The sequence below is a fragment of the Bacillus sp. RE35 genome, assembly GCF_052146655.1.
Classification (GTDB): Bacteria; Bacillota; Bacilli; order Bacillales; family Bacillaceae_G; genus Bacillus_A; species Bacillus_A cereus.
In genome coordinates this window covers 417,843-475,513 of the sequence record NZ_CP197377.1, presented here as the reverse complement: position 1 = coordinate 475,513, position 57,671 = coordinate 417,843, and the positions used below count along the sequence as shown (strand labels likewise).

Sequence of the window (57,671 nt, the reverse complement as noted above, 5' to 3'; positions counted from 1 at the left end):
TTATTAATACAGAGTGGTCTATACAATCTGAACACTGTATATTTTTACAAATTTTTTTTGAGTGCAGCAAATAATTTCATATAATCCATACAGAAAGTATGGATATTGATTACGTAACGTGATTTATCTACTAACATAACAAAAAATGTTGATGTAGTTAACCACATCAACATTTTTAATCCTTCTTATTTCAAATTTAATCTAACTACATTCTCAACATGCGCAGTATGCGGGAACATATCAACTGGTTGCACATACTCCACTTCATAGCTCTTCATTAATGCTTGTACATCACGTGCTAATGAAGAAGGATTACAAGACACGTACACAACTTGTTTCGGCTTCACTTTTAAAATTGTTTCCAGTAATTTATCATCGCAACCTGTACGTGGTGGGTCGACAACAATTACATCTGGACGCCATCCTTCTTTTACCCATTTCGGTAACCATTGTTCAGCTTTACCTGCTTCATATTTCGTATTTGTAAATCCGTGACGCTTTGCATTTTTTCTTGCATCTGCAATTGCTTCTGGAATTACATCCATACCACGTACTTCCGCTGCATCATTTGCAAGCCAAAGACCGATTGTACCAACACCACAGTACGCATCCACAATCTTCTCGTTTCCTGTTAACGCAGCTGCTTTTTTCGCTTCATTATACAAAACAACTGTTTGCTCTGGATTCAACTGGAAGAATGCACGTGCTGATAATTCAAATGATAAATCGCCAAGTGTTTCTTGAATGACTTCTTTTCCAGCTAATTTAAATGTTTTGTCGCCAAAAATAACAGATGTTTTACGCCAGTTTACATTTTGCATAATTGATTTAACCGCTGGCATCTGTTTTTGTACTTCTGCAATAAATTGTTCTTTATTTGGTAATTCTTCTTTTGTTGTAATAAGTGTAACTTGTACTTCCCCTGTTTGAACTGCAGTACGTGTTACAATTGTGCGTACTAAACCTTTTTGTTTTTTCTCATTGTAAATAGAAACATTTAATTTTTCTAAAATACGTCTTACAACTTTTGTCGCTTCATTCGTTGCTTTATGTTGAATCATACAGTGAGCGATATCAATTAACTGATGTGAGTTTTGTTTATACAGCCCTGTAATAACCTTTTCGTCTTTACGCCCCACTTGTAATTGACTCTTATTACGATAATGCCATGGATTTTCCATGCCAAGCGTTGGGCGAATTTTCTCTTCCATACTATTTTTCATGTACTTCTCAAATGCTTGTACAACGATATCACGCTTTTGATTCAATTGTTCTTTATAATCTAAATGTTGCAGCTGACAACCGCCACACTCCTCATATACTGGACACGGTGCTTTCACACGATGCGGTGAAGCTTTACGAACTTTTTTCACTTTCGCTTCAGCGAAGCCACGCTGAATTTTCGTTGTTTCTGCAACAACTTCTTCTCCTGGTAATGCCCCTGGAATAAAAACAACTTGTCTCTTAAAATAACCAACGCCTTCTCCGTTAATCCCAAGACGTTTAATTGTCACAGGAAACGTTTGACCAACTTCCAACTTACTCTCATGTTGCTTTTGTATCATTATTACACCTCTACTCTATACTTTTCCATAAATATAACGCTGCATAACTGCAGTATGGTTCACACTCTTGTTTCACTTTTTCTAAAAATGCATCATCAGGTTTATCATCTAATTGAAATATACCTTGCACTGCACGCTGAATCCCAATGTCCGCTTTCGGGAACATATTTTTCCGTCCAAGCCCAAACATTAAAAAGTTTTGCACTGTCCATGCACCAATTCCCCTAATTGGCAACAATTGTGCTGAAATGTCTTCTTCCGTCCCATTTTCTATACTCGCTAAATTTAATGTACCACTGACAATACTTCGACCTAATCCTACTATATATTCAGCCTTTCGCTGACTAAACTTCTGCTCTCTCAATTCTTCTATTGAAATATTTGCTACTATTTCCGGAGTGGGGAAAAAGAATACACCGTTCTTCTCTGTTCCATACCGTTTCACAAATTGTTCTGTTAACACAGTAGCAAATTTCAAATTTATTTGTTGGTGAATGATACAGCGAAGCAGACAAGCAAAATAATCAAATTCTAAAATAATTGGAGTATAAGCATATGTTTCAAATAGTGGACGTAATGATGTGTTTAAAAAATGATTTTGTATATCTTGAAACGGTTCATTCCAATGAAAAATGGCCCTCATTCGTTTCATGACTTTCTCTGGATCTCCTGTCTGACTAGAAATCCAAAACTGTGGATTTTGAACAGTACCAATCCCTTGTAAGCGAACAACAACCTGTTCCTCGTCTATACAAAGCGGGATATAAATAACTTTATCATCTAATTGAATGACGTTAAGAGGATCAAAAGATAAACGTTTTAATACTTCTTCAAAATGATACGGATACTCTAACGTAACATGTTCGCTCCACATACGTTTCCCCATCCTTTTTACACATCATTATAGCATGAGAAAACCGTAAGCATACATGCTTACGGTTGATTGCCTTTTACTAAGTCATCTAGACTTTTAAAATGATACCCTTTCTCGCGCAAATCATCAATGATTTTCGCAAGTGCTTCTGCATTATCTTTTGATATTGCATGAAGTAATAAAATAGATCCTGGATGAATCATCGTCATAACATTATTATGCGCATATTGCCATCCTCTTTGCTGATCCACTTTCCAATCCAAAAATGCAAGTGACCAAAATACATTATAATAGCCCATTTCTTTCGTAAGAGCTAACGTTCTTTCACTAAATACACCGCGCGGAGGACGTACATATTTCACTTCTTTTTGCCCAGTTACTTTTTTAATTTCTTCCGTTACACTTGTTAATTCTTCACGAAGTTTCTCATCATTTACCGCTGTAAAATCAGGATGACTCCAAGAATGGTTTCCAATAATATGTCCTTCATCCTTCATTCTTAACAATAAATCTTTTTGTGTTTTAATGTAATGCCCCGTTACAAAGAAAGTTGCTGGTACTTTTTTCTCTTTTAATACATCTAATATTTTCCCTGTGTATCCATTCTCATATCCATTATCAAATGTTAAATAAATATCTTTTTTCTTCGTATCTCCTAAATAAAACCCGCCATTTTTTTGTAGTAAATCTGTATATAACTTTCCTGCATCTGGTACTGTTTCATTTTTAGGACGCGGAATTCCCCAGTTATGTGGAGTATTTGTATAAGCCAGTGCTGAAACTGGAACAAGTGCCATCATAATTGAAAAAATGAGACCGATATATAACCATTTATATTTCATAAATAGTCTCCTTTCCATATATAATCGTACTTGTAGTTTCTGTTGCTACACATTCTTTCATGCTGAACATGTTTTTCTATATATACCAAAAAAATGCATCTCGAATCATTCGAGATGCATTTTTTATTTACTTAAATACTGGCTCTTTAAAGCTAGCTAATTTTTCAAGTGATGTTTTATCAACATCTGCATGTAAGCTATTACCATGAGAGTCCATCGTTACAACTGCTTTAAACCCGTCGATACGTAAATGCCACATTGCTTCTGGAATACCAAATTGTAAGAAATCAACATCTTTCACTTCTTTAATACATTCAGCATAATATTGCGCTGCACCACCGATTGCGTTTAAATATACACCGCCGTGTTCTTCTAAAGCCGCTAATGTTTTCGCACCCATACCGCCTTTTCCAATGACAGCGCGAATACCGAATTTCTTCATAATATCGCCTTGGTACGGTTCTTCACGAATACTTGTCGTTGGACCTGCCGCTTTAATTTGCCAATTGTCATTTTCATCTTTCACAACAACTGGACCACAGTGGTAAATAATTTGTCCATTTAAATCTACTGGACAATCATTATCCATTAAATGCTTATGGATTGCGTCACGACCTGTATACATCATGCCATTAATTGTTACAACATCACCAACGCGAAGTTCACGAATTTGCTCTTCTGTAATTGGTGCTTGTAATACAATCTCACGTTGCTCTGTTTTTTCTTGTACTTCATACTGAAGTGTATCTTCACCTTCTTGATATAGCCAATCCATAATGCCTCCTGTTTCAGGATGGATTTTCACACCAAGGCGACGATATGCCCAGCAATTATACGCAACAGATACATAGAAACTAGCTGGCAAACGATTATAGACGCCAATTTTACAACCAAGTAAAGTTGTTTCTCCGCCAAATCCCATCGTACCAATGCCAAGCTTATTCGCATTTTCTAATACGTACTCTTCAAGATGTTGTAACTCTGGTACTGGATTGACATCATCTAATGTACGGAATAATTGATTTTTTGCCAATTCATAACCTGATGTGCGGTCTCCCCCGATACCAACACCAATTACACCAGCGCTACATCCTTGCCCTTGTGCTTGATATACTGCATGAAGAAGGCATTTACGAATCCCTTCTAAATCACGGCCAGCTCGTCCAAGTCCTTCTAGTTCACACGGTAAGCTATATTGAATATTTTTATTCTCACAGCCACCACCTTTTAGGATTAAACGTGCATCAATATAATCTTTTTCCCATTGTTCAAACTTAATCACCGGTGTACCTGGTCCTAAATTATTTCCACTATTATCTCCAAAAAGAGAATCAACAGAATTGGGACGAAGTTTACCATCTTTTGTCGCCCGCTCAAGCGCATTATAGATAGCTTCCTTCAACTTTAATTGATTCACACCAACTGGTGTATAAATTTTAAACGTTGGCATCCCTGTATCTTGGCAAATCGGCGAGATGTTATCATCAGCCATTTTAATATTATTTGTAATTGTGCCAAGTGCCATCGCAGAACGAGTCCCTGCATTTTCTCGCTCTTTCGCTTGTTGAATCGCACGACGAACATCTTTCGGTAAGTTCGTTGACGTTTCAACAATTAGTTGATACATGCTTTCTTGAAGCTTTTCCATTGTTACTTCCCCCTCAATTGTGAACGCTACCAAAACGTTATGAGCTGAAAATTCAATTGTTATGCTCTTTAGCTATTTATTTGTTTCACGCTATTAGAGCATAAATGAAATTTTTCACAACTTGATTATACCTCTTTTTCTATCGTCCTTCTATTACCCGAACAGAAAAAGGCTACCAAATTGGAATTGGTAGCCTTTTTAATATATTATTCGTCTTTTTTAAATTGCTCACATTTTAATTCTAATTCATCTAACATTGCAAGAAGACGATCTACATCTTCTAATTCTACTTCTTCAGGTTCAATTGTATCAATTACTTCAATGAACATATTTAAACGTTCTTTTAAATATACTAATTGTGTATCTTTATCTTGAATTGCTTTTCCCATGAAGGCACTCTCCTTTTAATTCGAGTTGCTTTTATTATACCGCAAAAACGATTGCTATGGGCATGAAATTTCATCAATTTTGTCACAGTCATCCACTATAATGTAAGCCCTCTCTCTTTCCATGCTAAAAAGTTTCACTTTATAAAAAGCACATATTCTTCTATTATAGAGAATGGACAAATTGTTATTTCAATAGTCAAAGGAGTATTTCATATGACGATATCACAAAAAATGAAGCCGATTACTCCTTCTTACGATCCATGGGAAGCGTATATGGACCTTGAAGAGTACGGCAAACTACTATTAACAAATGTTGAATTTACAACGACGACGTTATGCAACATGCGCTGTGAGCATTGCGCTGTTGGTTACACGTTACAGCCGAAAGACCCAAATCCGCTTCCGATGGATCTTTTATTAAAACGATTAGATGAGATTCCTCATTTACGTTCTTTAAGTATTACTGGCGGCGAACCTATGCTTTCAAAAAAATCCGTCGACAACTATGTAACACCACTCTTAAAATATGCCCATGAACGAGGCGTTCGCACTCAAATCAACTCTAACTTAACTATAGATTTAGCACGTTACGAACAGATTATTCCTTATTTAGACGTATTGCATATATCTCATAACTGGGGAACAATTGATGACTTCGTTGAAGGCGGATTTGCAATGATGGAGCGTAAGCCTACTTACGAACAACGTGCAAAATTATTTGAAAGAATGATTACAAATAGTAAGGCTCTATCAGATGCAGGTGTACTTGTATCGGCCGAAACAATGCTAAACAAAAGAACTCTACCACATATTGAACATATTCACCGCCAAATCGTCGAAGAGATGGGCTGTAAACGTCATGAAGTTCATCCAATGTATCCAAGTGACTTCGCGAGTAATCTAGAGATTTTAACAAAAGCTGAAATTCGTGATGCGATTGAACATTTACTAGAAATTCGCGATGAAAATGTATGGATGCTATTTGGAACTTTACCTTTCTATGCTTGTAGCGATGACGAAAAAGACATAGCTACATTTAAAAAATTGCAAGAGAGCAAAAATGTAACTGTTCGTAATGATCCAGATGGCCGTTCTCGTTTAAATGTAAATATTTTCGATGGAAATATTATTGTGACGGACTTTGGTGATGTTCCACTTCTAGGAAACATACAAACAAACACATTACAAGAAGCGTATGAAAAATGGAGCACTTCAAAAACAGCAAAATCATTAAGCTGCCACTGTCCTGCAGTAAAATGTCTTGGACCAAATGTTCTTGTAAAAAACAGCTACTATCCGACAGAAGATTTCTTATCAAAAACAGCAAACATTACATTATAAAAAAAACGTCAGCTTATAAGCTGACGTTTTTTATGTTATTGCGAGTGAGAAGAAGAAATAAATTTAAAAAACAAATGATCATGAATTGGAATTGCCGCTCCAATTCCTTGAGAAGTAATATTTTTCACAACAAGTCTTTTTTGATTTCCCTTTAATACAAGATACACTTCTCCAAATGTTACTTTTCCCTTTTCATTTACTGCTGGTGTATAAGCGTATAAATATCCAAGTTGACTCGGACTAATATTATACACACGCTCATGTCCAGTACCATAACCAATAGTTGTCTTAAACGAAAGAGGTAATTGTACTTTTTCAAGTGCTTTGAGAAGCATCATTTTTTTCACATCTGCAGCATCTTTCATATCTGCTGTTAAATCGCCTTCAACCGTCTTTTGTGTTTCTTGCTTATAGCGAAGTGGATATAAACGGTCTCCTCCGCGATTATCATACACATTTCGATTCACTTGTTTATATTCCCAATTAATCGATGTGTCTACTGATTCATAATGTAAGGCCCATTGACCTAAATAAATTTTTGCCCGATACCCTACTGCAAGTGGCGCATTTGAAATTGTCGTTTCATTAAACATCCGAATTAAGTCTGGATTTTCAATTTTAATATTAGCCGTTTTCAATAGCTCTTGAGCAAATTTACTTGGTTGTAAACGTGGCAAATCTTGCGCATCATTTGGAAATGTATTGTCTTTTGAAATATTTAAAACAGATGAAGGCATTTTTGTTCCTACTGTTGTCTTTGCAAAACTCATGTTAGGAAATAATAAAATAAACGAGACCATAGTTGAAAGACATATGCTGTATACTCGTTTCACCTGTCTGGCTCCTTCCTATGTAGGTATATATACTACTTCGTTTATTGTTTTCTCTGAGCGCAATTGTTATGCCTATTTTTCATAATAAATAAAAACCAATTCCCATAATGACATACGCCGCTAGTAAAGTGCCTCCTTCAAACCAGTTTGTATCTCCATCATTGGAAATCGCAATCGTTAAGAAAACGGCTGTAATCATAGACACAAGTTCTGGTATGGTAAATACTAAAGGCATCCTTTGCGCGAAGAACATAGATAGTAATACTAATACAGGAGCAACAAACATGGCGATTTGTAATGTAGAGCCTATTGCAATTTCAACTGCAATATTTACTTTATTTTTATAAGCCATAATAATTGCAGACGCATGTTCCGCTGCATTCCCAACAATTGCAACGATAATAACCCCTATAAATAACTCTGACCAGCCAAATGACTTTGCAACAGTTTCAAAAGTATGCACGAGTGCCTCTGACACATAAGCTACCGCTAGTGTTGCTATCGCTAAAATAAGTAGCGCCTTCCCTTTCGACCACTCTGGCTCTTCTTCATGCGCTACTTCGTCACTTTTATGTTGATATACACCACGGTGCGTAACTAACTTAAATAGTAATGCAGCAAGGTACATGATAATCATAATAATAGAAACACCTATACTTAATTGATACGTCTTGCCAGCGTCCATCTTCATTGAAAAGATCTCTGGAATAACAAAGGCCACAACAACAGCAAATATTAATAAAGCTGAATTATGCCTTGCATCATATACATTAAAACTTTGTCTTTTGTATTTAAGACCTCCAACAAAGAAGGATAACCCTCCTACTAATAATAAATTTCCAAGTACAGATCCCGTTAAAGAAGCTAACACCACTTCAATTAACCCTGCTTGAAGTGCAAAAATTGAAATGATAAGTTCAACAGCATTACCGAAAGTAGCATTTAATAATCCGCCTATTCTAGGACCAGAAACAATTGCTAGACTCTCTGTTGCTCTACCCATAAAACCAGCTAATGCGATAATCGTAACACAATACACAGCGAACATAATTGTTTCTGGCCAATGAAGTGTTTTTCCAAGTACAGATAGTGGTACACCTATAAGCGCTACTATAAGAAATATTTTATTAAACATGTTTTTCATCCTTCCATCGTATGTATTTCTCCTCAATATTATTATTATTCTTCTCCTAACTTGTCCGATTTCATCACAATTACGTTTAAAAAATCGGATTGAAGAAAACAGTATGAAAGATATTTAAATTATCTTGTTTAAACAGACAGAATTATAAATTGTGAAAAGGGGTTAAAATTATGCACTTAAAAGAAAAAATCGCAACTATTATTCAAGGTCAACGTACTGGTGTATTATCTACAGTACGAAATGAGAAACCTCATAGCGCCTTTATGATGTTTTTCCATGAAGATTTTGTACTGTATGTTGCAACAGATCGACAATCAAAAAAGATAACAGATATTGAACAAAATCCTAATGTCCATGTACTACTCGGACGAGAAGGGAAAAAATTAGATGAAGATTATATTGAAGTTGAAGGATTGGCTTCAATTGAGGAAGACTCGACATTAAAAAACAAGTTTTGGAATAATAGCTTAAAACGTTGGTTACTCGGCCCTGAAGACCCTAATTACGTATTGATAAAAATCAACCCCGACACAATTTATTACATCGATGGTGCCGGTACGACGGAGCCTGAGTTTTTACGACTATAAAATAAAACAAGCCCCCCTTAGGTGGGCTTGTTTTGTCGAAAAGTTCTTTTGAAAAAAACAATAAAATAGGTGGAACTTTCTAAAGATTCTGTTATATAATAGCATTAACTTAAATAAACTGTATTAAAACAGATTGAGAGGAGAAATAAAATTGATGAAGAGAGAAGAACGCAAAAACATGATTGAGTTTATTGAAAAGAAAAAAGGGATTGAGCGTGACGAATTACTGTTTATGACAGACGATGAAGTAGAACATATTTATAATGTAACGTACTTTTTATATGAGGAAATTGCAGAGTAGTATAATAATCCCCACCTTATTAAAAATATAAGGTGGGGATTATTTCGCTATTTAGCCCACTATTTACAGGCAGTAAAACTCCCACCTTAAAATTCAGGTGGAGCAAGAAGTTAAGTTGAAGTCATGCTTCCTATAAGCTCAATTGCTTCAACTTTATACATGAGAATCATTTTCATGTATAATACTGTAAGATTGGAGGAATTTTACTATGAGTTCGTGGCTCTTATTTGCACTATTATCAGCAATTGCTGCTGCCCTTGTATCGATTTTTGGAAAGTTTGGTTTAGACGGCATCGATGCAAACGTTGCAACAACAATTCGATCTATTATTATGGCATTATTTATGATAGGCGTTATTATCATACAAGGTAAATTTCAAAATATCGGCGACGTACTGCTAAATAAAAAAGCACTGCTATTTATCACATTAAGTGGGATTGCAGGTGCTTCTTCATGGCTATTTTATTTTCTTGCCCTCAAAACAGGAAAGGTTTCACAAGTAGCTCCTGTCGATAAATTAAGCGTCGTATTTTCTATCATTCTCGCTATGATTATCCTCGGTGAAAAGTTAAACTTTATGACCGGCGTTGGTGTAGTCTTTATTACAGCTGGTGTATTATTTATTGCTTTCAGCTAAAAAAACCGCTATTAGCGGTTTTTCTTTTTCTTTATGTACAACCATACAACACATGTAACAACTGCTGAAATTAATAAAATCCATATTCCATAATGATGTAAACTATACTCAACGAAGCGCCACTTCTCGCCTAACTTCCAGCCAAGCCCAATAAAAACACTTATCCAAATGAGCGCACCACCGTAAGCGTACAAACAAAAACGCCAAAGTGTCAAATTTGATACCCCAGCAAAATATGCTGTTAAATGACGTACGCCCGGTATAAAATAACCAATCATTAAAAGAAATGGCCCATATTTTTCAAATAAAATATGTGTTTTTTCAATGTGATGTTCTTTAATTCTAATTTTCGGCCCATATTTCTTTAAAACAGGGAGCCCAAGTTTTAAACCTAATATGTAGCTTAACGTGATCCCTAACATCGCACCAGCCATCCCACTTAAAAAAGCAGCAGTTCCTGACATAACTCCTTTTGAAACATTATAACCAACAAAGGTCAATAAAAACTCGTCTGGTATCGGTAATCCGACAATCCCACCAGCCAAAGCTATAACAATTCCAAAATAGCCATAATGCGCGATTAACTCGCCAATATGTTGTTCCATTCGGAAGACACATCCTATGCACGGTCGTTATTCCACATTGTACCCTTTCTATCTTTAAGGCAAACATGGTATACATATTCACTATACATTGTTTTTATAATGAACTCTACTTCTATTCTTTCCTTTAACAGAGATAAAGAAAAACTTTACTCAGTGGGAGTTTTGTTCATCCTCTACTAATTATTAACCTATGCCAATCTTGCTTTTACAGACATCCCGACTCCACATAACCCACTTACATTCACCAATTTTGAGATTAGATTCTTATTGCCCGCAAATAACCCGATAAAAAATAAAAATTCATATGCGTGTTTTTTTGTTACAATAAAGGAAAGTTACTTTTCGCAACGGTTTAACTCTCAAGAAAAATGATATATCTAGCAAAAACATAGTTTGGTCTATATAATGCAACTTCTACCTATTAAAAGAACATACACCCTTTTACATACAACATCATTTTTCTAAATTATACAGGGGGGAACGAACATGACCATTGAAAATCAATTTATTCAAAAAGTTTACTATAAAACATTTTTAACAGAAGAAACTTCTACTCCTGCATCGGAAGTACTCGGTGAAGCATATATAAATGAATCTAAAAATGAATTCTCCAACATTTCTAATATTCGATTTGCTCAAGGTGAATTTTATTATCAAAATAAAGATTTTGAAGCAGCTATATTTAAATGGGAAAAAGTAAATAATGCTCTTGCACTTTGGGCGACAAAAAATATTGCAGATGCTTATTTTGAACTAGGATTCTTACCAAAGGCAGAAGAAATTTATCAATCTATTCAAACGGAAGATACGACTCTTACGATGGAGGTTTCCTTACAACTTCTTTCTCTTTATATCGAACAAGATCGTTTAGGACTCGCTTTTAAGACGATTAGTGAAGCTGTTGCATTCCAACCGGATTACCCAAATATTACTGCAATTGCACGTTCTTTCTATGAAAAACAAGAAGATTGGAACAACGCTATCGAACTAGCTGTTCAAGAAGGTATCCGAACACAATCTTTACACTGGTTTGATACGTTAATAACTTACATAAACAAAGGATTTACAAAAAATATTAAGCCTGAATATTTCTATGAGTCTTTAAAAGCTCTATATGCTGTTGATCAAGCTCAATTTAAAGAACTTGTTATTGCTCTTTGGAATAGCTATCAACATGAATCCTTATACCTTCCTTGGATTCAAAGTATTAATCATTTATTCTTGCATATTGAAACAGACAATAATGACGATTGGAATGAAATCTCTACTCGCTACCAAGAAACATACTTTGCATTAATTACCGGAAATCATTTTATGCATGAATTAAACGGACTTGTACCAAATTTATTAACAAATTGGTTCAGTTTAACGAAAGCAAAAGATTCTCTAGTTGTCTCTGCAGCAGTGTTAGCATGGAATGAAGTCTCACCTACAACTTTAGAATCATTACTCGTAAAAAGTGCTGGATCCTTACTTTCTAATACATCAGCTGAAGCAGATGTAAATATGGAAACAGTTTCTCATTTATTCGAAACAATCGCTGTATGGGCTGAGAAAAATGATGTAGATTTAAGTCATCAATTTACGCTACTCGTCCATGAACTATGTGATTTAAATGTCACACCAATACTAATAGCTGGAACTAGTGACCATGATAAAACATCATTTGTTAATTCAATATTGGGAGAGAACATCTTAACTGAAACTTTAACAACTCCTATTCTATTTAAAGACGCTAGTCAAACTGAAATAACAGAATTTACCGAGTTAGATATAAGAAATATCCCTAACCTTGATGAATTCCATCAAATAACGGCTACATCTGCTCAGTCAGAACTTGAGAAAAAATGTATAGAAATTAAGCTACCAAGTAGGTTTTTAAGAAAAAATAAGTTTACATTTCTTATTACACCATCTATTCAAGGACAATTGGATAAAAACAATGCATACTTTGAATACTTACAAGCAGCAGATAGCCTTGTATACGTATTAAATTCTTCTTCACCATTGCATAGTCAAGAAATTGATACGTTAATTTATTTACGTGAACAAGTACCAAACTTACAAATTCACTTCGTATCACACACAAATAATACGACTACTGATGAAAAACTAATTAGTAAACTTAAAGTACATTTTCCAGATGCACAATTCTTCCCATACTCTCCTTCGCAAGAGAGTAGCCAGCAACTTGGAGATGTAACAGAATCTATTCTTTCTAATCTTGCAAAACGCGATATAGAAAAAGAACGTATAGAAAAGCTAATATGGTTTACGCAAAAGACAATTGCTTATCTCATAAATGAACGTGTGGAATTAGAAAATACATTAGTAAAATCCGTACGCTGGAATAAACACATCTCAGTGAAACTTACTGGATTTATTAATAACCTTACTGCTCTTGAAAAAGATAAAATTCGTTCTATTACCGAATCCTATCTTTTAACGAAAGAAGAAATTACACGAGATATACATTCTCAAATTCCTGAATTATTACAGAGCTGCTCTGATCTTGTTCAAGAAGATAGTGATTTCAAATTAGTTCATGAAGAATTAAATGCTGCAATGAATGAACGAGTTCAAAAGCATGTACAACAGGTACTTCTTCCTAAATTTACTGGGTCTATTCAAGAATGGATTGAAACAGCACATAATGAATTTATTCAAGCTCAAGCTTATTTAGATGAAATGAGTGAAACGTTTAATAAATTATATAAAGAAGAACGTATGAAACTTCCTTGCGATTTCAAATTATTAGATGATTGGAATCGAGATGTTGTACGAATGACAAATCGAATTACAGTAACGAACATCAATATTTTATTACGCTTTACACCGACACAGTTTTTCTTAAAAAGTGCCGGAAAATTATTTGGTAATATGCAAAAAAACCAATCTATGCTCGCCAACAAATATAAACAATATATTGAAACAGAAGACTATACAGAAATTGCTCACACAATTTCAAAACAATTCTTCCTTCAATTTGAAGTATTTGAAGGTGCATTAGAACGTGATATCATGATGTTCTTCAAAGATCCACTTAATATATTGAAACAAAATGTAGATGCAGCTCAACTTGAGATAAAGGAAGACGAGCAAACATTAGCAACGCTAAGAAGCAATCCAGAAACATATCATGATCCTTTGGCGTTATTTAAACTACAATTGCTACAACATAAATTCGTTTTAAGTACTACAAAGAAACATGAAGATATTTTTGTATCAAACGAATCTCCTACTGTTTAACAAAAAAAACCAAGCAAACTAAAATTTGCTTGGTTTTTTACTTTATTATTTTCATATGTTCAAACGGATAATAAATGCCTGCTAACTTTCCTAACACATCTTCTCTATCAATAAAACCTAAACCATTTCTACTATCTTTACTTATTAAGCGATTATCTCCCATAACAAAAATCTTATTTTCGGGAACTGTAATTGGTCCAAAGTCCTCTGTTAAATTCATAAGTTTTTTTTCTGCTTGTTTTTTATTACTATCCAAATACTCTTCATCTTTCACTTCAGAATTTACATATAATTGATCATTTCTCATCTCAATTATATCTCCAGGTAATCCAATCACTCTTTTGACATAAAAATTATCTGTTTTCATAACAATAATATCTTCTCTCCCATAGCTTTCAAATTGTTTTGCTAGCTTATTAACAATCACCTTATCTCCATCTTGCAACGTCGGCCTCATGGATGCTCCTTTTACATTCGTCGGAAAAAACACAAAAATTTTCGCCAAAAACACCAATAAACATGCAATTGCAATAGTTCCAAAGAATTCACGCCAACGTTTTTTCTTTTGCATCATTTCACCAACTCATCATCTTTTTACTTTCATTATAAATAATACGACTGATAATTTTCTACAAAATTCTGAATTATAAAATTATAATATTAGAAATTTCAAAATGGTAATACTGATCAAATTAAACAAGCAAAAAAGATACTCTCAAAATAGTCTATTCACTATTTTGAGAGTATCTTTTTATAATCCCACATATACAATACACATTTGAGCAGCTACATATGTAAACCAAATCCAAAGTGGCTCATACTTCAATTTACGTCCTCCGATATCTGTCACGCCAATAATAAAATCAGAAATCACAAACAGTAAACCACCAAACGCTGGTATCCACCATATTCCTGTATTTTCATAATATAAGGCGAATGCAAAGCAAGCCATTCCTCCAACCCACAATCCGTAAATTAGAGCTCCTATCGTAAACAATTTATCCTGTTTATCATTTCGGATAAAGAAGAACCATCCTACAATTAGAAAGAGCCCATATACGAGTAAGCCAATCCAAAAACCATTCCACGAAATTCCTGTTTGCAAAAATGCTTTTACATAAAAACAATGAGCAAGAGCGAAAGTAACCATCCCACCAATTAACCTGTGACCAATTGGAATCAGCCCAGCCATAAACAAATCTCCCACAGTCGATAAAGTCATACCAAGTGCAACCCACGTACTATACTCTACAGATGGATCTTGTAACCATATCCAAATTGCACTACCTGTTAAAGAAAAACTAAGAATAAGACGGATTGCTAAAGGTAACGGCATATTATCTTTCGTTCTTTTTGTCTGCCGCATTGCATAAATTGCACCAATTAAAAAAAGAAGTATTTGCCCAATTAACACCACGTAAAGTAGATTCATAATATGTTCTCCTCAATAAATGCTTTTTGTATCTTTTTTCGTTACACTTAGTCTATTATCCTTTTTCTATAAAAAAAGAAGAACAGTACTGTTCTTCCATTGTAATCGCTTTTCTGCTTTCTATGCTACTTGTTTTTCTTTCTCTATTTTTTGCTTAGCTGGCGTCCGATTTACCACAATAATTCCCGCGGCTACACATGCTAAACCGAGTAACACAAATGAATGAATTGCTTCACCTAAAATCATGCTCGATAATAACACACCAAATACAGGTATAAAGAACATATACATAGATACTTTTCCAACCTTATTGTACTTCATAATTGTATTCCAAATGCAAAAACCAGCTGCAGATAAGAAAGATAAATAAATCAGCATAATTAGTGCATGTAGACTAAATGTAAATGGCATTAATCCAACTTGTAAAGCCCCTATACATAATAATCCTATAGAACCAAACATCATTTGGTATGCTGTCATATAGCCAACATCTAACGTTTTACTACCTTCTTTCGCTAATATGTTTCCATATGAATACAGCATTGCTGCACTAAGAAGTAATAAGCTTCCAATTCCAAAATGAAATGATAAGCTACCATCACTCGGCATATTTACTAAAACGACGCCACAAAAGCCAATCGATACGCCAATTATTTTTCTCATATTGAGGGCATCATCTTTATATAAAAAATGGGCGAGTAAAATTTGAAAGAATGATGATGTCCCTGAAATGATAGCTCCTTCAATTCCCGAACTATAACTCATTCCAATATAAAAACAGATATATTGAAGAAACGTTTGGAATAAACCAATTTGTATTAACTGTTTCCCCGTTCCTTTTTTGAAGCTCATATCTTTTCCTAACACTTTAAAGAATAATAAGAGCATGAATCCAGATAAAAAGAAACGATAACCGGCAAATAATATTTGCTCTCCAACTTCTTGTGGTTGAATTCCAAGTTCAACATAACTTAATTTAATAAAAGGAAATGCGCTTCCCCATAAAAAAGTTGCTACTATTGCAGCAATAAATACGCCAATCGGATGGGTAAAAAATTTCTCTGTCTTCACTTGTTGTCTTCCTTTCCGACCTTTTTATGAACAATATTCATATATACCAAAGGAATTGCGAAAACACAAGTTTTCCGTTTATACTTGAAACAAAACCGTACCATCTCATAAAAACATATGATATACTATAGAATAATTACAACATAAGAACGATTAAAAACAGATTCAACAGAAATGCTGCTATCCATTATGGATGGCAGCTTTCGTCGTTTTATAGGGGTTTCGATTTTGATTATTTTTCTCAATAAGAATTCGGAAGGAGCGAGTAGTAATGAACTCAGAAGTAAAAACGTTACACGCAAAAGAAACAATTTCTCATCCCTCTTTATGGGACACATTAAAAAAACATTATGAACTTGTATTTGCAGTAGCATCTGGTATTTTTATTTTAGTTGGTTGGTTATTTACAAAGAACGATGCAATGAATGTAGGTATTACTTGCTATATCCTTGCTTATATAGTTGGTGGATATGCAAAAGCAAAAGAAGGAATTGAAGATACGATTGAAGAAAAAGAGCTAAATGTTGAAATGCTAATGCTCTTTGCAGCTATTGGTGCTGCAATTATTGGCTACTGGGCAGAAGGGGCTATTTTAATCTTCATCTTTGCACTCAGCGGTGCTATGGAATCTTATACGTTAAGTAAGAGCCAAAAAGAAATTTCTGCTCTTCTTGACTTACAGCCTGAAGAAGCATTACGTATTTCCACCGGAACTGAGGAACGTGTTCCTGTTGGAGAGTTACAAATTAACGACATTATTTTAATTAAACCCGGTGAACGTGTTCCTGCTGACGGTACGATTCATAACGGTGAAACAAATATCGATGAGGCAGCAATCACAGGAGAACCTATTCCAAATGAGAAAAGACATGGCGATGAAGTATTTGCCGGTACTGTAAATTTACGTGGTGCTATCGAAGTTAAAATTACGAAGCCGAGCGATCAAACATTATTCCAAAAGATTATCCGTCTCGTCCAAAGTGCACAAAGTGAAAAATCACCATCACAACTATTCATTGAAAAGTTTGAAGGAACATACGTAAAAGGTGTACTACTCGTTGTTGCGCTTATGATGTTCGTTCCTCATTTCTTACTTGACTGGAGCTGGAATGAAACGTTTTATCGCGCTATGATCTTACTTGTAGTCGCATCTCCTTGTGCGCTCGTTGCTGCCATTACACCAGCAACGTTATCAGCCATTTCTAACGGAGCAAGAAATGGGATTCTCTTTAAAGGTGGCATACATTTAGAACGTCTCGCTTCAGTAAAAGCAATCGCCTTTGATAAAACAGGAACATTAACAGAAGGAAAACCTACCGTAACAGATATATATGTTCGAGAAAATATGACAGAAAAAGAAGTACTTTCTATTACAGCATCAATTGAAAGTCACTCTACACATCCTTTGGCTGAATCTATTGTTAAATATGCACAACATGCGTACGACATTACATTAAAAAAACCAGAAAAGGTTGAAGATGTAACTGGTTTTGGGCTAAAAGGAATATTCGAAAACAACGCTTATAAAATAGGTAAAGCTGATTTTATCGGTGAAGAAACAAAAACATTTCATAATGGTATTTCTGCCTCACTTGAAAAGGAAGGTAAAACTGTCGTTTATATTAGTGATGAGGGAGGCATTCTTGGACTTATCGCTTTAAAAGATACGCTTCGCCAAGAAACAATAGCTGCTATTCGTGATTTACAAAGCATTGGTGTCGAAGCAATTATGATTACTGGAGATAATGAAGAAACGGCAAAAGCAATTGCCTCTGAAAGTAATATAAAGGAATATTACGCATCATGCTTACCAGAAACAAAAGTTGAAACGATTAAAAAGTTAAAAGAAAAATACGGTACAGTAGCAATGGTCGGAGACGGTATAAATGATGCACCTGCACTAGCTACTGCTAGCATTGGTGTCGCAATGGGAGAAGGAACAGATGTAGCTTTAGAAACTGCGGATGTTGTACTGATGAAGAACGAACTATCTCGTCTTTCTCAAGCGATCCGTCTATCAAAACGAATGAATCGTATTGTGAAGCAAAACGTAATCTTTTCGCTAGCCGTTATTGCCATGCTAATTTGTTCAAACTTCTTGCAATTTTTAGCTCTTCCATTCGGTGTTATTGGCCATGAAGGAAGTACGATTCTTGTCATTTTGAATGGCTTACGATTACTAAAAGGAAGCAAATAAAACGGGTCCCTCATAGAGGACCCGTTTTTTTTAGTGATAGCTATTATGACCGTTCGCACTGCTACTCGTTTTATGCTTTGGATGCGAACTGCTCTTTTGTTTATTATTACTTTTATTATTATGGTTCTTTTTATTATTACTCATGAAATATCCCCCCTGTTCCTTTTTATTATGGAACAAGAACTCATTATTCATTACGGGAATTATTGTCACCGGTTCTATAATGGTGGAGTAAACCATTAATTTCACCGCCAAGTAAAATTACCCATCCAGTTAAATAAAACCATAACATTAAAATAATGATACCACCGAGACCACCATATGTATTGGCGTAATTCGCAAACTTATCTACATAATAAGCAAATGAGTAAGACACCACAATCCATCCTACAGTAGCAAATAACGCCCCTGAAATAACTTCTCTTCTTTTTAACTTTCGATCTGGTGCAAATGTATATAAGAAACTAAACAAAGCAAATAGTACGAAGAAACTCGCTACTAATCGTGTAATGCTCCATACGAAAGAAAAACTATCTGATAAACCGAGTGCTTTAAACACTGCTGCTCCAATAACTTGTCCGAATACCGGAACAATTAACGCAAAGACAATCATAAAAATAATAGCTAATGTAAACACAATTGATAACGCTCTTGTTGTAATAAAAGAACGTGTTTCCTTTACGTCATAAGCGCGGTTAAAAGCATTCATAACCGCATTAACACCATTTGAGGCAAACCATAACATGGATAATAAACCAAATGATAATAAACCACCATTTTGCTGGTTTACAACTTTATCTACATTTACCTCAATTAAGTTCATTGCATCATCTGGTACATAAACCTCTAATAAACTAAGCACATCCTCTGTTTGAATGGGAATAAATCCAAGAAGCGTAATTAAGAAAACGAGCCCAGGAAAAATTGCAAGCAAGAAGAAATAAGCGAGCTGTGCTGCCAAGCCCGCTACATCATCGCGCATCGTCCGGTCATATAAATCTTTACCAAACGAATAAGTACGATTTCTTCTCACCTTTTCTAAAATTTTTCTCATATATGTTTAAACGCTTTTCTTCTCTTCTTTATCTTGCTTTAACTCAATGTACGCTTCAGTTTTTTTTTCCACTGCATTTGAGTCTTTTATAAATAATTCACGCGCTTCTTTCATACCACCATCTTCAGCAACTACTGGCTCTTCTTCTGCTTTCAGCTCATCTACCTTTGGAGATACAGCTTGAATTTCAATCGTTTCTGGCTTTTCTTCTGGCTCAACTTTTTTCTTACTAAAAATTTCTTTCGTTTCTTTTAACGTCTCTACAACAGATGGCGTTAATTTTTTAATTTCTGCTACTTTCGCTTTTACCACATTGAAATCTGCAAGTTCGCGTCCTTTATCTGTAACAGTTTGCACTTTTTCTTTGATCTTTGCATTTTCACCAATTTCAATCATCTTTGTTTTTGCTTTTTCTGCTGTATTTTTTACTTTTTCACGGTTTTCTTTCTTTAACATGGATACAGCTACACCTGCCGCTACACCAATCGCAATGTTTCGAGCAATATTATTTTTCTTTGCCATATTCCTTCACCCTTTCATTTCTTATGTTAGAAAGTATTTCTTTCTAAGCTTCCTCATATTCCTTGTTCATTTCGAATGAAAGCTAATAGCTTTGCACACCCTTCTGTTACAAGGTCATATACTTCTTGGAAATTCCCTGTATAGTAAGGGTCAGGAACGTCTGTCCAGCCTCCGTCTGGAACAAAGTCGGACAGCCTACCAATATAGCCTCCAGTTTTACCTAAACTTTTTAAATCTGCTATATTCTTGTTGTCCATGGCAATAATATAATCAAACTTTGTTAAGTCTTCTTTTTCTACTTGCCTTGCTTTAATTCCTTCAAAAGTGACTGCATTTTCTTTTAAAATTTTTTGTGTTCCTTTATGTGGCGGATGACCAACATGCCAATCTCCAGTTCCTGCAGAATCAATGACAATTTTCTCTTCAAGTCCCTCTTTTACGACAAGATTTCGAAAAATCGCTTCTGCCATCGGAGAACGGCAAATGTTCCCAAGACAAACAAACAATACTTGAACCATGTTTTTGTTTCTTCCCTTCTTGGTGCATTTCTTCATATATACTTATAGTATAAACAACCAATTATGAAATATAAAGGAAATCCCTACTAATTTAATAGGATTGAAAAGATCCATTAACGAAAATGATAAAAAATGTTAAGATAGCCTTATGTTATTTTAAAGGGGGACACTTCGGTGGATTTATCCGTAAAGTCAGAAGAAAACGTTGAATACATGGTCGAAGCTATTAAAGAAAAATTACGTATGGTTAATGCTGGAGCGATGAGAGCTGCTAGTTTTAACGAAGAAATGTACGAAGATTTACGTGACATTTATGATCATGTTATGAAACGTGAAACATTCAGCATTAGTGAAATGCAAGCTATTACAGAAGAATTAGGTACATTAATTAAAAAGTAAAAAAGCCTCTCTTATTATGAGGCTCTTTTTTATTTCCAACAAATTCATGACAACTCTTCTCTTTCCCTCAACCAACTGTAAAATATTGTACAATAGAAGTAGAACCTCACCTTAGATTTTTTCTCCATACATACTACTCACAAATAATAGCAACACTACCATTGCTAACTGTTTTTACTGGAGGTGCTTACTTATGAGCAATTGGTACAGTAAGACGAAAGATCAAACATTGATTGACCTAGAAACAAACGAACAAAACGGTTTAACAGATGAGATTGTAAGTGAACGTTTAAAGCAATACGGTTCTAATGAATTAGCTACAAAACAAAAACGCACTTTATGGCAGCGTATTTTCGCCCAAATTAATGACGTCCTCGTATATGTCCTTATTATTGCTGCCCTTATTTCTGCCTTTGTAGGTGAATGGGCGGATGCCAGTATTATCGCGCTTGTTGTAGTTTTAAATGCTGTTATCGGTGTTGTCCAAGAATCGAAAGCAGAACAAGCTTTAGAGGCATTGAAAAAGATGGCAACACCTAAAGCTATCGTCAAGAGAAATGGTGAACTAAAAGAAATTCCATCTGAGCACGTCGTTCCAGGGGATATCGTTATGCTCGACGCCGGACGATATATCCCCTGCGATTTACGCCTTATCGAAACCGCAAATTTAAAAGTTGAAGAATCTGCTCTAACTGGTGAATCTGTCCCTGTTGATAAAGATGCAATCTACCACCCTTCCATGCAACGTGATGAGCAAGTACCACTCGGCGATCAAAAAAACATGGCCTTTATGTCTACTCTTGTAACATATGGAAGAGGCGTCGGTGTTGCTGTTGAAACTGGAATGAACTCACAAATTGGTAAGATTGCTACCCTTTTACATGAAGCAGACGATGATATGACACCACTTCAAAAAAGCTTAGCACAAGTCGGAAAATATTTAGGCTTTGTCGCTGTAGCTATTTGTATCGTTATGTTCCTCATCGGTTTTTTACAAGGCCGGGATACGTTAGAAATGTTTATGACTGCTATTAGTTTAGCCGTTGCAGCTATTCCAGAAGGCTTGCCAGCTATCGTTTCCATCGTTCTTGCAATTGGTGTGCAACGTATGATTAAACAAAACGTTATCATTCGCAAACTACCAGCTGTTGAAGCCCTCGGTTCTGTCACAATTATTTGTTCAGATAAAACAGGTACGTTAACGCAAAATAAAATGACCGTTACTCACTTTTATAGTGATAACACATACGATCGCTTAGAAAGTTTAAATGTAAATAATGATGCGCAACGTCTATTGTTAGAAAATATGGTGCTATGTAATGATGCATCTTACAATAACGAATCACAAACGGGAGACCCGACTGAAATTGCACTTCTCGTTGCTGGAACCACTTTTAACATGCAAAAAGATCATTTAGAAAAAATACATGAACGTGTTAACGAAGTACCTTTCGATTCAGATCGTAAAATGATGTCAACTGTACATACATACGATGAAAGCTACTATAGCATGACGAAAGGCGCTATTGATAAGCTCTTACCTCGATGTACCCATATTTTTAAAAACGGCAAAATCGAGATTTTAACTGATTCTGATAAAAATCAAATATTAGAAGCTGCCGGAGCAATGTCTCAAGAAGCTTTAAGAGTACTTTCATTCGCATTTAAACAATACGATTCAAACGATGTGGATATAAATCATCTTGAAAAAAATCTTATCTTTATTGGTCTTGTCGGTATGATTGATCCACCACGAACTGAAGTGAAAGATTCAATTAAAGAATGTAAAAAAGCCGGTATTCGCACAGTTATGATTACTGGTGACCATAAAGATACCGCCTTTGCAATTGCCAAAGAACTTGGCATTGCTGAAGAAATATCGGAAATTATGATTGGAACTGAATTAGATAACATTTCTGATACAGAACTAGCTAGCAAAATTAATCATTTAAATGTATTCGCTAGAGTCTCTCCAGAGCATAAAGTGAAAATTGTAAAGGCATTACGCGCGAAAGGAAATATCGTTTCTATGACTGGTGATGGTGTCAATGATGCACCATCTTTAAAGCAAGCTGATGTTGGCGTTGCGATGGGCATTACAGGAACAGACGTTGCAAAAGGGGCAGCAGACGTCGTGTTAACAGATGATAATTTCTCATCTATTGTGAAAGCCGTTGAAGAAGGTAGAAATATTTATCGTAACATAAAAAAATCAATTCTCTTCCTACTCTCTTGTAACTTCGGAGAAATTATCGCTTTATTTTTAGCGATTTTACTCGGCTGGGCAACACCACTACGACCTATTCATATTTTGTGGGTGAATTTAATTACAGATACACTGCCTGCATTATCACTTGGGGTTGATCCTGAAGATCCAGATGTGATGAAGGAAAAACCACGACATGCGAAAGAAAGCTTATTTAGTGGCAGCGTTCCTTTCCTGATTTTCAATGGAGTTATCATTGGACTTTTAACGCTAATAGCTTTTATCGCCGGAGCAAAATTCTATACTGGAGATACAAATTTATTTCCTCTTTTCCCAGAGCGAATTGATGACGATGCTCTATTACACGCTCAAACGATGGCATTTGTCGTTCTTAGTTTTTCTCAGCTCGTTCATTCATTTAACTTGCGTTCAAGAACGAAATCAATTTTTTCAATTGGGATCTTTACAAATAAATATTTAGTTTTCTCCCTTCTTATCGGTGTTCTTATGCAAGTTTGTATCATCTCCATCCCGCCCCTTGCAAATATATTCGGTGTACATGCATTAACGATGCGAGATTGGGGATTTGTTCTCTTATTAAGTATCATTCCACTTATTGTGAATGAGATTATTAAATTAGTGAAGAGAAACTAAAAGGCAATGAGGAATAGTCCTCATTGCCTTTTCATTTATCCTACTATTTTCCGTGCAGTAAAACTCCCACCTCAAAATTCAGTTTGAGCAAAGAAGTTAGGTGATGGATTAACTGCCCATAAATGTCCAATTGGTGAAGGCTAATAATCGGTGGTGATGAACAAAACCCCACTGATTAAAGTTTCACTTTATCCTTGTAATTCTTTTTTGATATTCTCTGTTAATGTAGCCATACGCTTGCGGCTTTCTTCACGCTCACGTTTATTTTGTTCTTCAATTTGTTGTGTTTCTTGCATACCTCTTGAAATAATGTTCCAAGTTTCCTCAAGTGTTTCCATCTTAATACTAGAAGAACCTGATAATCTCGCTACTTCTACACTTTGCGTTGCGATATTTTGTGCATTTTTCTTAAGTAATTCATTTGTACGGCGATCCAGTTCAGCCATAGAATCTGCAACAAGCTTTTGGCGCTTGGCATTTACCGCTTGAATGATACCATTTTTAAAGATAGGAATCGTTGTAATAAATGCTGTATTGATTTTACCAATTAATTTATTATTACCACGTTGAATCATACGAATTTGTGGTGCTGTAAGTAACGCAACCATACGTGCTTTTTCTAAATCGTCAATACGCTGTTCTAAAATTTCAACAGAGTTTTTAAGCGACTCTAATTCAATACCTGCTAATTGATCATTATTACGTACACGCTCTTCATACATCGGAACTAACTCTGTATTTAAACGCTCTAATAACATTTCTCCTGCTACTACGTACTTCTCTAAGTCTAAATAATATTTTAAGTTTTGCTCATACAAGCCATCTAACGTACCAATTGATTTTTTCATCTCATCTTGGTACTTCGTAATTTCCACATAAACTTTATCAATTTCGCGGCCCATCGTTTGATATTTACTAAAGATTTGTTCTATCATTTTATCCGCTTTTTTGAACATACGTGAGAAGAAACCACTTTTTTCTTCCGCAAAGTCTTTACTATCAAATCGGTCCATAATTTTACCAAGCTGTTTTAATAATTCACCAGAATCTTCTATCTTTGATAATGACATTGTATGTAAAATTTGATCAGCAAAACGTGAAATTTCCATAGAAGGTTCTTTTCCAAGTTCAATTAATTCTAATTGATCTTTAATATCTACCGCATTATAAATACGTTGTACATCCGCATCTTGTCTAAGTTGTAAGCGAACATCTTGTGCTGTTTGTTCATTTAATTCTGTTTTCGGATCTAGTACGACTGGGTTATTCATATGGTATTCTCCCTTTCCTTATAAAAATGGACGAAATAGTCCTTTTATTGTTTGTGATAAATTTTTATAGGCTGATGAACCATGAAACTCAAGATCGAAATTAACCTCTTCAAGCCAATGTGAATCAAATGCCCCCGCTTCAATATACGGTTCAATATCGTTTCTTCCCGTTGGATTGAAATGGAATACATCTACTCCAATTTGATTCAAAAATAGTAATAAAACAGCGTCAGAACGAGTTAATTCTCCGCTCTTCTCATTATTAAATATAACAATTTTCGGTACATCTTGTGAATAATCAAATTTCTCAAGCTGTTCTAAAATATTCGGTGGTATTTGAGAAAGTTGTGCGAAAACATATAGCGCTACATCTTGTTTCGTCTCTTTCGCAATTGGTTTGCACATTTCACTTTCGCACGTATGAATAATCGCCTCTGCAATCCCATGCTGTAAACCTTCCGGTAAACGCTTATGCGGCCACCAATGGCTATTCATAATTAGATCAGGATGCAATTTTCCAGCTCGGTCCAATGCATCTCGATAATGATATTGGAAGTTTGCTTTTTGCTCTTTCGTAAACGGGAATGTATTAATTAATAAACTGTTATCAAATGATGTAACAGCCTTTAATCGTTGAAAATATTCTTTATCATTCTTTGAAACGCCTGATATTTTCGCAAATAAAGAAGGAATATAAATATGTTTATTTTCAACAAAGAATGTTGGGCGTACAAATGCCTTTTCTTTCGTAATTAAAAAGAGTTCATCATATGTCGTTTTTAACGTACGAGCTACAGGCGTATAGGAACGGAATTGCCACGGCTTGTACAGCAGTGAATTATCGTGGTGAAGTACTTGTTCAATTTCTTTCGAAGCTTGATACGCTACTGTTGCAACACGCTCACGGCGACGATCAGGGAATGATTCAAGCGAAATGCGACTTGAATGAGATACAACAAAAGTTCTTCCCTCTTCATCAATATTTTCAAATCCATCTTTTCCTTCTGGGTGATAATAAAGCACATCACAACCGAGCATAATAAGAAAGTATAAGAAATATATACGGCTTTCCTGTGCATCACCGTACCAAATGATACGCGGCATTTGTTTCTTATAATTAATCGTAGAGAACCACTTCGCTACGTAATTTTCGCTTAGTTTAATTATGTCGATTAAGAAACGACGGAAGCCTTCTGTCTTTAACGACTGATTATGTTGCTTCTCATATAATTTCAATAGTGAAATAAACGTCGTATGTATGTAATGCTGTAAATCAGGATTGTCTACTTTCGGTAAAAGTTGTTTCCCAGATAAGTGTGCAACTAGCCTATTTACTGTCAGACCATTTGGTGCTTCTTGATGTAATCCGAACACTTCTTGAATATGACGAAGCTTTTCCGAATCAATCACTTTGTTTAAATTTTGTTCGTGTAAAACTTCGATTCCTTTCGCTTCACTATAATCAAACAGTTCATTAAAATATTCATCTACATCATTAGGAACACCAAGGATTCGACATGCTATATAACTAAATTTCATCTCATTCTCTGTCAGCTCATATTGTGGGCGTTTTTCTAAAAGCGTTTCAAATTGCTTTAAATCTGATTCATCTTTTAATGCATATGGTTGAAGTGTAAAACGTGAAAACACAACAGTTCACCTCCAAAAACATTTACGTTTTTTCTAAGTCCTTCTTCTATTATAAACTATTTTTGGTTATAAAAAATGGGCGCTCGCAAAACGAGCAAACCCATTTCAATTATTTATTGTCTTCTTTAGTAGCTGCAACTTCTTCTCTAGCTTGTCCAGAATTCTTCATGTAGTGAAGTATAAATGTTGCTCCAAATGCTACAACTAAAATAATAAAGAATAGTGTATGACTAATCTCAATCTCGATTAAAGACAGTAACATTTTTGCTGCAATAATTAAGATTAAAATGTATGCTGTCGTTTCAAGCTCTGGAATACGCTCTAACAATTTTAAGAATACACCAGCAATACCACGCATCATTAAAATACCTAGCATTCCGCCTAATAGTAAAATCCAAACTTCATTAGATACACCAAATGCAGCAAGTACGCTATCTACAGAGAATGCGATATCCATTAATTCAACCATCGCAACTGTTCCCCAGAAGACACCAAACATTCTAAAGAGAATACTATTTTGATTCATACCGTGAGCTTCGTCTTCTTCACTTGCACCTTTACGCTTATCAATAAAGTATTTTACTGATAACCAAGCAAGGTAAAGTGCACCAAGAAGTTTTACCCACCATAATTTAATTAAGAACATTCCGATTCCAATCGCAATAAAGCGGAACACATAAGCTCCAATAAGTCCATAGAATAATGCTTTTTTACGTTTTTCTTCCGGAAGATGTTTTACCATTACCGCTAACACAAGTGCGTTATCAGCAGATAATAATCCTTCAAGTACAACAAGTGTACCAATTAATCCCCAAGATACTGGATCCTGCAACACTTTAATCCACATGTCCAAGTCGAAAAACTGAGCATACGTATCAAGGATTCCTTGCAAAATACTCATCTTACCTTTATCCCCTATTCTTTGCTAGATTTATAGAAAGGTCAAAAAAAGGAAACGAATATCGTTTCCTTTCTATGCATCCAAGCCATACGCTCTTACAAGCGCACCTAAACCACCTTGGAATCCACTTCCTACTGCATTAAACTTCCACTGTCCATTATGACGGTATAATTCACAAAAGACAACTGCTGTTTCGATGGAGAAATCTTCCCCTAAATCAAAACGAAGAACTTCTTCACTCGTTTCTTCATTCGCTAAACGAACAAACGCATTTCCTACTTGCCCAAAGTTTTGACTACGGCCTTCTGCATCATAAATCGTAACTGTAATAGCAATTCTGTGCACATCTGCTGGAACTTTCTTCAAATCCACAACAAGTTGCTCATCGTCACCTTCACCTTCACCTGTACGGTTATCTCCTGTATGTAAAACAGATCCACAAGGAGACTGCAAATTATTATAGAAGATAAAATCAGTTTCCTTCGTACATTTTCCGTTTGCATCTAATAAAAAGGCAGATGCATCTAAATCGAAATCGGCTCCGCCGTCATAAGATTTAATATCCCATCCAAGACCAATTACTGCTTTTGTTAAACCAGGGCTTGTCTTACCTAAATCGATTTTCTGGCCTTTTTGTAATTGAATAACCATCTATATTCACCTCTATATTTTTATCTTTAAAAATATATCCATCAGTAAACATACATTTCACCGATGGATATATAAATCAAATCTATTACTCTACATCTAAACCAAAGTTATTACATAGAGACGCTAATCCACCTTGGAATCCACTTCCGATTGCATTGAATTTCCAATCACCTGCATGACGATATAATTCACCTACTACTACGGCTGTTTCAATAGAGAAATCTTCTCCTAAATCGTAACGAATTAATTCTGCATTCTTTTCTTCATCAAGAATACGTACGAAAGAATTAGAAACTTGTCCGAAGTTTTGGCTACGGCCTTCTCCATCATAAATTGTAATTGTGAAACAAATACGTTCGATGTGAGCAGGAACATTTTTCAAATCTACTTTAATCGCTTCGTCATCGCCTTCACCTTCACCAGTGCGGTTATCTCCTAAATGCTCTACAGCACCATTCGCACCTTTTGGATTATTATAGAAAACGAAATCTTCAGCTCCTGAAACTTTACCATTCGCGCCTACTAAGAAAATACTAACATCTAAGTCGAAATCGTTTTGTCCGTCATAACGATTCGTGTCCCAACCAAGTCCTACAAGAACTTTCGAAAGACCTGGATTCGTTTTTGTTAAGTCTACCTTTTGTCCCTTTTTCAATGAAATTGATGCCATATACAATTCCTCCTCGGTTATTTTATTGATAACGTGATACAATCTCACTTAAGTTTTTATCTTGCGTGCCTTCTCCAACTGCTGAAAACTTCCATTCACTTCCGTGACGATACATTTCACCTGCAATTAGAGTTGTTTTGCCAGCATAATTATCCGATAAATTATAGCGTGCTAATTCTTCACCAGTTTGCGGGTTTTGAATACGAATATATGCATTACGAATCATCCCGAAATCTTGACGACGATTTACACAGTCATAAATATTTACAACGAATACTAAACGATTAATACGGCTTGGAACTTTATGTAATTCTACGAAAATTGTTTCGTCATCACCAGCGCCTTCACCTGTTAAATTATCTCCTGAATGAATAATACTACCACAAGTAGAAAGTTTATTTCCGAAGTAAACTAAATCATTTTTGTTTAAAAAACGATCTCCTTCTAACATAACAACAGATGCATCACAATCTACATTTGGTTTACTTCCAAATAATGAAGACAGAAATCCACCTGATTGCCCAATTGGATCCCAGCCTAAGCCAACCTGTAGTTTTGCTACTTTTGGTTGTCCTTTCGTTAAATCGATCTTTTGACCTTTTTCTAAAATAATAGGCATGAAGTTTCTCCCTTTCTACAAAGCATTTTCCGAATCGGAAAATATTGTATTCTTCTCTTATATTGTAGCATTATTTACCTAGCGATAAAAAGGATAAATTCTCAGTTATATGAAAACATTCATATAATTTACTTATGATGATGTAAGAAGTGGTAAATAGCACCAATCATTCCTGCACAATTACCGTTTTGCGCAAGTTCAATCTCACAATTATTATAAATCTCTTGATTTAAGTATTTACTGACCTCTTCTTTTACTTCTTTTAAAAACTCATTTCCTCTATCGGTAATTCCTCCACCAATAATAATCGTTTCTGGATTAAAAATATAAGCAAGATTACTAATTCCGATTGCCAAATGTTTAAAGAAAATCCCAACTGCTTGAGCAACTTCCCGATCTCCTTTATCATACAACTCGAAAATTCTTTTCCCATTCCACTTGCCTTTGCCTTTATATTTGCTTACAAGTCGAATTAATCCTGAAATCGAAGCAACCTCTTCAAACGTTTTTCCTTCTATTAACATATTCCCCCATTCACCAGCACTAAATGAATGTCCTCGGTACAATTTTCCATCTATAAAAATTGCTCCTCCAATCCCTGTTCCAAGGGTGAGCATAATAAAGTTATCTTTCTCTCTTCCACTACCATTCCACTTTTCTCCAAACGCTGCACAATTCACATCATTGTCAATCGATACTGGAACTTTTAATATCTCTTGCAATCTATCAATAATAGGAATAGTACTATATCCCGGAATATGATCCGCGCCTCCCGTCACAATTCCTTTATTAATATCAACAATTCCCGCAGTGCTAATACCGATTCCGGCAATAGTATGTTCATTCATTATTTTTTTGGATACATATATAAGTTTTTGAATAATTTGTTCTCCGCCTAAATGAATTTCTGTTGCAACTGTTTGACGCTTTAATACTCTCCCTATTTCTGAAACAATACCATACTTAATTTGCGTACCGCCAATATCAAACGCTATATACTCTTTCATCTGCTGCCACTTCCTCTACCGTTATGAATGTAAATTCTCCCCCTCTACTATTTGTAGGAAATCTACATTAACTCTTTTCTGCTTTGACAAATACACCACCTTTTTCTATATATAGTTTTTTTTGCATAAAACTCTTTTTCCTAAGAAATATTACAAAGGGATGTATTTTAGATGGAACATTAATCTCTTAGGAGGAAAACCATGACGAAAATCTTCATTTTAGCATCAACACTCTCTTTATCTTTTTTTAGCGGTTTAAATATCGGTAATGCTGCAACTGAAAACTTCCAACCATTAACAAACGCTATTGTACAAAATAGCGATCATTTTGCAGAAGGAAACTCAAAGGATAATAATATACCTCCAGGAAATAACGATTCTCAGGACGATACTGGCTCTGGTGGCAATGGTTCCGGCGGTAACGGTTCTGGTGGTAGTGGCTCTGACGGCAGCGGTTCCGGTGGCAATGGTTCTGGTGGCAACGGCTCTGGCGGTAACGGTTCTGGTGACAACGGTTCTGGCGGTAATGGTTCTGGCGGCAATGGCTCTGGTGGCAATGGTTCCGGTGACAACGGTTCTGGCGGCAATGGCTCTAGTGGCAATGGTTCTGGTGGCAATGGTTCTGGCGGCAATGGCTCTAGTGGCAATGGTTCTGGCGGTAACGGTTCTGGCGGCAGCGGTTCCGGTGGCAATGGTTCTGGTGGCAACGGTTCTGGCGGCAGTGGCTCTGGTGACAACGGTTCTGGCGGTAATGGTTCCGGCGGTAACGGTTCTGGTGGCAATGGTTCTGGCGGTAACGGTTCTGGCGGCAATGGCTCTAGTGGCAATGGTTCTGGCGGTAACGGTTCTGGCGGCAATGGCTCTAGTGGCAATGGTTCTGGCGGTAACGGTTCTGGTGGTAACGGTTCTGGTGGTAACGGTTCTGGCGGCAATGGCTCTCAAGGCGGCAATCGTGTTAAAGGTGATAGCAGTTCTCAAGGGGGTAATGGCTCTCAAGGTGGCAATCGTGTTAAAGGCGATAGCAATTCTCAGGAGGGCAACGGTTCTCAAGGGGGTAATGTAAAAGATAATACGAAAAAACAAGGTGATAAATTACCTAATACTGCAACGCATTACCCTATATCTATTTTAATGGGGCTTTCAACATTCCTAATTGGTATGTTACTGTTTATTCGTCGTAAAAACGTAAAATAAGAACAACATCCTTCCATCTAAAAAGTACATGAAATACTGTATAAAACTAAAAAGGACTTTGGATTACATTTTATTATGCAGCCCAAAGTCCTTTTATCACCTATCAGAAAAAGTATTAATACGCTTTTCCCCAATACACCATTTGTTTAGCTTCTTTACCACAACAAATACATTCTTCAGCTAAATGCTCTTGCTCAAAAGGCATACAACGTGAAGATACGCCAACTTCTTCTTTTAGTTTTTCTTCACAAGCTAATTCCCCGCACCACATTGCCTTAATAAAGCCTTGCTTTTCATCAGCTATTTTTTTCATCTCTTCGAAATTTGTCGCAACATACGTATTCTCATCGCGAAATGCTTTTGCTTTATTAAATAAAGCAATATGAATTTCTTCAAGTAATGCTGGAATACGTTCTTCTAATTGATCCATTGGTACAAACTCTTTTTCCTTCGTATCTCTTCTTACAAGTACAACTTGATTCTTTTCAATATCTTTAGGGCCAACTTCTAATCGAATTGGAATCCCCTTCATTTCATACTCATTAAATTTCCAGCCTGGTGTTTTATTACTAGCATCTATTTTTACTCGTGCAACCTTTTGAATATGTGCTTGTAACTCTGTTGCTTTTGCTAAAACTCCTTCTTTATGCTGAGCAATTGGTACAATAACAACTTGCACTGGAGCGACTTTTGGTGGCATTACAAGTCCATTATTATCACTATGAACCATTATTAGCCCGCCTATCATTCTTGTTGATACACCCCAAGATGTTTGGTGCACATATTGCCACTTACCGTTACGATCTAAAAACTTAATATCAAATGCTTCTGAGAAATTCGTCCCAAAGTTATGAGAGGTTCCTGTTTGAAGTGCTTTTCCATCATGCATTAAACTTTCAATTGTATAAGTTGCCTTTGCTCCAGCAAACTTCTCTTTTTCTGTTTTTTGTCCTTTAATAACTGGTATTGCTAAATAATCCTCACAGAAAGAAGCATATAAGTTTAAAATATTTAATGTTTCAGCCTGCGATTCTTCTGCCGTTTCATGGATTGTATGACCCTCTTGCCATAAAAATTCAGTCGTACGAAGGAACGGCCTAGTTGTCTTCTCCCAACGAACTACTGAACACCACTGATTATATAACTTTGGCAAATCATTATAGGATTGCACAATTTTTGAAAAGTGCTCACAGAATAAAGTTTCAGATGTAGGACGTACACAAAGTCTTTCCGCTAACTTTTCATCTCCACCATGCGTAACCCATGCTACTTCAGGAGCAAATCCTTCAACATGATCCTTCTCTTTTTGCAATAAACTCTCTGGGATAAACATTGGCATATATACATTTTCATGGCCAGTTTCTTTTAACTTCTCATCCATCACCTTCTGCATATTCTCCCATAAGGCATAACCATACGGACGTAAAATCATGCATCCTTTTACACTTGAATAATCAACAAGTTCGGCTTTTTTTACAATATCGGTATACCACTGCGCAAAGTCCTCTTCCATCTTCGTAATGGCTTGCACTTGTTCTTTTGCCATAGTCAGTCTTCCTCCTTCTAGAAAATACAAAAAAGCCCGCGTCCCTAAATAGGGACCGAGCTTTGTCGGCGTTACCACCCTGATTCATGCACAAAAATTGCGCATGCTCTCTTTTTGATAACGGGAAATTCCCGCTGCATATGCAGAACTCAAAGGCAGGTTCCATATTGCCTTTTTAAGAATCTTTCAGCCTGACGGATTCTCTCTCTGCTAAAAAGGTTGAACATGTACTAGTCCTTTTTCATCGTTATAACGAAATAAATTTGTTGATTATCATAATACAAATTCTTTTTTAAAACAATAGCTAATTTTCTTATTTTTATATATTCTTTTCATTTTTTGCAGTTTTATACGTAGCTTTTCCGCGTAATTTTCACAAGTTGATGTGCAATCATACCGATAAGTGTACCAAGTAGAACGAAGAAACCAATAAATCCATATCCCATTCCTTCCCACCCACCAATAACAATCATTGTAACGGGAAAGGACGCTAAGCAAAGAAGTATTAAACTAAGTGCAAATATAATATCGAACTGTTTGTCTGGAAACCGTTTCTTTAGTAAATATGAAATAGCAAATACAAGGATAATCGTGATTCCGCCAATGATGTAAAAGATACCAAATCCATCTAACCAATCCATAGTGTTTCCTCCTTCCATAGATTCCCTTATACTTAATTATATGTTTAATTTTTCTGAAAATAAATAATAAATTTTCACATAAAAATATATTTTTATTACTAGGTATTAATAGTAATATATAAGAATAGGTTTTATATAATCAGGAGGGAACTTTATGGATAAAGCATTAACAAACCATGTCATTATTTTATCATTCGACTGTTTATCAGCTTTAGATTTTCCTATACTACAAAAACTACCTCATTTCCAATCTCTAATAAAAAAGGGCACGGTTGTCGAAAAAGTAGAACCAATTTATCCTTCTGTAACATATCCAAGCCACTCAACAATCGTAACCGGTAATTACCCTAACAAGCACGGTGTTGTTAGCAATACGTTACTTCAACCAGGGCGTGAATCACCTGATTGGCATTGGTACCGAAAATCAATAAAAGGAACAACATTGTATGATGAAGCGCGCAAAGCAAATTTAACGACAGCTGCCCTTCTATGGCCTGTTACTGGAAGAGCGAACATCGATTACAATTTACCAGAAATTTTTCCAAATAGACCTTGGCAAAATCAAGTGTTAGTTTCCTTATTTAGCGGTAGCCCACTATACCAATTAGATTTAAATCGTCGTTTCGGCCATATAAGAAATGGTTTATCACAACCAGAGCTGGATGATTTCGTCCTCGCCTCTGCTGTGCATACAATCCAGACGAAAAAGCCTAATATCATGTTCGTACATTTCACCGATTTAGACACACAAAGACACTATCACGGCTTTGAATCTAACGAAACAATAGCTGCTATCCAGAGACACGACGAACGTCTAGGGAAAATTATTCAAGCACTAAAAGAAAGTGACTTATACGAAGAAAGTACAATTATTGCCCTTGGTGATCATAGCGCTTTAAGTGAAAACAAATCCATACAATTAAATGTGCTATTCCATCAAAGAGGACTTATATCTCTTAATAAAAAAAGAAAATTAGTAGACTGGAAAGCCTATTGCCAAAGTTGCGACGGCTCTGCCTATGTATATGTAAAGGACAAAAATGATACGGATACAATTCGGGAGGTACAACTACTCCTTGAAGAGCTACTTCAAAATAAACAAAACGGAATTGAATTTATACTTCATGATGAAGCTGCGAAAGACTGCGGTGCAGACGGTAATTGTTTATTCATGTTAGAAGCACGAGAAGGGTATTATTTCACTGAAAACTATACAGGAGATTTTATAAAAGAAATTACCGAAAAAGATGTTACGCCTAGTAAAAAATATACATTTGGTACGCATGGATACTCTCCAACAAAACCTAACTATGAAACAATTTTTATCGCTGCTGGGAAAGGAATAAAAAGTGGCGTTACCGTCCCGTATATGAGACTTATTGATGAAGGTCCAACTATCGCTAGACTACTCGGTTTACACTTAGGTGAAACAGACGGAGCAATTGTAGAGGATTTACTCCAATTGTAAAGAACAGTTTATATATGTAAAAGTTATGTAAAATTCATCACTGTTTCTCTTTTTATAATTTTTATTTTTGTACACTGTTAGTAAAACAAATTTAAGGGGGAACATTATATGAAAAAAATGTCCAGACAAGAAAAAAGCTGGATATTATACGATTGGGCGAACTCTGTATACTCGCTCGTCATTACAACTGCATTATTTCCAATTTACTTTAAAGCAGCTGCAAAAGAAGCTGGACTATCTGGGGCAACTTCAACAGCATATTGGGGATATGCAAACTCATTCGCAACACTTTTAATTTCTATACTTGCTCCTATTCTTGGCACAGTTGCTGATTATAAAGGATTTAAAAAACGTTTTTTCACATTCTTCTTTGGACTCGGTATCGTATTTACAAGTATGTTAGCAGTCGTTCCAACCTCTCAGTGGTACTTATTGCTAGGGTGCTATATGCTCGCCTTAATCGGCTTTGCTGGAGCAAACATTTTCTATGATGCATTTTTAGTAGACGTCACTTCTGAAGATAGAATGGACCGAATTTCTACAAGAGGATTTGCATTAGGTTATATCGGGAGTACAATTCCTTTTATCGGTTGTATCGCTCTTATTATTCTTTCCCAAAAAGGAACTATTCCCTTATCGGTCGGCATTGCTAGTCAAATTTCCTTTGCAATAACAGCTCTTTGGTGGGGATTATTTACAATTCCAATGCTAAAAAACGTAGAGCAAACACACTATATTGAGCGTCATCCAAGACCTATTAGAATGAGCTTCAAACGTCTTGCTGATACTTTTAAAAATATTAAAGAATATAAAACTGTATTTATGTTTCTAATCGCTTACTTTTTCTATATTGACGGAGTCGACACAATTATTACTATGTCTACCGCTTACGGAACCGATCTCGGTATTAGTGCAACGAATCTATTAATCATATTATTTGTAACACAAATTGTCGCTTGTCCATTTGCTTTACTATACGGAAAATTATCTGAAACATTTACTGGTAAAAAAATGTTATATGTCGGTATCATTATTTATATCATTATTTGCACATATGCTTATTTTTTAAAAACGACACTTGATTTTTGGATTTTAGCAATGTTAGTTGCTACATCTCAAGGTGGTATTCAAGCACTAAGTCGTTCATACTTTGCAAAACTAGTACCTAAAGAATCTGCTAATGAATTCTTCGGATTTTATAATATATTTGGCAAGTTTGCCGCAATTATGGGTCCGGTATTAGTCGGTGTTACAACCCAATTAACAGGAAAAACAAACGCTGGTGTTCTTAGTATTATTGTTCTGTTTATTATCGGAGGATTTTTACTAACTAGAGTTCCAGAAAATAATACATCCGTTACACCACCTAGTCCAAAGACTAAAACGCTATAAGAAAAGATCCTCTTCTCATAAGAAGAGGATCTTTTTTATTTTTAAAGGTGCGACTTATAATGAACGACTCTACTGCTTGTACAAAAATAATTTATCAACAGTTGTTCCTAATACTTCAGCTAAACGGAATGCTAACGCTAAACTTGGATCATATTTATTATTCTCAATTGCATTTATCGTTTGTCTAGAAACCTTACATTTATCAGCTAATGCGCCTTGTGAAATATTATTTTCAGTGCGTAATTCATAGATTTGATTTTTCACACCATTGCTCCTAACCTGTAAAATCGTTTTTACAACATCAGTATATAATTGGCTCATATAGTTGTCAAAAGTTCCTCAAAGAAAAAGGGAGCAATATTGCTCCCTTACAATAGTTATTTCGAAGCTAACGAATTTGTTAGTGCCTCTTTATTAGCAACATCTTCTTTTTTTATTTGCATACGTAGAACTGGCCCTATCGCTAATAAAATAAGTGCCATTGCTATACAAAACACAGTAACTAGTGAAGTTAGTTCCTTTAATCCTCCAGCTAGTGAAGTTCCAATTAGCATTGCCCCCATAAACAGTGGTAAAATCGTCCCATTTACTCTTCCAACCATATTTTCTGGTACAAGTTGAATCATAAGCGTACCGACAACAATATTAACACAAGCTAAACAAATACCTGTTCCAAACCTCATGAAACTAGTAATCCAAAATGATGTAGATAGCCCTTCTACTAAAAATGACATTGCTAATATGCCCATACCGAATACGAACATTTTTTTCGGATTCACTTTTGAAGCGAAAATTGCAGCAACAATACCACCAATTAACATACCTATTCCATCAGCTGCAGCTAAATATTGAACTGCTTCCTTTTCCATTCCAAGGCGTTCTATTACAAGAAACACCTCTAATGGAGTTGTTAATCCAACAGCTAAGCCTATAATGGTGAAAGTGATCGTAATCATACGTAAATTTTTCGTATGAAGAACATACTTCCAACCTTCTTTTATATCATTTTTTAATGAATCTCTCGCCACTTGCTCTTTTTCAACCCATTTTGGTAAAAATGAAAGGGCGATAGCAGATAACAAAAATAAAATGATTAAGCTATATAGTGACGTAAATAAACCAAGTTGTGTATACACAAGCGATCCTACCACTGGTCCAAAAATTAGAAATAATGACTGTAATGTTTGGTTAAATGCAATCGCATTTGCTACCTGTTCTTCTTTTACATAGCGCTTAAATATGCGCGAAGATGAGGGCTGAGAAAACTGACCTACAATCGCGGAAATGAGTGTTGCAAAAAATATAGCCTGCCAATAATCCAGCTTTAACAACAGGACAATTCCTATAATAGACAGTACACTCAACACATCTCCAGTGACCATTGTTCTTTTCGGATTCCAGCGATCAGCTAGCGCACCACCGATAAACGAGAAAATAAAAATAGGTGCATATTCCATAACTGATAACAAAGAAACAGAAACCGGATCATTATTCGTTCGCTCCATTATAAAATACAAAAGAGCCATATTTCTGATCCAAATTGCAAATTGTTGTAAAATATCAGACGCCATAACGAGCATAAATGCTCGGTTTTTAAATAAAGCGTTCATTTTCATTCCCCTTTCACAAACCGACCGTTCAGTCTAATTTATTTTGTAAGAAAAGCAACTGACCTATTATTCAGCTGCCATTCCTTTTAACAATACATCTATTGCCTTTTTATAAATACGCTTCAACTCTTTATAATCTAGCTCGTAGTAAAGTACTCCAAGCCCTGATAATAATCCATTCACAATATACATAAGATCACGAGTATTATCTTCACGGAACTCTCCAGACTGTATACCTGCTTCAATTAATTTCTCAAACATAACATATGATTCTCTAGTTAAAGCTAATAGTTCCTCCAAAATCTCTTTACTTACAACTTGACTCATAGAGAATTCCTCTATGGCATTTGAAATTGGTTGCTGTATGTCCTCTACATGATATTCCGCGAGACCATATAGTTTTTCAGTACTAGTGCTATACAACTTCTCTTTTTCATTCCATTTTTCAAGCCAATCATACGTATGCTGTTTCACTACAAATAAAAATAATTCTTCTTTACTTTTAAAGTGATAATAAATACTTCCTTTACTTCGCTCTGTAATTTCACAAATCTCTTCCATAGATGTAGCTGCGTAGCCCTTCTGTGAAAATAGACTTTCTGCTTTGTATGCAATTTCTTTCTTTATCTCTTCTGCGCTTCTTCTCATATTCACACCTCTTTAAACCGACCGTTCAGTCTAATAATAACAAATCAAAAACCTCTATCGCAAGAGGCTATATTCCTTATTTAAGAAAACGTACTTTCAAACCAAGTTCGAATCATATGTATTGTTCCAAATTTAAATGCTAATTTAACAAGAAATACGCCTCCCGCAGCTAATAAAAATAACACTACTTTCCCCTTATTTTTCACTTTCGGTTCCCTTTTCATTTCCATTCCCCTTAGTATGTTAAAAATATTAATCAAACGTTTGTTTAACTGTGTTTATGTATATGTAAGCCGACTAATCAAACGTTTGTTTAAAAAGAAATACGCCTATATAAGGCGCATTTTCATCAATCCCCACCGCCACCGCAGCTTCCTCCGCTATCTCCCCCAAAAGAGCCTCCACAATCATGTGAACCGCCATCATGCGAGCTATCATTATCCGATCCAGCAAAGAAAAATAATGGTGATGAGCTGTTAGATGAATTATGTATGTTATTTTGTTTCGCCAAGTTCACCTTCTTTTTGTTCGATCGAACTGCTGTTACGATTATTCCAACTACAACAAATAATAGTATGACAATAATAAATCCCATATAAAAGCCTCCCCTATTCCTCGAATAATTGAATGATTCTCTCTAGATTTTCAAGTGAAATGAAGCGTGATTCACGAAGAATTTCTTTTCCATTATGAAATAATAAAATTGTTGGCCCTGTAAATACTCCATATCGCCCCGCAATCTCTTGCATGTCTTGTAGTAATATTTCTATTTTCTCTACGTAATCATAATTCTCTAATACGCAATTTACTTTTCTTAGCATAACATCACAAACACCACAATTTTCCGTTTTAATAAACAGAAGTACCAATTGTTGTTCTTCGATATAGGTCGCTAATTCTTCTATCGTTTTAAATGTAGTCATATTATCCCTCTTAGCGTAATTTACGAAATACTTTTTCTTGATACATACGAAAAGCTGAACTATCTTTAATCTTTCTCTTTTCCATTACCTGCTGAAAACGAAGCGTTTTTACTGTTAACTCTTCTCTTAATTTCTTTCTCTCTTCTTCATCATAACAGCAAGCAATTAGATCCTCTATTTTTAATATATCTTTTTGTAGTTCCATTTCTGGTGGAATCATTCCCGCATTTTTTAAAATTTTATAACTCATTCTAAGTTCTGGAGGTACCATTGAAAAATCTTCTAATTGTAGTGGTTTTCCTTTTCCCGGAAGATAATCAAGATCACCGTTCCGTATTGCTTTTCGAATTTTTTCTTCAGCAATGTTCAAAAACACATCCACACTATTCCCTCCTTTACATATTTTTACTATTATTTTATATGATATTTCCTTATCTTTCTACGTCTTTAATAATTGGCTCCATACAATTTTTTCTCAAATTTATTTATAATGAGCTATTTCCTCCCATACCGATCTTTCGTTTTCATATATAGTTTGTATTCAAGCCTTTTTGTATTGAGAAAGTCTTTTACAACTGAATAAAGCGTTTACACTAAATCTTACATTTGTTACGATTTAATCACCCCCAGCTCCCTTGTATAGACTTCGTGATGTCTGATCATTTTATCTAGACGTTTCATACGTCTAGATTCATTTTGATTTATTGGCGTATGCCTTTAAATATATCTTTTATTTTGAAAGGAGAAATGGCTATGAGGTCTCAAAAATTCACACTGCTATTACTATCTCTACTACTTTTCTTACCTCTTTTTCTCACAAATTTTATTACTCCAAATCTCGCATTAGCAGATTCACCAAAGCAAAATCAAAAAATTGTTGGGTACTTTCCTTCGTGGGGCGTTTACGGACGTAATTATCAAGTTGCTGACATTGATGCATCAAAACTTACTCACCTTAACTATGCTTTCGCGGATATTTGTTGGAATGGAAAACATGGAAACCCTTCTACTCATCCTGATAATCCAAATAAACAAACGTGGAACTGTAAAGAATCTGGTGTACCATTGCAAAATAAAGAGGTTCCTAATGGTACTCTCGTACTCGGGGAACCATGGGCTGATGTTACCAAATCGTATCCTGGCTCAGGTACAACTTGGGAAGATTGCGATAAATATGCCCGTTGCGGAAATTTCGGAGAACTAAAACGATTAAAAGCTAAATATCCTCACTTAAAAACAATTATTTCCGTTGGTGGCTGGACTTGGTCTAACCGCTTTTCTGATATGGCCGCTGATGAAAAAACAAGAAAAGTATTTGCTGAATCTACAGTAGCTTTTCTTCGCGCATATGGGTTTGATGGCGTAGATTTAGACTGGGAATATCCGGGCGTTGAAACGATTCCTGGTGGTAGTTATCGTCCTGAAGATAAACAAAATTTCACTCTCCTTCTTCAAGACGTCCGAAATGCTTTGAATAAAGCAGGTACTGAAGATGGCAAACAATATTTACTAACAATCGCTTCAGGCGCAAGCCAACGCTACGCTGATCATACAGAGCTAAAGAAAATTTCTCAAATACTCGATTGGATTAATATTATGACATATGATTTCCACGGCGGATGGGAAGCTACTTCTAATCATAATGCAGCTCTATATAAGGATCCAAATGACCCAGCAGCAAATACGAATTTTTACGTAGATGGTGCTATAAATGTTTATACAAATGAAGGTGTTCCAGTCGATAAACTAGTATTAGGCGTACCCTTTTACGGACGTGGCTGGAAAAGTTGTGGAAAAGAAAATAACGGACAATATCAACCTTGCAAACCAGGTAGTGATGGGAAACTTGCTTCTAAAGGTACTTGGGATGATTATTCTACCGGTGACACAGGTGTGTATGATTACGGTGATTTAGCAGCCAATTACGTTAATAAAAATGGTTTTGTACGCTACTGGAATGACACAGCTAAAGTACCTTATTTATATAATGCAACTACAGGCACATTTATTAGCTACGATGACAATGAATCTATGAAATACAAAACAGACTATATAAAGACGAAAGGTTTAAGTGGAGCAATGTTTTGGGAACTAAGCGGAGATTGCCGTACAAGTCCAAAATATAGTTGCAGTGGTCCAAAATTACTTGATACGCTAGTAAAAGAATTACTTGGTGGACCTATTAGTCAAAAAGATACTGAGCCACCAACGAATGTTAAAAACGTTGTAGTTACGAATAAAAATTCAAACTCAGTTCAATTAAACTGGACTGCATCTACTGATAACGTAGGAGTTATGGAATATGAAATTACTGCTGGAGAAGAGAAATGGAGTACAACAACAAATAGCATTACAATTAAAAACTTAAAACCTAATACGGAATACACATTTTCAATAATTGCCAAAGATGCTGCTGGAAATAAATCACAACCTACCGCTCTTACTGTCAAAACGGATGAAGCTAATACGACACCTCCTGATGGAAATGGTACTGCTACATTTTCAGTCACTTCGAATTGGGGCAGCGGTTATAACTTCTCGATTATAATCAAAAATAATGGAACGACTCCTATTAAAAATTGGAAATTAGAATTTGATTATAGCGGTAATTTAACACAAGTTTGGGATTCTAAAATTAGTAGTAAAACAAATAATCATTATGTAATTACGAACGCAGGATGGAATGGTGAAATTCCTCCTGGTGGATCTATTACAATTGGCGGTGCAGGAACAGGTAATCCTGCCGAACTTTTAAATACCGTCATTAGCGAAAACTAGACGTAATATCCATTAATTAATTCACTAAAGTTTGAATTTAGGTTTGAGCAATACCTCCTAAATTCAAACTTTTAATTTTACGAAAAATCAAAAATATCATAATAACCTATTATGATTATATTTAATTTCTAATATGAAGTTCATATGAAGTTCATTTGAATTTTGCATGAATTTCCTTTAATTTCTATTGTCTTCCTATAATATCCATATTATCCTTTACATAAAGGAATTATTTTCATTCCATTTTGAACTATCTATATATATAAAGAAAGATAGTCACCTGTTAGGGAAAGGCTTTCGTATTATAAATATAACAAAAGAAAAAGCACGCTTATAAGCGCACCATAAGAGTGCTTCTTCATACAATTCTCATGTAAGAGTTCTCGAAAATCATGTTAATCACAAAGAAAAGGCATTAGCTCCTAAAAGCTAATGCCTTTTCTTTATTCATATTGTTCAGTATTCCAATCTTCTATATTCCATACTTTTGTTATCCACGATTCATAGAAAGAAGGTTCATGTGAGACAATTAAAACCGTTCCTTTGTATTGTTGTAACGCTTCCTGTAAAGCCATCTTAGTTTCTACATCCAAATGATTAGTCGGTTCGTCTAAAATTAAAACATTGCTTTTCGTTACGATAAGTTCACATAAACGCACTTTCGTTTGCTCTCCACCGCTTAATAAACGAATAGGTTTTAATACGTGTTCTTCTTTCAATCCACACTTCGCTAATGCTTGGCGCGCTTCTTTCTTTGTCATATCTGGTCGTTCTGCCCAAACTTTCTCTAACGGTGTTATTTCTGAAGCAAACTCTTCCTGTGCAAAATAAGCAGGATTTACTCGTTCCCCAACAAAAATTGAACCGCTTAGCGGCTTTATTTGACCTAATAACGTCTTTAACATTGTCGTTTTTCCAATACCGTTATGACCAACAACAGCTATCTTTTCTCCTTTTTTCACTTGTAAATTCAAGTCTGGAAATAACGGCTCACTATAACCCACTCTTAGTTTCTCAGCCTGTAATATACGACTTACTGGTTCATTATAAACAGTAAAAGCAAAACGGGACTGAGGTACATTATTTACCTTTTCAACCCTTTGCATTTTCTCCAATACTTTCTCTCGACTTTTTGCCTGTTTTGCTTTTCGAATCTTATTTTTTTGAATAAATGTTTCTAACTGAGCAATTTCTTTTTGTTGTTTCACATACGCCGATTGTAATTGTTTCCTTTGTACTTGGTAACTTTGTAAAAACTTTTCATAATCCCCTACATATCGCTTAACTTTTCGTTCTTCTAGATGGTAAATGACATTCGTAATATTGTTCAAAAATACTTCCTCATGCGAAATGATAATATAAGCTTTTTCGTACAGTTTCAAGTACGATTGCAACCATTCTATATGTGCTGTATCTAAATAGTTCGTTGGTTCATCTAGCAATAAAACATCAGCTTTTTCTAGAAGAAGCTTTCCTAGTAATAACTTTGTCCGCTGTCCTCCACTTAACTTTGAAACATCCTTTTCCAATCCTATTTCAAACAGCCCTAAACCAATTGCCACTTCTTCAATTTCTGTATGAATTTGATAGAAATTAGAGTTTTCCAATATAGTTTGTAACTCTCCATACCTTACTAACAATTTTTCTACTTCTACTGCTTCAGCCATCTCTTCTGCAATTTTTAACATTTCGTATTCAATCGCATACAAGTTAGAAAATGCACTTTGCAAGTATCCTTCAATTGTTATTCCTTCTTGTAAATCTATATGCTGCTGCAAAAATCCAACCTTCACATGTGGAAACCATTCAATGTTCCCATCATCATGTATAAGTTCTCCTGTTAAAATTCTTAGCAGTGTTGATTTTCCAATCCCATTTTTCCCTACTAACCCAACATGCTCCCCCTTTAATAATCGAAAGCACGCATTATATAAGATGGTTTTCTCACCATACGAATGACTTAAATTTTCTACTATTAATATACTCATTTTTTTCTCTCCTTTACTTATCGTCCATAAGCTAAATAGAGAGACCAACAGTATGAAGCCTTATTTAATTATGCATATAAAAATGGGTAAGGTGAATACACCTTACCCATTACATATTATCGTAAAAAAGGATTAAGGTTCTTTACCTGCTGTCTTCAATTTAGCTTAATCTTAAAAAATGGGCAGACTTCTCCCATATCAAGCTAAAACCATTTGAAGAACAGTTGATAAAGTCATTTTATCCTTTCACTCCTTTAACATTTGTTATATTAAGAGTATAAACTACTCTGTTATATTCTATTCTCTATTTTCCCTTTTGTTCCTTCTCCATCTTTTCATATTCTAAAAAAAGCCTCTTAACAGTAATTATACTAAAAACTGTTAAAAGGCTTTTTCTATTTTTTCATATAAGGAGCTAACACACTTAAAATCTCTTCTTTATCCTTTTTTAATTCGAGTGATGTTAACATATCCATCGTTCTCGGCCTAGGTAATTTCACTTGTACCTCGCCAACTATTGACGCTGGTCTTTGAGATAAAATAAATACGCGATCTGAAAGCAAGATTGCCTCATCTAAGTCATGTGTCACCATAACGATTGTTTGCTTTTCTTGATGCCAAGAGTTTAAAAGCCAGCTATGTACTTCCATTTTTGTAAATGCATCTAATTTACCAAAAGGCTCATCCAGCAGCATAATTGGCTTTTCACATAAATATGTGCGCAGAAAACTAATTCTTTGACGCATACCACCAGATAATTCATCTGGATAATGGTCTGCATATTCATCTAGTTGGAACTGTTTTAATGCTTCCATTCCTTCTGTCAGCCTTTGTTTTTTCGGCTTTCCTTCAATTTCTAACGGAAGAACGATATTTTGCAAAGCTGATCGCCACGGTAGTAATAAATCTTGTTGTGGCATATAACTAACAACATCTTGCTCTTGTACTTGCTTATCGTTATACGTTACGTTCCCACTTGTTGGTTTTTCAACATTTGCAATCATGTTTAATAATGTGCTTTTCCCGCAACCACTCGGTCCTACAAAGGAAACAAACTCTCCCTCTTGTATAGAGGCACTAATATTCTCTAATACATTCTTTCCGTCAAAAGATTTCACTATATTTTTTATTTGTAATCCGCTCATTTTTCACTTGGAAGGAATTCATTTGTAAAAGCATCTTTTACATCGATTTTCTTTTTAATAACTTTGTTGTCATATAAGAAATTCATGTAATTCGTCCAAATTTCTTCCTTCTGTACTCCCCATGCTTTAGCATCATCTTGATACTTCGTACTTAACCATTTTTGGCTTTCTTGAACTAAATCTTTATTTACATCTGGAACAGCTTTAATTAAAATATCAGCAGCCTCTTTCGGTTCCTTAATTGCAAAATTATAACCTTCTGTCGTTGCACTCATAAACTTTTTCACAAAGTCTTTATCTTGCTTCGTATGTTTTTCACTCGTAATAATAACAGGACTATAGAAATCAAGCGCTGGATCTAAGTCCTTCACCATAATCGTATTTAACTCTTTTCCTTGGCGCTTTGCTTCAATACCATCCCAACCGTAATAAATCCATTCGAAATCTGCATCACGACCGATTGATTTAAAGAAATCTGTTTGTCCTAAGATGATTTTTTCAACTTTATTAAAATCAGCTTGATGTTTATCCATAATCGTCTTTAATGTCGCTTCTTCCGCTGGTCCTCCCCAGCCGCCGTAACGTTTACCTTCAAAATCTTTCGGTGACGTCATATTATCTTTCTTAAGCGATGCAAACGCTGAAGTGTTATGCTGAATAATCGCTCCTACAGATACAACAGGAATTCCTTCCACACGAGCTAACGTTACATTTTCTTGTGCGCTTATTGCGAAGTCTGCTTTTCCTGATGCTATCATTTGCTCTGCTGTTACATTGTCACCTGGTTGAATAATTTCTACATCTAATCCTTGCTTTTTGTAATAATCTTTCGTTTGCGCTACATACAAGCCAGTATGATTCGTATTTGGAAACCAATCTAATACTACTTTTACTTTTTGATCTTTACTTGCACTTTCTTCTTTCTTCGCCGGATTACATCCAGCCACACCTACCGCTACTAAGGCAGCTAACATAACTTTCAAACCTTTTTTCATTTTCTGCCGTCCTTTCTATATATCCATGGTGCTGTTATTCTTGCCATAAACTCTACGATAAAATACAGGCATAATGTCACCATAACGATGATTGCTGCAACACCAAATACTCGGGCAGTCAAAAAGGATTTTGTAGCCCTCGTAAGCATAACGCCTAATCCTTCACTTGCACCGAGCCATTCTCCGATAATTGCCCCCATTACGCTATATGTAACTGCAATTTTTAAACCTGAGAAAAAGTATGGAAGCACTGCTGGAAATTTTACTTTCTGGTAAACTTGCCATTTTGTCGCCTTCATTGTTTGTAACAGTTTCAGCATGTTTTTATCTACTGTTTGAAAACCTTCTAAAATACTAAGCGCAATTGGGAAGAAACAAACGAGTATTACGACCATTACTTTCGGCAACATCCCATATCCAAACCAAATAATAAATAGCGGTGCAAGTACAACAATTGGAATTGTTTGCGAAATAACGAGCAATGGATTTATTAAAATACGAAATAACGGTATAACGTCCATAATAATTGCGATGCTCGTCCCCAATAAAATTGCAAAGAATAGTCCAATTATAACTTCCTGCAGTGTTTGCATCGTATTTGGTAATAGTAAATCTTTCATCCCAATTAATTCTTGAACAATGGCAGAAGGCTTTGGTAAAATCCACGGTTCGATTTTAAATAATGAAACAGATCCTTCCCATATCGCAATGAGAAGGATAAGCCAAATAGTTGTAATAAGTTTAGATTGCTTCTGGTTTTGCATATTCATCACGGTACTTCCAAACCTTTTCATCTATCGTTACACCAGTGCTTGGACGATAATGGATTTTAATAGAAGTAATCACTTCTTCTGCTCCAGCATCGACGCAAGCTTGTTGCGCACGTTTAACGACATCAAGAAGTACATCTAATTCTCCTTCCAAAGTTGTTTCCATTGCCCCTACTTCATAACGAACTCCCGATTGTTGCACAACTTCAATTGCTTTATCGACAACAGAATATACATCTTTCGTTTTTGCTTGTGGTACTACTGAAAATGACATTGTAACTTGTTGTGACATAATAAAATCCCCCTTATAAAAATAAATTTCAAAAATAAGAAAAGGCTTTCCTACTGCGTAGGAAAGCCTTGTATGCAAGTTATTACAGAATAACATATGCTACATCACTTTAAGTAACTCCCTACGCTGGCATTATCCAGATCAGGTTGAGGGTCGATGTTTACTTACATCCTCTCAGCCAATTGGCTCCCCGGTCCTTAATTCGTTTTCATTGTAGCATGATTTATTTTATTGAACAAACAAAAGCATGCATAATCATTTCATTATTTTTGGAAAATAACCAACTTTTTCACCATGAGCTAATAACTGCTGAATAAATTCTTTATTAATTGCTGGTACTATCAATTCTTTTTTCTTAATCCATTTATTCGTTCTACGCGTACCCATTACAATTTCAGATTGCTGCGCTCCATCTCCTGCAACTTGAGAAGCAATTAACTCTGCTATTACTTCATTTCCCTTCGCTAATGCAAGTCCGGTATTTACATATTCTGAAAGTGGAACCATTTCAAGATTGTATCCACACTCTCCAATTAGCTGTATAAATTGTTCAAACTCAATTTGATGTGGATGACAAATATGTAACGTCTCTCCTATAATTTGCGCATCTTGCAAATACGATACAATTGATTTACTAGCAAAATCAATTGGTGTGAAATCAACTTTCCACTTCACATTTGGTGCTTCCCCAATTAATAGCATTGTTTTAATAAGACGATAAAATGCGTTTCCTTCAATATTTTGTTGGAACGAACCTGTTTCTGAATGACATGCTAAATTACCTGCACGATAAATATTTCCGCGCAAACCATTTTTCATTGCTTCACGAACAATGTTTTCCGCTTGTAGTTTACTATTTGAATATACATTCTCTAAGTCTACACTGTAATTAAAATCACCAGTTTTCATGTATGTATCCCATTGATCTACCGCTAATTCTAACGGGATACCAATTGTAGAAATAAAATGGAATGTAGCACCTTTCTCCGCTAATGCTAGCATACGGCTAGTTCCTTGGACATTTATATTTTCAAATTGTTTTACATCCCCAAAATGTCTTACATCTGCACCGCAATGAATTATCGTATCCATCTTAGAACTGATGAACATAAATTCTTCTTCGCTCATCCCAAGATACTCTTCTCCCAGATCACCAGCTACGGCCTGTATACGCTGTAACCATTCTTCACATACATCATTAAAGTAGCCTGTTAATGTATCTATAATTCTTTGCTGCACATCTTTAGTTGGTCTTACTAAACAATAAATAGTAGCAGCTGTATCTCTCAACAATTCATATAATATGTGTGATCCTAAATAACCAGTAGCTCCTGTTAAAAAGACATTTGAAATCTGGTTTTCTTCCAAAACGTTTGCATACGTGATAGTATCTGGTTCGTGAATCACTTTATATTCACGAAATACTTCTTCTTTCTCTACTTTTACTTCTCGCTCAATTCGAGCTAATCCATATATCGTTCTTTCTTTAAAGAAATCTTGAATTGTTAAATGTGAGAAATCTTCTTTTAACAATGTTAAGACTCGTAATACTTTTAATGAATGTCCACCAATTGTAAAGAAATCATCATGCACTCCAACTTTTGAAATTCCTAATACTTCCGCCCAGGCGTTCGCTATTTGTTTTTCTGCTTTATTAGAAGGTGCAACATATTCTTGTAGACGAACCGGTTCATACTTTTCTTCTAACTGAGCTAACTTCTTAACATCAATCTTTTTATTAGGTGTAAGTGGTAATTCATTAATATAAATTAGTTTAGATGGCACCATATAATCTGGTAATTGCTCTTGTAACTGATAAACTAATTCTGGTATTTCTTTTTTATTTAAAGTTGTATAGAACGCGATTAAATATTGGCTACCTTCCTTACTCTTCTTAGCAAAAACAGCATTTTCTTTTATATTATGATTTTGAGAAATTTTACTTTGGATTTCGCCTAGTTCAATACGATGTCCTCTAATTTTTACTTGATCATCTTTCCGATGTAAAAACTCTATATTTCCATCCTCTAGCAACTTAACGATATCACCTGTTTTATATATATTAACTATAGGATTAAAAGGGTTCGGAATAAAAGCTTCAATTGTTTTATTAGGCTTATTAAAATACCCTTTTGCTAATCCCACTGAATCTATATATAATTCACCAGGTACACCAATTGGACAAAGATTCATATTCTCATCCAAAATCATAACTTGATAATTAGCACATGGTTTACCAATGGGAATACTCGCAACATCCTCATTTAACTGACTAGGTATTTTATAGGTTGTCGTCACTACAGTACATTCTGTCGGTCCGTATACATTATGAATTTCAACATTTGTACCTATTCTTTCTCTCCACAATTTAATAACCTCTACAGGCAACATTTCACCGCCAATCGCAATTCTTTTTAGGGAAGCTAGCTTATATATATCTTCTTCTGCCAAATAAGTTGCTACTTGTCGAACAAAAATTGTTGCTAATGCCAAGATTGAAGTTGCTTTCACTTTATAGATTGCATTTGCAAATGCTTCTACAGACAATCGCTCTTCCTCTAATAGTACATATAAGTTTCCTCCACAGAATAAAGAAGCAAATGACTCCCATACAGAAGCATCGAAACTAAAGGAAGGAAATTGGGCAAATACATCCTCTTCTGTCAATTCATATTGCTTTTTCATCCAAGTATACAGATTAACAACGCCTCTATGTGCTAACATCGTTCCCTTTGGATTCCCTGTTGAACCAGATGTATAAATCATATAAGCTACATCATCACAATGAATAGACAACTTTACATCTATATCTTCATAAGTTTCACTATCATACATTGAAACTGTTTGAACCCCATCACATGTTATAGGCGTCTCTTTCATCAATATAACTTTCGCTTGGCTATCTTGAATAATGTACTGTATTCTACTTTCCGGATAATCTGGATCAATCGGAACATACGCTGCACCAGCTTTTAATATAGCTACCATACTTACTACTGTGTCTATGCTACGTTTCATAAATATTCCAACATAGTCTCCTAATTGGACGCCGTTTTTGATTAACATATGAGCTATTTGATTACTTTTTTTATTTAGCTCCTCATAAGTTAAAGTACCTTCCCTTGAAGATAAAGCTATACGATTTGGAAATTGAGTAACAGTATTATAGAACATATCGACGATACTTTTCTCAGGATATACTGCTGTCGTATCATTCACTTGACTATAAAGTGCCATCTCGGCCTCTGTAATAATATTAAAATTATTTATATGATTATTCTTATTTTGTGATTTATTAATTAAAACACCTTGTATTTGTTGTGCATAACGAGTAATTGTTGTCTCTTTCCAATTAACACTATTAAATATTATTTCTACACTTTGCATATTTTTACTAAATACAAATTGTAATGTATTCGTGTCTTTTAGCTCATAATATGTTTCGCCAATAATAATAGGTGACATTTCATATAATGTATTACCGTTTTGAAACTCTTCTATTTCTTCCTCATTCATTTCTTTAATTTGCTCCAGTTGCTCTTCAATCTGTAAATTCAAACTTTCATAGGAGAGAAAATTAGAAACTTCAATAGTAATCGGAAATAAACTTCCTCTTACATGATAAAGCACGACAATATGTTTTTCTTTAGAAATATGATATAACCACGTTGCAGTCGCTCCTATTAAATCTACAATGTGAGTCAAATTTGAAAACAGTTCCGTTTTCCTTTTTATCCTAAGTTCTGTTCCTTGCACATCTTTAGGTATTTTAATACTTCCTTCTACTTTTCCTAAAAATTCTTTTACCATCTCACTATAAGAAATTGCTAATTTCATATTTATGTAAATTCCTCTCTTAAATATAATAAAGGTGTGAAAATTCACACCTTTTTTATCCCTTATTAAAGGGCAGATTCGTTCAATTCATAATCAGTAGCGGAGATACGCCCTTGATTAGAATTGAACTTTCTCCTTATTCGCTTTTAAACTCACCAATAAGCTCTTGTAATTCCTGAGAGAGCCAACTTAAAGAAGTCGCTAATTCTGCAATATCTTGTACTGATATTTCTTGCTCTTTCATGCTTTCTTCAACATTACTACTGCTGTTGGCATAAGTATTTGCAATATGTGATAATTCATTTACGACTTGAACAATATTCTGGCTATTTTGTAAAATATCACTCGAATTACCAGAAACAGCTTTTACTTGATCTGTAACAGATTGCGCTGATTTTGAGATTTTTTCAAAGAAATCTCCGCTACTTTGAACAAGCGAAATTCCAGTTTCTACTTCTTTTGAACCTTTTTGCATGGAAACTACAGCATCTTCTGTCTCAGCTTGTGTTTCACCAATTAATTTCGCTATATCTTTAGCAGACGCTTCCGTCTGTTCTGCTAATTTTCGTACTTCATCAGCAACAACTGCAAACCCTCTTCCAGCTGCTCCAGCACGTGAAGCCTCAATAGAAGCATTTAAAGCTAATAAATTTGTTTGATTTGAAATGCCTGTAATTACAGTTACGATATCACTAATTTCTTTTGACCTTGTTTCTAACGAATAAATGATGGAAGATAAATCTTGTACTGCATTTTGGATTAAACTCATTTGATTAATAATTTGTCCAATCACTTCATTACCTTCAATTGAATGTTGCTCCATACCTTCAGAAGCAACCGCAACTTGTTTCGCAGCCCCAGTTATCTCTTCTACCTTATCTTCCATTCCATGTACAATCCCTAAACATTGTTGTACTGAAGTTTTTTGAGACTGTGCCCCTACTCTTAAACCTTCAATAGAACTTGCAATCTCTTGAACTGCCATGCTGTTTTCCTCTGTACTCGCCGACAATTCTTGTGAAGAAGAAGAAACTTGCTCAGCAGTTTGCCTTACTTTATCTATAATCCCTTTAAACTTTTCAATCGTGTTATTGAAATAAACATTAATAATTCCAATATCATCTGGTCTTTCTTTTAATTTAATACTCAAGTCACCTTCACCAATTTTACGTAACCCTTCTCGTAAATCTTTTAATGGAGCTAGCGAGTGACGCACGATAAAGAATTGAGTAATAGTCGCAATTGCTAATGAAATAATGATAAAGAGTAAACCCTGTATCATAAACTTCTCTTTTGTAATAGGAACAATGGAAGCATCTAAGTCAGCGGCAACAATTGCAATAATATTGTTTTCTCCATCTGTAATTGGTTCTAATATTGTCACCCACGAACCTATTTCATCTTCATATACTTCTGTCATTTGAGCCTTTTTCGTATCAATCACTTTATCGTATGCCTTCATCCAATGAGCGGGTTGTTCATAATAATCTCCCGGCTTTATAGGAAACGCATTTGTTAACTCTGTAGTCAAACCAACGAGTTGTAATTCTCGCTTTTCATTCGGCTTTGCTCCTGTAACATACGTTTGTCCAACGCTTTTCAATTCTTTTGATACTTCATCTAATTTCTCTGTTAACTTTTCTTTTTTCACTTTTTCGGCTGTAGGATCTTTCGCCATGTCTCTAACTAATTCTACATCCAGTTTTTTCAATACTATTTCTCCTGTTTCAATAGACTGCCTTTCAAATAAAGACATCATACTATTTTGAAACATATTGAAACTTAATGCACCCATACTTCCAACAAGTGTCAAAATAACTAATACGGTTAATAAGACGTTCTTTTGAAGGAACGATAACTTATGCCAATATTTTTTCATTAATATCCACCTTCCTTAATCAACACAAACAAAAAAACAAAATATATGGATATTTTGTTTGAAAATGTTTCTCAATATGTTCGAGAATAAAAAAAAGCCAATGTAAAAGCATTGGCCAAGACCAACCCTATCCGTCCGGTAACTGGCTAGCGTAGCCTTTCGACCTTAGCTCCTGTAGTTTTGCGTCCTCATGTTTCCATCAGTTTGCCTTTCTCGCTGAACGAGTTGAACGATATGGGAGTTCTATGAGAATTAATTTATTCTCTTTCAAAGATTACAACATATAAATCAAAATGTCTACTTATTTAGAGATATAAATACAAATTTTTAATGCATTGCTTTTTCGAAATAATTTCAAAAAGTACGTGAATGTTACTTTTTTTGTGTTATATAATAAAAAATGTATAAATAACAAGGATTTCTTCGGGTATTTATTTAATTTTCATTCAAATTAAACTATTCGAATATATCTTAACTAATGAATTTCGGAGGTAGTTTATCATGTTTTGGCTACAATTTCTTACCTTGTTACTCTGTATTTTTATTGGTGCACGCCTAGGCGGAGTTGGTTTAGGAGTAATGGGTGGAGTTGGTATGGCAATACTCGTTTTTGTCTTCCACCTACAACCAACCGCGCCTCCTATCGATGTAATGCTTATGATTTTGGCAGTAATTACAGCTGCTGGTGCTTTGCAAGCTGCTGGAGGAATGGACTATCTTGTTCATCTAGCTGAAAAGGCATTACGAAAAAATCCAAAGCGTATTACTTTTTTTGCTCCAATTGTTACTTATTTATTCACACTATGTGCAGGTACTGGTCACGTTGCCTATTCTGTACTTCCTGTTATTGCAGAAGTCTCTCGTGAATCAGGGATTAGACCGGAACGCCCAATGTCGATTGCCGTAATCGCTTCTCAACAAGCAATTACAGCTAGTCCAATTTCAGCTGCCACAGTTGCTCTTTTAGCAATGTTAGCTGACTATAAAATCACTTTATTAGATATTTTAAAAGTGAGTATTCCTTCCACTTTCATTGCTTGTATGTTAGCAGCATTCGTTGCTAGTAAGATGGGAAAAGAATTAAATGAAGACCCTGAATACTTAAAACGATTAAAAGAAGGAATGATTCCTAAGCTTGAAGAGAAAAAAGAATTTGTAGGTGTAAAGGGCGCAAAATTATCAGTTATCCTTTTCCTTGTAGGAACCTTCCTTGTTGTACTTCTTGGTTCATTTGAAGCACTTCGTCCAGGATGGATAGTTGATGGGAAGTTAGCCCGTCTTTCCATGCCGAATACAATTGAGATGGTTATGTTAACTATCGCGGCTCTTATTATTATTTTCTGTAAACCAAATGTAGAAAGCATTGTGTCTGGTAACGTCTTTAAAGCGGGGGCAACAGCAGTTGTTGCTATTTTCGGTATCGCTTGGATGGGAGATACTTTCTTTAATGGAAACTTAAATATGATTCAAGGATCCATTCAGCATTTAGTAACAAGTGCACCTTGGCTATTTGCCATCGCACTATTCATTCTATCTATTTTACTGTACAGCCAAGCAGCAACAGTACGTGCCTTAATGCCACTTGGACTATCCCTTGGTATTCCACCAGCGCTACTGATTGCGATGTTCCCTGCAGTAAACGGATATTTCTTCATTCCAAACTACGGCACAATCGTTGCTGCCATTAACTTTGATCGTACTGGTACAACTGGCATTGGAAAATATGTTTTAAATCATAGCTTTATGATTCCAGGTCTAATCGCAACATTCACTTCTATCGGAATTGGAATGCTCTTAATTTCAATTATGTTTTAAAGAAAAAACACAAACCTTTATTTAAAAAGGTTTGTGCTTTTTTAATCAAATGTTTGTTTAAATTTTGGGGCAGTCTATTTCTCCATGCAGCACTTGAAATGCTACACGTCCTTCCCTACAAACTTCTCTTTACTTCTTCAGCTAATTTTCTCGTACTTTCATACGCCGATTCAGCTAAACTAATTGCTGAAATAACTGAAACACCGTCCGCACCCGCTTCTATAACTGCCGCTGTATTTTCAATTGTAATCCCACCAATACCAACGATTGGCACTGTAATTCCTTGTTCTCTAAAATAGGCTAATCCTTTCGTTCCTTGAACCGCTTTCGTATCTTTTTTCGTACTCGTTGGGAAAATAGGTCCAACGCCTAAATAATCTGCTCCATTTTCGATTGCAAAGCGTGCTTCTTCAATTGTATGAGCAGATACGCCGATAATTTTATCTCCCATTTTTTCACGAACAGATGTAATTCCTTCATCATCTTGTCCTACATGAACACCATCTGCATCTAATTCAATGGCTAATTCTACATCATCATTTACAATGAAAGGAACACTATATTCCTTACAAAGCGTCTGCAATTCTTTTGCAAAGCGCACTCTATCTTCTCCGATTAAAGAACCTTCCCCCTTCTCGCGAAACTGAAAAATTGTCACTCCACCATCTAACGCTTCTTTCAATACAGCTAAAGGATCCCTCGTGCAGTTATTACTTCCCATAATAAAATACACTTGCAATAGCTTAGACATTTTATCTATTTCAATGCGTGCCATTTCTTTCACTCCCTCTTACTCTAACTCCTCAATCTTTCCATACTTCTCAATATCACTAGAAGTAGTATTCGCTAACTGATTTAAAAATTCAATTTGGAAACTACCAGGTCCCTTTTCCACGGTCTTAGCAGCTGCCAGTTCCGAAGCTACACCATAAAACGTTAATGCTGCTACTGCTGCTTTTACATAATCTTTTTCCACTGCTACAAATGCTCCTATTACAGAAGTTAGTAAACAACCTGTTCCCGTAACTTTCGTTAAAATAGGGTGACCATTTCGAATAACAATAGTTCTCTCTCCATCTGTAACAACATCTTCTTTTCCAGTAATGACCGCAACTGTATTTAGTTCATCTGCTGCCTGCCTTGCAATACTTACAACATTGCCATTTCCAGTACCAGCGTCTACCCCTTTAATTTCCCATTTCTCATTAATAACATTTGCTATTTCAGCTGCATTTCCGCGGATAATTGCTAACTCAATTTCAGCCGGAATATGTCTCGCAACTTCTGTTCGATACGAAGTTGCTCCTGCACCAACTGGATCAAATAGTACTGGCACATTGTTCGCATTTGCTGATTTACCCGCGAGTAACATCGCTTCTACTTCTTCAGGACGAAGTGTCCCCATATTTAATACTAACGCTCCAGCAATGCTAGCCATTTCTGCTACTTCTTCTTTCGCATACGCCATTACAGGCGATGCCCCAAGTGCCAACAAACCGTTAGCAGTAAAATTTGTTACAACAACATTTGTAATATTATGAACAAGCGGATTAGATTCTCTCACCAAATCCACTACTTTACTAATTTCTTTCATATTCATCCTTTTCATCTCCTAACTATAATGATGGGAGATACACAAAAAGACACTTTGCGCGTACGCAAAGTGCCTGAATATGTGCTTTTACACTCTCCCTACGCTGGCATTATCCAACAGGTTCAAATGGTCAATGACGGACTAGTAGCCATACTCTCAGTTTGTATCCACAAACTCCCATGTGTTTCTTATTCATCTACTTCAAAGTCTACTCTTATTCTAGTAAAATAACAAGTTCTTTACTTTTCTATTTGATATAGAGGCAACTGGTAAAGTGAAACTTTAATCAGTTGGGATTTTGTTAACTCCATTAAAAACA

At 35.3% G+C, this 57,671-nt stretch carries 52 protein-coding genes, 3 riboswitches and 1 other annotated feature; of the genes, 13 read left to right on the top strand and 39 right to left on the bottom strand.

The window, feature by feature from the left end:
* Nucleotides 1-185: 185 nt before the first annotated feature.
* The 5 genes from rlmD to ACTL4X_RS02440 form a co-directional block, all read right to left on the bottom strand.
* Complete coding sequence (gene rlmD, locus ACTL4X_RS02460) at nucleotides 186-1,565, bottom strand: 23S rRNA (uracil(1939)-C(5))-methyltransferase RlmD (RefSeq protein WP_000615207.1); 1,380 nt, start codon at nucleotides 1,563-1,565, stop codon at nucleotides 186-188.
* Between the two features lie 10 nt (nucleotides 1,566-1,575).
* Entirely contained in the window at nucleotides 1,576-2,439 is an 864-nt protein-coding gene (locus ACTL4X_RS02455; RefSeq protein WP_086403640.1) for a DNA-3-methyladenine glycosylase family protein, read from the bottom strand.
* Between the two features lie 59 nt (nucleotides 2,440-2,498).
* The gene (gene pdaA / locus ACTL4X_RS02450) at nucleotides 2,499-3,281 is read right to left on the bottom strand and encodes a delta-lactam-biosynthetic de-N-acetylase (protein ID WP_000875956.1); all 783 of its coding nucleotides are present in this window, start codon (nucleotides 3,279-3,281) and stop codon (nucleotides 2,499-2,501) included.
* Nucleotides 3,282-3,408: 127 nt separating this feature from the next.
* Nucleotides 3,409-4,929: a class I fumarate hydratase gene (gene fumA / locus ACTL4X_RS02445; RefSeq protein WP_441394978.1), complete on the bottom strand. Its 1,521-nt coding sequence runs from the start codon at nucleotides 4,927-4,929 to the stop codon at nucleotides 3,409-3,411.
* A gap of 206 nt (nucleotides 4,930-5,135) precedes the next feature.
* On the bottom strand, nucleotides 5,136-5,318 hold the full coding sequence (locus ACTL4X_RS02440; protein WP_000513558.1) for an SE1561 family protein: 183 nt from the start codon (nucleotides 5,316-5,318) through the stop codon (nucleotides 5,136-5,138).
* Nucleotides 5,319-5,531: 213 nt separating this feature from the next.
* Between ACTL4X_RS02440 and yfkAB the strand changes: the two genes are divergently transcribed.
* Complete coding sequence (gene yfkAB / locus ACTL4X_RS02435) at nucleotides 5,532-6,659, top strand: radical SAM/CxCxxxxC motif protein YfkAB (protein WP_000156016.1); 1,128 nt, start codon at nucleotides 5,532-5,534, stop codon at nucleotides 6,657-6,659.
* Nucleotides 6,660-6,694: 35 nt separating this feature from the next.
* On the opposite strand, the gene ACTL4X_RS02430 is transcribed toward yfkAB, so the two are convergent.
* Both ACTL4X_RS02430 and cax read right to left on the bottom strand, forming a co-directional pair.
* On the bottom strand, nucleotides 6,695-7,492 hold the full coding sequence (locus tag ACTL4X_RS02430) for a YfkD famly protein (RefSeq protein ID WP_002083605.1): 798 nt from the start codon (nucleotides 7,490-7,492) through the stop codon (nucleotides 6,695-6,697).
* A 79-nt stretch (nucleotides 7,493-7,571) separates the two neighbouring features.
* Nucleotides 7,572-8,627, bottom strand: coding sequence for a calcium/proton exchanger (cax, locus tag ACTL4X_RS02425; protein ID WP_000482137.1), 1,056 nt, complete (start codon nucleotides 8,625-8,627; stop codon nucleotides 7,572-7,574).
* Between the two features lie 179 nt (nucleotides 8,628-8,806).
* Between cax and ACTL4X_RS02420 the strand changes: the two genes are divergently transcribed.
* The 3 genes from ACTL4X_RS02420 (at nucleotide 8,807) to ACTL4X_RS02410 (ending at nucleotide 10,161) form a co-directional block, all read left to right on the top strand.
* Entirely contained in the window at nucleotides 8,807-9,223 is a 417-nt protein-coding gene (locus ACTL4X_RS02420; protein ID WP_000550220.1) for a pyridoxamine 5'-phosphate oxidase family protein, read from the top strand.
* Between the two features lie 154 nt (nucleotides 9,224-9,377).
* A complete protein-coding gene (locus ACTL4X_RS02415; RefSeq protein ID WP_000817786.1) occupies nucleotides 9,378-9,524 on the top strand; it encodes a BH0509 family protein in 147 nt (48 codons plus the stop codon).
* Between the two features lie 208 nt (nucleotides 9,525-9,732).
* Complete coding sequence (locus ACTL4X_RS02410) at nucleotides 9,733-10,161, top strand: EamA family transporter (protein WP_000100295.1); 429 nt, start codon at nucleotides 9,733-9,735, stop codon at nucleotides 10,159-10,161.
* Nucleotides 10,162-10,172: 11 nt separating this feature from the next.
* On the opposite strand, the gene ACTL4X_RS02405 is transcribed toward ACTL4X_RS02410, so the two are convergent.
* Nucleotides 10,173-10,766, bottom strand: coding sequence for a DedA family protein (locus tag ACTL4X_RS02405; RefSeq protein ID WP_000434878.1), 594 nt, complete (start codon nucleotides 10,764-10,766; stop codon nucleotides 10,173-10,175).
* Between the two features lie 486 nt (nucleotides 10,767-11,252).
* On the opposite strand from ACTL4X_RS02405, the gene ACTL4X_RS02400 reads away from it, so the two are divergent.
* A complete protein-coding gene (locus ACTL4X_RS02400) occupies nucleotides 11,253-14,015 on the top strand; it encodes a tetratricopeptide repeat protein (RefSeq protein ID WP_000151418.1) in 2,763 nt (920 codons plus the stop codon).
* A 37-nt stretch (nucleotides 14,016-14,052) separates the two neighbouring features.
* On the opposite strand, the gene lepB is transcribed toward ACTL4X_RS02400, so the two are convergent.
* The 3 genes from lepB to ACTL4X_RS02385 all read right to left on the bottom strand — a co-directional run bounded on the left by lepB (nucleotide 14,053) and on the right by ACTL4X_RS02385 (nucleotide 16,518).
* Entirely contained in the window at nucleotides 14,053-14,589 is a 537-nt protein-coding gene (gene lepB / locus ACTL4X_RS02395) for a signal peptidase I (RefSeq protein WP_000983303.1), read from the bottom strand.
* Nucleotides 14,590-14,766: 177 nt separating this feature from the next.
* The gene (locus ACTL4X_RS02390; protein ID WP_001051080.1) at nucleotides 14,767-15,447 is read right to left on the bottom strand and encodes a lysoplasmalogenase; all 681 of its coding nucleotides are present in this window, start codon (nucleotides 15,445-15,447) and stop codon (nucleotides 14,767-14,769) included.
* 120 nt (nucleotides 15,448-15,567) lie between these two features.
* Nucleotides 15,568-16,518 (bottom strand): DMT family transporter, encoded by a 951-nt coding sequence (locus ACTL4X_RS02385; RefSeq protein WP_000845701.1) that lies wholly within the window; start codon nucleotides 16,516-16,518, stop codon nucleotides 15,568-15,570.
* A gap of 271 nt (nucleotides 16,519-16,789) precedes the next feature.
* Here ACTL4X_RS02385 and ACTL4X_RS02380 point away from each other — a divergent pair, with 271 nt between their 5' ends.
* Nucleotides 16,790-18,715, top strand: coding sequence for a heavy metal translocating P-type ATPase (locus ACTL4X_RS02380; protein ID WP_086692286.1), 1,926 nt, complete (start codon nucleotides 16,790-16,792; stop codon nucleotides 18,713-18,715).
* A 187-nt stretch (nucleotides 18,716-18,902) separates the two neighbouring features.
* On the opposite strand, the gene ACTL4X_RS02375 is transcribed toward ACTL4X_RS02380, so the two are convergent.
* The 3 genes from ACTL4X_RS02375 to ACTL4X_RS02365 are packed head-to-tail and all read right to left on the bottom strand — an operon-like array spanning nucleotide 18,903 to nucleotide 20,809.
* Nucleotides 18,903-19,769, bottom strand: coding sequence for a YihY/virulence factor BrkB family protein (locus ACTL4X_RS02375; RefSeq protein ID WP_001226536.1), 867 nt, complete (start codon nucleotides 19,767-19,769; stop codon nucleotides 18,903-18,905).
* A 6-nt stretch (nucleotides 19,770-19,775) separates the two neighbouring features.
* On the bottom strand, nucleotides 19,776-20,291 hold the full coding sequence (locus ACTL4X_RS02370; RefSeq protein ID WP_001085387.1) for a DUF4075 domain-containing protein: 516 nt from the start codon (nucleotides 20,289-20,291) through the stop codon (nucleotides 19,776-19,778).
* 53 nt (nucleotides 20,292-20,344) lie between these two features.
* Nucleotides 20,345-20,809, bottom strand: a complete 465-nt coding sequence (locus ACTL4X_RS02365; RefSeq protein WP_000250916.1) for a low molecular weight protein-tyrosine-phosphatase — start codon at nucleotides 20,807-20,809, stop codon at nucleotides 20,345-20,347.
* Between the two features lie 174 nt (nucleotides 20,810-20,983).
* Between ACTL4X_RS02365 and ACTL4X_RS02360 the strand changes: the two genes are divergently transcribed.
* Complete coding sequence (locus tag ACTL4X_RS02360; protein ID WP_000366196.1) at nucleotides 20,984-21,208, top strand: DUF1128 domain-containing protein; 225 nt, start codon at nucleotides 20,984-20,986, stop codon at nucleotides 21,206-21,208.
* A gap of 193 nt (nucleotides 21,209-21,401) precedes the next feature.
* Nucleotides 21,402-24,068 carry a cation-translocating P-type ATPase gene (locus ACTL4X_RS02355; RefSeq protein ID WP_086400881.1) on the top strand — a complete coding sequence of 889 codons (2,667 nt, stop codon included), beginning with the start codon at nucleotides 21,402-21,404 and terminating at the stop codon, nucleotides 24,066-24,068.
* A gap of 188 nt (nucleotides 24,069-24,256) precedes the next feature.
* On the opposite strand, the gene ACTL4X_RS02350 is transcribed toward ACTL4X_RS02355, so the two are convergent.
* The 7 genes from ACTL4X_RS02350 to ACTL4X_RS02320 form a co-directional block, all read right to left on the bottom strand.
* The gene (locus ACTL4X_RS02350; protein ID WP_001064409.1) at nucleotides 24,257-25,339 is read right to left on the bottom strand and encodes a toxic anion resistance protein; all 1,083 of its coding nucleotides are present in this window, start codon (nucleotides 25,337-25,339) and stop codon (nucleotides 24,257-24,259) included.
* A gap of 18 nt (nucleotides 25,340-25,357) precedes the next feature.
* Complete coding sequence (locus tag ACTL4X_RS02345; RefSeq protein ID WP_086400880.1) at nucleotides 25,358-26,989, bottom strand: YceG family protein; 1,632 nt, start codon at nucleotides 26,987-26,989, stop codon at nucleotides 25,358-25,360.
* Nucleotides 26,990-27,098: 109 nt separating this feature from the next.
* The gene (locus ACTL4X_RS02340) at nucleotides 27,099-27,890 is read right to left on the bottom strand and encodes a TerC family protein (RefSeq protein ID WP_000025704.1); all 792 of its coding nucleotides are present in this window, start codon (nucleotides 27,888-27,890) and stop codon (nucleotides 27,099-27,101) included.
* 72 nt (nucleotides 27,891-27,962) lie between these two features.
* Complete coding sequence (locus tag ACTL4X_RS02335; protein ID WP_000236643.1) at nucleotides 27,963-28,541, bottom strand: TerD family protein; 579 nt, start codon at nucleotides 28,539-28,541, stop codon at nucleotides 27,963-27,965.
* Between the two features lie 85 nt (nucleotides 28,542-28,626).
* Nucleotides 28,627-29,211 carry a TerD family protein gene (locus ACTL4X_RS02330; protein ID WP_000146726.1) on the bottom strand — a complete coding sequence of 195 codons (585 nt, stop codon included), beginning with the start codon at nucleotides 29,209-29,211 and terminating at the stop codon, nucleotides 28,627-28,629.
* A 22-nt stretch (nucleotides 29,212-29,233) separates the two neighbouring features.
* Nucleotides 29,234-29,830, bottom strand: coding sequence for a TerD family protein (locus ACTL4X_RS02325; protein ID WP_001121586.1), 597 nt, complete (start codon nucleotides 29,828-29,830; stop codon nucleotides 29,234-29,236).
* 128 nt (nucleotides 29,831-29,958) lie between these two features.
* Entirely contained in the window at nucleotides 29,959-30,837 is an 879-nt protein-coding gene (locus ACTL4X_RS02320; protein ID WP_000666117.1) for an ROK family protein, read from the bottom strand.
* A gap of 201 nt (nucleotides 30,838-31,038) precedes the next feature.
* Between ACTL4X_RS02320 and ACTL4X_RS02315 the strand changes: the two genes are divergently transcribed.
* The gene (locus tag ACTL4X_RS02315; RefSeq protein ID WP_441394977.1) at nucleotides 31,039-32,031 is read left to right on the top strand and encodes an LPXTG cell wall anchor domain-containing protein; all 993 of its coding nucleotides are present in this window, start codon (nucleotides 31,039-31,041) and stop codon (nucleotides 32,029-32,031) included.
* A 115-nt stretch (nucleotides 32,032-32,146) separates the two neighbouring features.
* On the opposite strand, the gene proS is transcribed toward ACTL4X_RS02315, so the two are convergent.
* Entirely contained in the window at nucleotides 32,147-33,577 is a 1,431-nt protein-coding gene (gene proS, locus ACTL4X_RS02310; protein ID WP_001040977.1) for a proline--tRNA ligase, read from the bottom strand.
* Nucleotides 33,578-33,624: 47 nt separating this feature from the next.
* Nucleotides 33,625-33,831, bottom strand: a binding site (T-box leader).
* A gap of 93 nt (nucleotides 33,832-33,924) precedes the next feature.
* The gene (locus ACTL4X_RS02305; RefSeq protein ID WP_000383850.1) at nucleotides 33,925-34,218 is read right to left on the bottom strand and encodes a YesK-like family protein; all 294 of its coding nucleotides are present in this window, start codon (nucleotides 34,216-34,218) and stop codon (nucleotides 33,925-33,927) included.
* A 154-nt stretch (nucleotides 34,219-34,372) separates the two neighbouring features.
* Between ACTL4X_RS02305 and ACTL4X_RS02300 the strand changes: the two genes are divergently transcribed.
* The gene (locus ACTL4X_RS02300; RefSeq protein WP_000356410.1) at nucleotides 34,373-35,686 is read left to right on the top strand and encodes an alkaline phosphatase family protein; all 1,314 of its coding nucleotides are present in this window, start codon (nucleotides 34,373-34,375) and stop codon (nucleotides 35,684-35,686) included.
* Nucleotides 35,687-35,794: 108 nt separating this feature from the next.
* Entirely contained in the window at nucleotides 35,795-37,078 is a 1,284-nt protein-coding gene (locus tag ACTL4X_RS02295; protein WP_000738812.1) for an MFS transporter, read from the top strand.
* Nucleotides 37,079-37,147: 69 nt separating this feature from the next.
* Here ACTL4X_RS02295 and ACTL4X_RS02290 read toward each other — a convergent pair whose 3' ends face one another.
* The 7 genes from ACTL4X_RS02290 to ACTL4X_RS02260 all read right to left on the bottom strand — a co-directional run bounded on the left by ACTL4X_RS02290 (nucleotide 37,148) and on the right by ACTL4X_RS02260 (nucleotide 40,641).
* Nucleotides 37,148-37,399, bottom strand: coding sequence for a helix-turn-helix transcriptional regulator (locus ACTL4X_RS02290; protein WP_002023181.1), 252 nt, complete (start codon nucleotides 37,397-37,399; stop codon nucleotides 37,148-37,150).
* Nucleotides 37,400-37,455: 56 nt separating this feature from the next.
* Nucleotides 37,456-38,688: an MFS transporter gene (locus ACTL4X_RS02285; RefSeq protein ID WP_000992579.1), complete on the bottom strand. Its 1,233-nt coding sequence runs from the start codon at nucleotides 38,686-38,688 to the stop codon at nucleotides 37,456-37,458.
* A gap of 66 nt (nucleotides 38,689-38,754) precedes the next feature.
* A complete protein-coding gene (locus tag ACTL4X_RS02280; protein ID WP_001254439.1) occupies nucleotides 38,755-39,336 on the bottom strand; it encodes a TetR/AcrR family transcriptional regulator in 582 nt (193 codons plus the stop codon).
* Nucleotides 39,337-39,416: 80 nt separating this feature from the next.
* On the bottom strand, nucleotides 39,417-39,560 hold the full coding sequence (locus ACTL4X_RS02275) for a hypothetical protein (protein WP_000817981.1): 144 nt from the start codon (nucleotides 39,558-39,560) through the stop codon (nucleotides 39,417-39,419).
* Nucleotides 39,561-39,685: 125 nt separating this feature from the next.
* Nucleotides 39,686-39,931: a hypothetical protein gene (locus ACTL4X_RS02270; RefSeq protein ID WP_000505774.1), complete on the bottom strand. Its 246-nt coding sequence runs from the start codon at nucleotides 39,929-39,931 to the stop codon at nucleotides 39,686-39,688.
* 13 nt (nucleotides 39,932-39,944) lie between these two features.
* A complete protein-coding gene (locus ACTL4X_RS02265) occupies nucleotides 39,945-40,259 on the bottom strand; it encodes a thioredoxin family protein (protein ID WP_000206515.1) in 315 nt (104 codons plus the stop codon).
* Nucleotides 40,260-40,269: 10 nt separating this feature from the next.
* Nucleotides 40,270-40,641: a J-domain-containing protein gene (locus ACTL4X_RS02260; protein ID WP_017657409.1), complete on the bottom strand. Its 372-nt coding sequence runs from the start codon at nucleotides 40,639-40,641 to the stop codon at nucleotides 40,270-40,272.
* Between the two features lie 371 nt (nucleotides 40,642-41,012).
* Between ACTL4X_RS02260 and ACTL4X_RS02255 the strand changes: the two genes are divergently transcribed.
* Nucleotides 41,013-43,037, top strand: a complete 2,025-nt coding sequence (locus tag ACTL4X_RS02255; protein ID WP_075676627.1) for a glycosyl hydrolase family 18 protein — start codon at nucleotides 41,013-41,015, stop codon at nucleotides 43,035-43,037.
* A 443-nt stretch (nucleotides 43,038-43,480) separates the two neighbouring features.
* Here ACTL4X_RS02255 and ACTL4X_RS02250 read toward each other — a convergent pair whose 3' ends face one another.
* The 7 genes from ACTL4X_RS02250 to ACTL4X_RS02220 all read right to left on the bottom strand — a co-directional run bounded on the left by ACTL4X_RS02250 (nucleotide 43,481) and on the right by ACTL4X_RS02220 (nucleotide 53,943).
* Nucleotides 43,481-45,025 (bottom strand): ABC-F family ATP-binding cassette domain-containing protein, encoded by a 1,545-nt coding sequence (locus ACTL4X_RS02250; RefSeq protein ID WP_086400877.1) that lies wholly within the window; start codon nucleotides 45,023-45,025, stop codon nucleotides 43,481-43,483.
* 395 nt (nucleotides 45,026-45,420) lie between these two features.
* A complete protein-coding gene (locus tag ACTL4X_RS02245; protein WP_000016088.1) occupies nucleotides 45,421-46,170 on the bottom strand; it encodes an ABC transporter ATP-binding protein in 750 nt (249 codons plus the stop codon).
* A complete protein-coding gene (locus tag ACTL4X_RS02240) occupies nucleotides 46,167-47,165 on the bottom strand; it encodes an ABC transporter substrate-binding protein (protein ID WP_000715573.1) in 999 nt (332 codons plus the stop codon). Before ACTL4X_RS02240 ends, ACTL4X_RS02245 begins: the two co-directional genes overlap by 4 nt.
* A complete protein-coding gene (locus ACTL4X_RS02235) occupies nucleotides 47,162-47,935 on the bottom strand; it encodes an ABC transporter permease (protein WP_001057166.1) in 774 nt (257 codons plus the stop codon). The genes ACTL4X_RS02240 and ACTL4X_RS02235 overlap by 4 nt, the downstream gene beginning before the upstream one ends.
* Nucleotides 47,907-48,227, bottom strand: coding sequence for an MTH1187 family thiamine-binding protein (locus tag ACTL4X_RS02230; protein ID WP_000082906.1), 321 nt, complete (start codon nucleotides 48,225-48,227; stop codon nucleotides 47,907-47,909). Before ACTL4X_RS02230 ends, ACTL4X_RS02235 begins: the two co-directional genes overlap by 29 nt.
* Before the next feature lie 101 nt (nucleotides 48,228-48,328).
* Nucleotides 48,329-48,430, bottom strand: a riboswitch (TPP riboswitch).
* A gap of 52 nt (nucleotides 48,431-48,482) precedes the next feature.
* Nucleotides 48,483-52,064 (bottom strand): non-ribosomal peptide synthetase family protein, encoded by a 3,582-nt coding sequence (locus ACTL4X_RS02225; RefSeq protein WP_098214369.1) that lies wholly within the window; start codon nucleotides 52,062-52,064, stop codon nucleotides 48,483-48,485.
* Between the two features lie 136 nt (nucleotides 52,065-52,200).
* Nucleotides 52,201-53,943, bottom strand: coding sequence for a methyl-accepting chemotaxis protein (locus ACTL4X_RS02220; RefSeq protein ID WP_000761079.1), 1,743 nt, complete (start codon nucleotides 53,941-53,943; stop codon nucleotides 52,201-52,203).
* Between the two features lie 134 nt (nucleotides 53,944-54,077).
* Nucleotides 54,078-54,162, bottom strand: a riboswitch (cyclic di-GMP riboswitch).
* 282 nt (nucleotides 54,163-54,444) lie between these two features.
* Here ACTL4X_RS02220 and ACTL4X_RS02215 point away from each other — a divergent pair.
* The gene (locus ACTL4X_RS02215; protein WP_000498704.1) at nucleotides 54,445-55,758 is read left to right on the top strand and encodes an anaerobic C4-dicarboxylate transporter family protein; all 1,314 of its coding nucleotides are present in this window, start codon (nucleotides 54,445-54,447) and stop codon (nucleotides 55,756-55,758) included.
* Between the two features lie 115 nt (nucleotides 55,759-55,873).
* On the opposite strand, the gene thiE is transcribed toward ACTL4X_RS02215, so the two are convergent.
* Nucleotides 55,874-56,533 carry a thiamine phosphate synthase gene (gene thiE, locus ACTL4X_RS02210; RefSeq protein ID WP_000090960.1) on the bottom strand — a complete coding sequence of 220 codons (660 nt, stop codon included), beginning with the start codon at nucleotides 56,531-56,533 and terminating at the stop codon, nucleotides 55,874-55,876.
* 15 nt (nucleotides 56,534-56,548) lie between these two features.
* The gene (gene thiM, locus ACTL4X_RS02205; RefSeq protein ID WP_001056096.1) at nucleotides 56,549-57,358 is read right to left on the bottom strand and encodes a hydroxyethylthiazole kinase; all 810 of its coding nucleotides are present in this window, start codon (nucleotides 57,356-57,358) and stop codon (nucleotides 56,549-56,551) included.
* A 72-nt stretch (nucleotides 57,359-57,430) separates the two neighbouring features.
* A riboswitch (TPP riboswitch) is annotated at nucleotides 57,431-57,543 on the bottom strand.
* Between the last annotated feature and the right edge of the window lie 128 nt (nucleotides 57,544-57,671).

Coding starts and splice junctions, on each gene's coding strand:
- ACTL4X_RS02230 (WP_000082906.1), bottom strand. CDS start 48,227: ATGTCACAACAAGTTACAATGTCATTTTCAGTAGTACCACAAGCAAAA.
- ACTL4X_RS02455 (WP_086403640.1), bottom strand. CDS start 2,439: ATGTGGAGCGAACATGTTACGTTAGAGTATCCGTATCATTTTGAAGAA.
- ACTL4X_RS02300 (WP_000356410.1), top strand. CDS start 34,373: ATGGATAAAGCATTAACAAACCATGTCATTATTTTATCATTCGACTGT.
- ACTL4X_RS02305 (WP_000383850.1), bottom strand. CDS start 34,218: ATGGATTGGTTAGATGGATTTGGTATCTTTTACATCATTGGCGGAATC.
- ACTL4X_RS02215 (WP_000498704.1), top strand. CDS start 54,445: ATGTTTTGGCTACAATTTCTTACCTTGTTACTCTGTATTTTTATTGGT.
- ACTL4X_RS02355 (WP_086400881.1), top strand. CDS start 21,402: ATGAGCAATTGGTACAGTAAGACGAAAGATCAAACATTGATTGACCTA.
- ACTL4X_RS02325 (WP_001121586.1), bottom strand. CDS start 29,830: ATGCCTATTATTTTAGAAAAAGGTCAAAAGATCGATTTAACGAAAGGA.
- ACTL4X_RS02265 (WP_000206515.1), bottom strand. CDS start 40,259: ATGACTACATTTAAAACGATAGAAGAATTAGCGACCTATATCGAAGAA.
- ACTL4X_RS02255 (WP_075676627.1), top strand. CDS start 41,013: ATGAGGTCTCAAAAATTCACACTGCTATTACTATCTCTACTACTTTTC.
- ACTL4X_RS02400 (WP_000151418.1), top strand. CDS start 11,253: ATGACCATTGAAAATCAATTTATTCAAAAAGTTTACTATAAAACATTT.
- fumA (WP_441394978.1), bottom strand. CDS start 4,929: ATGGAAAAGCTTCAAGAAAGCATGTATCAACTAATTGTTGAAACGTCA.
- ACTL4X_RS02370 (WP_001085387.1), bottom strand. CDS start 20,291: ATGGCAAAGAAAAATAATATTGCTCGAAACATTGCGATTGGTGTAGCG.
- cax (WP_000482137.1), bottom strand. CDS start 8,627: ATGTTTAATAAAATATTTCTTATAGTAGCGCTTATAGGTGTACCACTA.
- ACTL4X_RS02220 (WP_000761079.1), bottom strand. CDS start 53,943: ATGAAAAAATATTGGCATAAGTTATCGTTCCTTCAAAAGAACGTCTTA.
- pdaA (WP_000875956.1), bottom strand. CDS start 3,281: ATGAAATATAAATGGTTATATATCGGTCTCATTTTTTCAATTATGATG.
- ACTL4X_RS02375 (WP_001226536.1), bottom strand. CDS start 19,769: ATGAGAAAAATTTTAGAAAAGGTGAGAAGAAATCGTACTTATTCGTTT.
- ACTL4X_RS02365 (WP_000250916.1), bottom strand. CDS start 20,809: ATGGTTCAAGTATTGTTTGTTTGTCTTGGGAACATTTGCCGTTCTCCG.
- ACTL4X_RS02275 (WP_000817981.1), bottom strand. CDS start 39,560: ATGAAAAGGGAACCGAAAGTGAAAAATAAGGGGAAAGTAGTGTTATTT.
- ACTL4X_RS02420 (WP_000550220.1), top strand. CDS start 8,807: ATGCACTTAAAAGAAAAAATCGCAACTATTATTCAAGGTCAACGTACT.
- ACTL4X_RS02440 (WP_000513558.1), bottom strand. CDS start 5,318: ATGGGAAAAGCAATTCAAGATAAAGATACACAATTAGTATATTTAAAA.
- ACTL4X_RS02225 (WP_098214369.1), bottom strand. CDS start 52,064: ATGAAATTAGCAATTTCTTATAGTGAGATGGTAAAAGAATTTTTAGGA.
- ACTL4X_RS02320 (WP_000666117.1), bottom strand. CDS start 30,837: ATGAAAGAGTATATAGCGTTTGATATTGGCGGTACGCAAATTAAGTAT.
- ACTL4X_RS02415 (WP_000817786.1), top strand. CDS start 9,378: ATGAAGAGAGAAGAACGCAAAAACATGATTGAGTTTATTGAAAAGAAA.
- ACTL4X_RS02330 (WP_000146726.1), bottom strand. CDS start 29,211: ATGGCATCAATTTCATTGAAAAAGGGACAAAAGGTAGACTTAACAAAA.
- ACTL4X_RS02270 (WP_000505774.1), bottom strand. CDS start 39,931: ATGGGATTTATTATTGTCATACTATTATTTGTTGTAGTTGGAATAATC.
- ACTL4X_RS02235 (WP_001057166.1), bottom strand. CDS start 47,935: ATGAATATGCAAAACCAGAAGCAATCTAAACTTATTACAACTATTTGG.
- ACTL4X_RS02340 (WP_000025704.1), bottom strand. CDS start 27,890: ATGAGTATTTTGCAAGGAATCCTTGATACGTATGCTCAGTTTTTCGAC.
- ACTL4X_RS02335 (WP_000236643.1), bottom strand. CDS start 28,541: ATGGTTATTCAATTACAAAAAGGCCAGAAAATCGATTTAGGTAAGACA.
- ACTL4X_RS02250 (WP_086400877.1), bottom strand. CDS start 45,025: ATGAGTATATTAATAGTAGAAAATTTAAGTCATTCGTATGGTGAGAAA.
- proS (WP_001040977.1), bottom strand. CDS start 33,577: ATGGCAAAAGAACAAGTGCAAGCCATTACGAAGATGGAAGAGGACTTT.
- ACTL4X_RS02285 (WP_000992579.1), bottom strand. CDS start 38,688: ATGAACGCTTTATTTAAAAACCGAGCATTTATGCTCGTTATGGCGTCT.
- ACTL4X_RS02240 (WP_000715573.1), bottom strand. CDS start 47,165: ATGAAAAAAGGTTTGAAAGTTATGTTAGCTGCCTTAGTAGCGGTAGGT.
- ACTL4X_RS02280 (WP_001254439.1), bottom strand. CDS start 39,336: ATGAGAAGAAGCGCAGAAGAGATAAAGAAAGAAATTGCATACAAAGCA.
- ACTL4X_RS02410 (WP_000100295.1), top strand. CDS start 9,733: ATGAGTTCGTGGCTCTTATTTGCACTATTATCAGCAATTGCTGCTGCC.
- yfkAB (WP_000156016.1), top strand. CDS start 5,532: ATGACGATATCACAAAAAATGAAGCCGATTACTCCTTCTTACGATCCA.
- thiM (WP_001056096.1), bottom strand. CDS start 57,358: ATGAATATGAAAGAAATTAGTAAAGTAGTGGATTTGGTGAGAGAATCT.
- ACTL4X_RS02380 (WP_086692286.1), top strand. CDS start 16,790: ATGAACTCAGAAGTAAAAACGTTACACGCAAAAGAAACAATTTCTCAT.
- ACTL4X_RS02315 (WP_441394977.1), top strand. CDS start 31,039: ATGACGAAAATCTTCATTTTAGCATCAACACTCTCTTTATCTTTTTTT.
- rlmD (WP_000615207.1), bottom strand. CDS start 1,565: ATGATACAAAAGCAACATGAGAGTAAGTTGGAAGTTGGTCAAACGTTT.
- ACTL4X_RS02295 (WP_000738812.1), top strand. CDS start 35,795: ATGAAAAAAATGTCCAGACAAGAAAAAAGCTGGATATTATACGATTGG.
- ACTL4X_RS02405 (WP_000434878.1), bottom strand. CDS start 10,766: ATGGAACAACATATTGGCGAGTTAATCGCGCATTATGGCTATTTTGGA.
- ACTL4X_RS02350 (WP_001064409.1), bottom strand. CDS start 25,339: ATGAATAACCCAGTCGTACTAGATCCGAAAACAGAATTAAATGAACAA.
- lepB (WP_000983303.1), bottom strand. CDS start 14,589: ATGATGCAAAAGAAAAAACGTTGGCGTGAATTCTTTGGAACTATTGCA.
- thiE (WP_000090960.1), bottom strand. CDS start 56,533: ATGGCACGCATTGAAATAGATAAAATGTCTAAGCTATTGCAAGTGTAT.
- ACTL4X_RS02390 (WP_001051080.1), bottom strand. CDS start 15,447: ATGAATCTACTTTACGTGGTGTTAATTGGGCAAATACTTCTTTTTTTA.
- ACTL4X_RS02290 (WP_002023181.1), bottom strand. CDS start 37,399: ATGAGCCAATTATATACTGATGTTGTAAAAACGATTTTACAGGTTAGG.
- ACTL4X_RS02245 (WP_000016088.1), bottom strand. CDS start 46,170: ATGAGCGGATTACAAATAAAAAATATAGTGAAATCTTTTGACGGAAAG.